The following is a 57,671-nucleotide window of genomic DNA, read 5'->3' as shown; positions in this document are numbered from 1 at the left end:
TTCCCAGCCCATGTATTCGTAGGCTTCGGAGATGACCTTCTTTTCGCTGCCTTCGAATTCGCTAATCTTCGGCATGTTGCCGTTGAGCGGGATGGCCTGGGCCGGAGTGATACCCCAGGTGACCATCGGTTCGAGGTTGTCGCAGTTGATTTCGACTTCGTCGTCAAACTGGGCGTCGGCGTCGGTAGCCACAGACTTCCAGTAAGCAACGGCTTCGTCCCACTTGTCAGCCTTCGGGGCGTACGGACGGCCCTTGAGGTATTCGAAAGTCTTTTCGTCGGGGTTGCAGTAACCGACGCGGGCGCCGCCTTCGATAGCCATGTTGCAGACCGTCATACGGCCTTCCATGCCCATTTCTTCGATGACCGGACCGGCAAATTCGTAAGCGTAGCCAACGCCACCGTTCACGCCGAGCTTTGCGATGTAGGCAAGTGCTACGTCCTTGGCGGTCACACCCGGCTTCAGCTTGCCGGTGAACTTGATGCGGCGAGTCTTGAGCGGGCTCATGGCGAGCGTCTGAGTAGCGAGAACGTCTGCCACCTGGCTGGTGCCGATGCCGAATGCGATAGCACCGAAGGCACCGTGCGTTGCCGTGTGAGAGTCACCGCAAGCGACGGTCATGCCCGGCTGGGTCACGCCTTCTTCCGGGCCCACGATGTGGATAACGCCCTGTTCGGCGGTAGCGGGGCCAAAGAACTTGATGCCGTTGTTCTTGGTGTTGTTTTCGATATGGGAGAACATCTCTTCGGAAATGCCGTCCTTGAGCGGGCGGTTGCGTTCCGGGAACGTGGTCGGAATGATGTGGTCCACCGTGGCGAAAGTGCGTTCCGGGAACAGCACCTTCTGGCCTTCTTCGCGGAGCTGCGCAAAAGCCTGCGGGCTCGTGACTTCGTGGCAGAGGTGGAGCCCGATAAAGAGCTGGCACTGGCCGCTCGGGAGCTTTGCTACCGTGTGGCTTTCAAAAATCTTCTGATAGAGTGATTTTCCCATGATTTTGTCTCTTTTTTATGCCTTTTCGATTTGTTCTCCAAGGCTGATTAATTGCGGCGTAAATATAGTAAAATCGGCAAGGAAAGGGGATACTGCTGTAAACACTTATTGCTCTCTAGGGGGTACCTGGAGAGGATCTTGCAATCTATTTTTCAAAATAGGGAAGTGTGTCGATTATATGAGGTTGGATATGAATAGGAAATTATTAGGATTTCGCCTTCTGGCGTCTGCAACGGCTTTAATCATGCTGGCATCGTGTTCCGATGACGGCTCTTCCGGCTCTAATAATGCGGAAGAAGCAATCCCGGTTTTGCCTGATGACGGCTTGTCTAATCCGGGCGTTTCCGGCGGTATTGCCGACCAGCCGATTACCGAAGAAGATTTGAAGGACGATGGTACCGCTTCTGTGACGACCCTCACAGTCAATGTTTCTGGTGTTGCTGAACTCGGCCTTTTTGCTGAAGGGGCTACGGTTTCCTTGAGCGCCGTTGATGTCAAGACGATGACCTTGTCGGGCTCTCCCTTGAGTGCGACGGTCTCTTCCAATTTGGGCGCCTACAAGGTGTCCGGCGATATCGGCTCTGCCGTGGCAAGTGTCGAAGTCAAGGGCAAATACCTGAATTACACTCAGGACGAATCCGTTACAACTTCTGGTATCAAGGCCCTGTCGGACCTTCGCGAACGTACCAAGCTCAATGTGAACATTTTGACGCGTCTGGAATATGACCGCGTGCAGTACTTGGTCTCAGAAATGGGGCTCAGCTTTACGGCGGCCAAGACCCGCGCCGAAAAAGAAGTGCTTGCGGCCCTTGGCTTAAAGCAAGATTCGACCTTGTTCGAAGACATCTCGCTTTATGACCACACTCAAGCTGCTGCCAACCTGCTGGCTACCTCGACCATTTTCCTGATGGATCGCACCGCAGACGAAATTGACGCCTCTTTGGCTGCCGTTGCCGCAGACATTGCTACGGATGGTACCTGGGACGATCCTTCGTTGAAGGCGACTTTGGGCGATATTGCCTATTCCATTAATGTGTCGTATGCGAACTCGGTCCTTTCTGAAAAGAATGGCGATGTCGATATTGAATATTACAATGTCTGGGTAGACCGTTTTTGGGCTGCTCAATATGGTCTTGGCTCTTGCGGAAAGAGTAACCAGAACCAGGTTAAGCCCAATGCAAATGCGGCAAGTGCAAATGCCTCGTTCCAGTTTATTTGCCAAGATACCATGTGGTCTGTCGCGACAGAAGCGGCGATTGCAAACTTGACTGCGACGGCTCTTTTTGGAGAATGCACTAGCGCTGGCGAAGGTTCAATGAAAGCCAATTCCGAAGGACAGTATTTCGTGTGCAGAAAATCGGCTTGGAGGGCCGCATCCGATGATGATCTTCTCAATTTGAAGGTTGCCGAAGCGAAGGGTGCATGCGATGCTTCCAAGCAGGGAAACATTGCGCAGTTGGAATCGGATTATTTCATCTGCACCTCGAATTTCTGGCAAAAGACCAAGAATAAGCCTGTGGATTACTCGAAGGGCCGTGCCATGAACAAGCGCCTTGGTCGCGGTATCAATTTTGGTAATTCTTGGGATTCCCAGGGAACAGACGACTGTGGCTGGGGCAACTGTATTCAAGACGGTTGGTTCAAGATTGCAAAAGACGCTGGCTTCAATTCGATTCGTCTCCCGGTTCGCTGGGATAATGACGCCTCCGGCAGCAACGTGAGCAGCAGCAGGCTTGCAGGCGTGAAGGCCGACATTGAACTCGCTCTGGCTCAGGGAATGGTCGTGATTGTGGACTTCCATCACCATGGAATCTCTTCGAAGTATAGCACCAGCGAAAAGGAAAGATTCGTGGGCATGTGGGCTCAGGTCGCTAAGGAATTGGATAAATACGGAGACGATGAAGTTGTCCTTGAAATTTTGAATGAACCTCACGAAATTACAGTGGACCAGATAAATGATTTGATGACTTCTGCCTACGAAGTAATCCGTAAGAATGCTCCGGGTAAAACCATTATGTTCGAGGCCGGTGGGTACGCCAAGTTTGCTCAGATTCCGAGACTGAAACTCCCTGAAGACGGAAATATCATTGTGTCGGGACATTATTACGAGCCTTATACCTTTACCCACCAGGGCCATGGTTACGATGCCAATGACAAGGCTTCGTTCTCGGCTGCGACGATTGACAATGACTTCAAGAGCTATGCCGAAGACATTGCGCAGACATTCCCCGATATCAATGGTGGTAGCGTTCCGATGAACATGGGTGAATTCGGCGTCTCTTCGACCAACGGCGGAAGCAGCGTGTCTGAAGAAAACCGTGCCAAGTGGACAGACGAAGTCATTGGTGCTGCCGAAAAGTACGGTATGTCTTGGCAGTACTGGGGATTTGCTGGTGTAGGCGGCTTTGAAGCCTACGACAAGGGCGCTGGCCAGTGGTATCCGGAACTCCTAAAGGTGTTCAACAAGTACCTTTCCAAATAGATTCTCGTTCAACAAACCATGCAAAAGTCCTGCGGAGAATTCCGCAGGACTTTTTTCACGTTATCGAAAAAAAAATGAAAATCTATTTCAAAATTAGTACTGTTCGACCTGAGTGTCAAACTGATACTTTTCGTGGTAGTAGCTGAGCATTTCGCTTGTGCTGGTGAATGCTCCGGCGCGAATGGCGTTGCGAACTTCAGGATCGTTGCGGGACATTTCGATGATCTTGGCGTCTATGTCCTTGAACAGCAACTTGTTAGAGGCCATTGCAACGTGGTTCTGGTTGTAGTCCAGGTGGTAGCTGCGTTCCAGCATCTGGAAGAGTTCGGACTGGCACTGGTTTTCAGGAGGGTCCTTCTTGGCGACCGGAAGGTAGCACTTGTTGATGTAGTCTGTCTTGTAAGCGACGATCATTTCATCAATGGCGGGGATGTTGTGGTCGGAATCGTGATTGGCGACTTCTACAGTGGGTTTAACGACACCGGAGCATCCGGTAAGGAGGGCGGCGGTCATGGTTGCAAGAGCCAACACACGTAATTTCATTTTTTATTCCTTTTTTCTTTGTTTGAACCTTATCCCTAATTCCAGAATAAAAGTTATTTAAAACGGGGTGTTTTGGCGACCCCCAATATGTAACAATTCGCTTACATCGGGGCTAAAAAAACGCTTAGAGAACACTTTTTAGATCGCGTTGTGACCGCGGTCACTTTTGTGACAATGTTGTCTGTTTTACAACGCGAGTTTATTGCCTGCTTCTTACTGCATCGGCTGTCGGCTTGAACATGTAGAACCACTTAATCGGATCGATTACTTTGTATCTAACGTTGCCGATTCGCTTGTCACCGTTTCTGTCGATGAGCCCAGTAACGATGTGGGCGTGCGGGCCGGTGGTGTGTCCCGTGAGACCGACTGTTGCAATGGGGTCTCCTGCCATAACTTCTTGTCCATCAAGGTATAGCAACTGATCGCAATGCATAAAGATAACGACATCTTTTTTGCGAACAAGTCCAATCACGATACCGCCGCGTTCGTCGCGTGCTGTCCATGCTTTTGCTGCGAACGGGGCGAGTATGCGGGCGCCCTGTCGGCTGGCCACGTCGATGCCGTTATGTTGCCTAAATGATGAGGAGCCTTGGGCGTGGTAAAATTCTGTCAGGTAGGCGACGCTATCCGATACAATCGATGTCCAGTATTTCCAGGCGGCGCCAATAGAATCCGATGCGGATTTTTCGAAGAAATCTGGACGCGAGAACTTGATGACGGTTCCTGCAGGCGGAATATTCTTGCTGTTGTTTTCCCAGGAATTTTTGGGGTAGCCGTTTTCTTCAAGTGTAACCTTGACATACTGCTGCACCATCTTGTCATTTGTAATCAAGGCGTTGAATCGACCGATAGCGTAGCGCGAAATGCGCTGCATGTTTTCTTTGCCGTCAAAGGTGTATTCAAACGACGGCGCAATCGAAAGCTTGTCGCGTTCGTGAATGCGGTCGCGAGTGTTCGAAATGCCTGGTTCTGTTTTAGTCACAAAGAAGAACGGGAGCGCAATCGCGAACAGAAGCAGCAGCGGGAACATTGTCCTGAATACTTTCGAAGAACCGTCCAGAGGGTTCTTTTCCAGAATCGAGAACTTGTGCAAGTACTCGATAATTTTTGCGAATTTTTCAGAATCTTTTTTCCAGTCGCATTGGCGGATTTCTTTGTAGAAAGAATGGCTCCTGCGCACGGCCCTGTAGGCATGGTAGAATTTCTTCTTGTCGGGCTTTTGCGGGAACAGCCAAAGCAGATTCGACTTGTTGAAGTGGGGAAGGTCTTCCAAGTAGGCAGACGCTTCGTGTGCGCTTTCGCCGCCAATAACGATGAGCCTTGAAACGAGCTTTGCGTAATACGCTTCCTGGTCGCTAATTTCTAACGGCAGAATGGCTACGATTTGCGCAATCGACTTCTTGATTTGTTGCAGGTTGTGGTACAGGCACCTGAATTGGTCATCGTCTTGCGGAAAGCACCTGGTTCCGGTAATCGTCCAGCTGTTTGTATCGGAGCTGAGTTCGTTGAGAGATTCTTGCGGAAGTCTCTTTTCGATCAAGTCGCTTGCCGAAATAGGCGCATTACCTTTCAGGCTATTTTTTCCTGAAAAGTCAATAACCAAAAAACGAGCGCCGGCGTTTAGCGCCAGCGCAAGGTTCTGCAAGGGTTCAAGCGGAATCTCGTTTTCGCCCGGAAAAGCAAAAAAGGTGATTCCGCCCTGCCTGTACAGGTCATTTAAGACCTTGTGCTGCATTGTCCCCTAATTAGGCCTTCTGAGTGCCACGCGGGTAGGTGAAACCTGCAGGCGGAGCCGCCACGAACTTGTCGACCTGAAGATAGAGTTCTTCGGCAGAGGCGCTCGGGTTGAAGTAGATTTCCTGATTGCGGTTCTGGGTGCGGCCCTTCAGCGGTTCGCTACGGCGAGAACGGCTCACGATGCCCAGCGGGAGCACTTCCAAAAGCGGAAGCAGGCCAAAGTAGCGGAACAGGCTGAAGTTCTTCTGCCAAGTGGTGCGTTCGGCGAGCACGGCAAACGTGCCTTCGAAAATGGACTTGGTCTGGAGCAGTTCGTCGCTAGTCATGGTCACCAGTTCGTGGTTGGTGGGGAAGTTGTTCACGAAGTTGACCATGTCACCCTTGAGGTAATTGGCGTCGCAAAGGAATACGAATTTCATTGTTTTACCTGTTTTTGTTTGTTGTTTGTGCAAAAATACTTTTTTAGTAATACACTGTCAGCCGACAAAGGGGTGAAAATGAACGCTTTCGGAACTTTTTGTTCCGTTTGAATGTAAATTCTTTGTAAAATCGTGAAAATTCGTATAAACTGCGAAAAAAAGTTTTTTCGGCCCGTTCGATGTTTTTTTCGAGGGGGCTTTTCGTAAGTCGTTGAGTATCAATGAGTTACGAAGCATAAACCCTTAAATTTGCTCAAAAAAAGGCAATTTAATGGTTATTCAAAATTTACTTTTTAGCGTTTTTTTTTGAAAATGTGCGTTTTATCACGTATAAAAACGTTATATTTGACCTCGTAAAATCGCGCTCGGACTAGCGGGGGCGGTACGTTTTTTGTGAAAGCAAAAGGTGTAATTGGAAGAAGAAATTTATGGGAGATCATAAATGAAACGAAAAAATTGGTCTGTAGCAGCCCTATTGGCGTCAGTCAGTATTTTGGCTTCTATAGGTATTGCACAGGAAGAAAATAGTGCTCCTTCTGTTATGGGGATTCCGGGGGAATCGATTAACGAAGGTGGTAAATTTGCCCCGATTAAGTTGGACAAGTATGTCTCTGACGATCATGACAAAGCCGATAAGTTGAAATGGTCTGTCTCTGGCAACAAGCAACTCAAGGTTTCCATTTCTCCCGAACGTGTTGCGACGATTGAAATTCCGAGCAAGTATTGGAACGGTTCCGAAGACATTACCTTCATGGCCACGGACTCCAAGGGTGCCGTCGGTTCTGAAACGGTGAACTTCAACGTTGAATCCGTGAACAATCCGCCCGAAGTCAAGCAGATTGCGGACCAGACCATCGACGAAGGTAAGACCTTCACCAAGATCAAGCTCGATGATTTCGTAAGTGACCCGGACCACCCGAAGAACCAGATTTTGTGGGAATTCGACATCCAACCGGTGGGCAAGGATCAAGCTGACGGCGACCTGAATGTGGAAATCGATCCGAACCGCGTCGCCTCCGTGATTATCCCGGACCAGAACTGGTACGGCTCCGCAAAGATCAAGTTTACGGCTACTGACGGCGAATACGCTAGCGCTTCTACGACCGCAAACTTCGTGGTCAAGCCGATTAACGACGCTCCGGTTATCAAGAAGATTCCTGACCAGACCATCGAAGAAAAGAACGAATTCGAATCCATTAGCCTCTCTGACTACGTGACCGACGTCGATGACGATGTCATGAAGCTCAAGTGGACTATTTCGGGCAACAAGGACCTCAAGTTCGATATCGACAAGTACGGTTCTGCCAATATCAAGATCCCGAATGAATTCTGGAACGGCACTGAAACCGTGACCTTTACGGCAACTGACCCTGCCGGTGCATCTGCCAAGGCTACTGCCAAGTTCACGGTCAAGTCCGTAAACGACGCTCCTGAATTCATTAAGGAAATCCAGGACCAGACCATCGAAGAAAAGCAGGAATTCAAGCCGATTGAACTGGACAAGCTGGTCAAGGATCCCGACCATCCTTTCGAACAACTTAAGTGGACAGTTTCTGGCAACAAGGATCTCGCCGTCAATATCGCCGGCAAGACTGCCACCATCAAGATTCCGTCCAAGATGTGGAACGGCTCTGAATCTATCAAGTTCAAGGTCTGCGACCCGGCCGGCGCTTGCGCTGAATCCGAAAACAGCTTCACGGTGAACTCCGTGAACGATGTGCCGCAGCTCGTGAAGCAGATCCCGAACCAGACCATCGACGAAAAGAAGACCTTTGCTAAGATCAAGCTCGATGAATACGTGAAGGATGCTGACCACAAGAATTCCGAACTTTCTTGGGAAGCTGACGTGAAGCACCAGGGCAAGGAACCGCAGTCCGGTACTTTGTCTGTAAACATCGGTGACGACCATGTTGCTTCTATCGAAATTCCGGACCCGAGCTGGAACGGTACCGCTGTGGCAACCTTCACCGTGACTGACCCGGAAGGTGCTTCTGCCAAGCAGCAGGTGACATTTACTGTCAAGTCCATTAACGATATTCCTGTGTTCAAGAAGATTCCGGACCAGACTATCGAAGAAAAGAATGAATTCTCTTCTGTCATGCTTGATGACTATCTCTCCGATGCCGACCACGATCTCTCCCAGTTGAAGATCGACATCGCAGGTAACAAGGACATCAAGGTTAACCTGAATAATAAGACTCGCGAAATTTCTTTCAAGACTCCGTCCGAACTCTGGAACGGTTCCGAAACCATTACCCTGACTGCTACCGACCCCGAAGGCGGCAAGGCTTCTACTTCGTTCAAGCTCGCTATCAAGTCTATCAACGACCCGCCGGCCATGAAGGATATTGCTGAACAGACCATCAAGGAAAAGGGGTCCTTCAAGCCGGTCGAACTCGACAAGTATGTCGACGACCTTGACCACTCTAAGGACAAACTCAAGTGGACTGTTACGGGCAATCGCGAACTCAAGGTGTCCCTCGAAGGCCGCGTGCTGAAGGTGACTCCGCCTAGCCCGCAGTGGAACGGTTCTGAAACTCTCACCATCAAGGTAACTGACCCTGAAGGTGCTACTGACGAACGCTCTGTTGCTTACACTGTTGAATCCGTGAACGACGTTCCGGAATTCACGAAGCAGGTTGCTCCGCAGACCATCAAGGAAAAGGAACAGTTCAAGCCGGTCAAGCTTAGCGAAATGGTTCGCGACCTCGATAACAAGCTTTCTGACCTTCAGTTCACAGTTGACGTGAAGTCTGCCAACGGCAAGAACGCTGGCCTCACGGTTGAAATCGATGCCCAGCATGTGGCCAACATCAAGATTCCGAACAAGTACTGGAACGGTGCTGACGAAATCACCTTCACGGTCACTGACCCTGAAGGCGCCAAGGCTACCTCTAAGGCTCTCTTCACGGTGCAGTCTGTAAACGACGTGCCGACCCTGAAGAAGATTCCTGACCAGATGATTGAAGAAAAGCACGAATTTGCTTCTATCAAGCTCACGGACTACGCTTCTGATCCGGACCACAAGTTCGAACAGCTCAAGTGGACCGTCTCTGGCAACAAGCAGCTCAAGATTGATATTGCCGGCGGCGTTGCTACCATCAAGATGCCTGCCAAGAACTGGAACGGTTCTGAAAAGGTGACCTTCACAGTAACCGACCCGGAAGGCGCTTCCGCCAAGTCTGACGCCGTGTTCACGGTGAAGTCCATCAACGACGCTCCGGTCATGAAGGATATTGCAAACCAGACCATCAAGGAAAAGGGCGAATTCAAGCCTATCGAACTTGACAAGTTTGTGAGCGACGAAGACCACGACAACTCCAAGCTCAAGTGGACTGTTTCTGGTAACAAGGACCTGAAGGTCGTGATCGACCCGAAGCATGTTGCAACCATTACGACTCCGAACAAGTACTGGAACGGTACTGAAAAGATTACCTTCACGGTCACTGACCCGGAAGGCGCCTCTGACAAGCGTACGGTGACCTTCAATGTTGAATCCGTCAACGATATTCCTGAATTCGTGAAGCCGATCAAGGATCAGAGCATTCCTGAAAAGCGTGAATTCGCTATCATCAACCTGAACGACATCGTTAAGGATGCTGACCACAAGCAGGATCAGCTCACTTGGAACTTTGACGTGAAGCCGGCCAAGGGTGCTCCGAAGGGCTACACTCCGAAGCTGAAGGTGACGGTCGATGGCTCTCGCATGGCTAAGATCGCTATTCCGGACAAGTACTGGAATGGTTCTGAAGAAATTACCTTCCGCGTGGAAGACCCGGATGGCGGCAAGGCTCATTGCACTGCAACCTTTACCGTGCAGTCCGTGAACGACGCTCCGACCATCGGCAAGATTGATGACCAGAATGTCAAGGAAAAGGAAACCTTCAAGTCCTTCAACCTGAAGCAGCTCATCAAGGATCCTGATCATCCGTATGGCCGTCTCAAGATCGACGTCTCTGGTAACAAGGACCTCAAGGTCAATATCGACAATGACGGCAACGTGTCTGTCAAGGCTCCGAACCCGATGTGGAACGGTAAGGAAACTCTGACCTTCACGGTGACTGACCCGGAAGGCGCTTCTGCCAAGGCTACGGCTTCTTACTCCGTGACCTCTATTAACGACCCGCCGGTCATGAAGGACATTGCTAACCAGACCATCAAGGAAAAGGGTAGCTTCAAGTCTATCGCTCTCGACAACTATGTCGAAGACCTTGATCACCCGAAGGCCAAGCTCAAGTGGAAGATTGAAGGCGCCAAGGAACTCAAGGTTGCCATGGATGCCAGCCACAATGTGTCTGTAACTCCGCCGAACCCGCACTGGCATGGTTCTGAAACGGTGAAGTTCTCTGTTTCTGACCCGGAAGGCGCAACGGATAGCCGTTCCGTGACCTTCACGGTGGAATCGGTGAACGATGCTCCGCAGTTCGTTCGCGAACTCAAGGACCAGTCCATCGACGAAAAGAGACAGTTCCAGCAGATCAAGCTTGACGATCTCGTCAAGGATCCAGACCACAAGAACAGCGAACTCAAGTGGACCTTCGATGTGAAGGCCAAGTCTGCTGCCGCTCCGGCTGCCAAGGGCAAGAAGGGCGCTGCCGCAGCTGAACCTGCTAGCAACAAGCCTGGTCTGACTGTAAAGGTTGACAACAACCATGTTGCAACGATTGCTATTCCGGACAAGTACTGGAACGGTGCTGCCGACATTACCTTCACGGTCACTGACCCGGAAGGTGCAAAGGCATCCAAGACCGCTCATTATGAAGTCCGTTCTATCAACGACCCGCCGGTTATTTCTTCTAGCGCTCCGCGTGGTGAATCCATCCGCGAAAATGGCGTGTTCAGAACAATCGACCTCACGAATCTTGCTTCTGATCCGGATCACAAGGCTTCGCAGCTCAAGTGGTCTGTCTCTGGCAACAAGTTCCTCAAGTTGAACATGCTCAAAGACAACACAGTGAAGGTGACTGTGCCTGATCCGCAGTGGAACGGTAAGGAAACGGTGACCTTCACCGTGACTGACCCGGAAGGCGCTTCTGCCAACCACAAGATGCTCTTCGAAGTGTCTCGCGTGAACGATCCTCCTGTCATCTCCAAGAAGATTCCTGACCAGAAGATCAAGGAAAAGGAACTCTTCAAGCAGATCAAGCTTGACGAATACGTGAAGGACCCGGATAACAAGCCGAGCGAACTGAAGTGGACCGTTTCCGGCAACCGTCAGCTCAAGGCTGAAATTTCTCCGAGCCGCGTGCTTACCGTTTCTGCTCCGGATAAGAACTTCTGGTGCGCTCCGGAAACCATGGTCCTCATCGTGAAGGACCCGGATGGTGCAGAATCTTCTCAGACGATTACCTACGAAATTACCTCTGTGAATGACGCTCCGGTACTCAAGCAGATTCCGGACCAGAGAATCAAGGAAAAGGGTACGTTCAAGGAAATTGACCTGAACAAGTTCGTGCACGATCCTGACCACAAGCTTTCTGAACTCACTTGGTCCGTCAAGGTCGCCAAGGTGGGTGCCGCTCCTGCTCCGAAGCCGGCTAAGAAGCCTGCCAAGAAGGGTAAGAAGGGCAAGGATGAAAAGGCTGAAGAACCGGCACCTGTTCCGGTTGACGAATTCCAGATTGAAATCGATAGCCGTAACATTGCTCGCGTCAAGATTGACAACAAGTACTGGAATGGTGAACGCAACGTGACCTTCACTGTGAAGGATCCGGAAGGCGCTTCTGATTCCAAGACCGTGAACTTCAAGGTTGAATCCGTGAACGACGCTCCGGAAATCAAGCCGATCGCTATCCAGAGCATTCAGGAAAAGGAACACTTCAAGCCGCTCGATCTGTCTCAGTTCATTTCTGATCCGGATCATCCGCTCTCCGCTTTGAAGATTGAAGTTGCTCCGGCCCGTTCTCTCAAGGCCTTCGTGAATGCCAAGAAGGAACTCGTCGTTACGACTCCGGACAAGTTCTGGAGTGGTACTGAAAAGGTCAAGATTGACGTGTATGACCCGGAAGGCGCTCGTGCATCTCAGCAGATTACATACGAAGTGACTCCGGTGAACGACCCGCCGGTCGTGAAGCACATCGCTGGCCAGAGAGTCAAGGAAAAGGAACGCTTCGAAATTGTGGACCTCTCCAAGGTTGCTGAAGACCCGGATAACAAGCCGAACGAACTTCGCTGGACTGTTACTGGCAATAAGGACCTTAAGGTTGATATCAAGGGCAGCCGCGCCCAGATCCTGACTCCGAACCCGAACTGGTTCGGTAAGGAAACCCTCACCTTCACGGTGAAGGATATCGCCGGTGCCTCTGCTTCTACGCAGGCTACCTTCGAAGTGGTAGCTGTGAACGACCCGCCGACTCTCAAGCCGGTTCAGCCGTTCGTAATCGAAGAAAAGAAGACTTTTGCTCCGTTCGACTTCAGCAAGGTCGTAAGCGATCCGGATAACAAGCTCGAAGAACTTGTTTGGACGCTTGATAACGAAGTCCCGGCTATTAAGGGTAAGAAGGCTGGCAAGAACGGCCCGGCTGTGAAGCATGAAATGAACTTCTCTATCGACGAAAAGGGTGTTCTCCATGCCGAAACTCCGAACCCGTACTGGAACGGTATGGAAGTCGTGACTGTGAACGTGTTTGACCCGGCTGGCGAAAGCGCCTCTATTCAGGTGAAGTACACGGTGAAGCCCGTGAACGACCCGCCGATCGTGAAGGAAATTCCTGGCCAGGAAACCCTGCAGGGCACTACCTTCAAGCCGATCAAGCTTGACAACTATGTGTCTGACCCTGACCATAAGGTTAGCGAAATCCGTTGGGGTGTCACTGGCGCCAAGAACCTCGCCGTGCAGATCAATAGCAACCGTGAAGCTATCGTGAAGCCGAAGAAGGCTGACTGGTTCGGTGACGAAACGCTCATCTTCACTGCTAAGGACCCGGCTGGTGGTTCCGATAAGGCCATGGTCAAGTTCGTGGTGAAGCATGTGAATGCCGCCCCGATCATGCGCGATATTCCTGACCACACGATCAAGGAAGACGACAACAATGGTGTTGTGGCTGTGATCAAGCTCGACCAGTTTGCCCGCGATAAGGACAACCGCTTCGACGAACTCAAGTGGACCTTCACTGGCAACAAGTTCTTGACCGTGAAGTATGACAAGTTCAAGAAGACCGCTACGGTTGCTCAGCCGCACCCGAACTGGAACGGCAAGCCGGAAAAGATTACCTTCACGGTGACTGACCCGGATGGCGCTAAGGCTTCCAAGTCTGCTCTCTTCACTGTGATTGCCGTGAACGATGCTCCGGAAGCTAACCCGCAGACTTACATGACTCAGGAAGGCGAAGAACTCAAGGTGAGCGCCTCCGAAGGTCTGATGTCTGGCGTGACGGACGCCGATGGCGAAAAGCCGGTGTCTGTGCAGCTCGTCCAGAAGCCGCGTAACGGTAAGATCAACCTGAACGAACGTGACGGTTCCTTCACCTACATGCCGAACAAGGGCTTCTCCGGCCTCGACGAATTCAGCTTCAAGGTACGTGACCCGGCCGGTCTCGCCTCCAAGGTGACGACTGCTGAAGTGAACGTTTCCTTCAAGATGAAGGACCTCCGCGGTGGCGACACCAAGAAGGCCGAAAAGAAGGAAGAACCTAAGGCTGAAGAACCGAAGGAAGATTCCCCGGCTAAGGGTAAGGCCAAGAAGCGCCGCAAGAGAAAGTAAGATTTTGAATTAAGCAGCGCAAAGCGTCGGTCCTGCGGCCTTGCTCTGCTTGCTTCCTTCAAAATTTGAAAATCTGAATTTCAAGAATCCCGCTCGTTGAGCGGGATTTTTTGTTTCGAAAAAGCGGGGTGTTGAAAGGCTCAAAACGGATATTGGGGCGAATGCCTGAAATTTGGATTTTTCATGATTCCGGAAAGTATTTTATAGTTTGAAAATTGGGCGTGGTGCCCATGTGTTTTGGGATGATTATGAAAAAATTTGGCGCAAAACAAACTGTTTTGACAATAATGGCGGCTGCCGCACTTTCGCAGGCAGCTACGGCGGAATTCAATTGGAGTAACGTGAGCATGGGCGGGGGTGGATTCGTCTCCGCCGTGATAGCTTCTCCGGTCGACAAGGGACTTTTCTATGCCCGCACGGACGTGGGCGGCGCGTACCGCTGGAACGAATCGACTGCCCGCTGGGAATCGATGATGGACTGGGTCGATGTTTCCGAGCGCGGCCTTTTGGGAATCGAGGCCATTGCCGTTGACCCGCAGGAATCGGGCGTCGTTTATATGGTGGCGGGAACCAGTTACTGGAATAGCGGCCGCACCGCATTCTTGCGTAGTAAGGACAAGGGCGAATCTTGGGAAGTGATTTACACTTGGGACGAAGACGGGACCAAGGGCACCAAGGTGGCGCGCTTTGGTGCACACGGCAACGGCATGGGCCGCGGAAACGGCGAGGCCTTGGCGGTCGACCCGAACGATTCCAAAATTATGTTCTACGGTTCCAAGAACAAGGGCCTTTGGAAATCGACGGACAACGGTTCAAGCTGGAGCCATGTGGATGCATGGAAAACAGCGGCCGGTAGCGATACGACTTGGAATGGCTCGGGATTCAGCTTTGTGCAGTATGCTCCAGGCAGCTCGAAGGTGATGTATGCCGGATTCTTGCGTGAGGGGACGACGGCCAAGGGCACGTTTGAAAACGTCTTCACCTCGACCGACGGCGGTGCAAGCTGGACGGCCTTGCCGATTCCCGATTCGCTGCGCCGCACGGCCGGCGGGAGCATGGTGCGCCTGATGCCGCAGCGTGCGGTGGTTTCGGGCGATGGCTCGAAGATGACGGTGACTTTTGCCGATGGCGCAGGCCCGCATTCCATGATGTGGGACGAAGGCTGGGGCATGATTTACGATGGTTTTGGTCGCGGTGCGGTGCTGCAGCTTGATGTGGCGTCGGCGACTTGGTCCGACGTTTCTCCGGAAAACTTCCTGGACGAAGGCGGCGATGCCAAGTACGACAAAGTGGACGTGAAAGGCATGGTCGACTGCGAAGCCGCAGGCGGCACCGGCAAGACTTGCGAAGAATATTACCCCTACATTGCCCCTTATGGCGGTATTGCAATCAATCCGAAAAATGCAAATGAAATGGTGGTGACGACCGAAGGTTACCGCGGTCCGCAGTTCTGGTACACGGCCACGAGCGATACCAGCGGCAAGTGGAGCGACCAGTGGGGTACTAACATTTACCACACGACCGATGGCGGCAAAACCTGGATTGCAAGCTTCAAGTATTACTGGATGGAAGGCGGTGTGTATCCGACGACCAAGCAGATGGATGCCAATGGAATTGGCTGGATGCATAACGGTTCTATTCACTGGTCCGGTAGCGTTGCCATGGATCCGTTCGACAACAACCGCGTCTTTGTGACTTCGGGTAACGGTATTTTCCGCTGCGACAACCTGAGCGATTATGTGTACAAGGAAGCGGAGAATTCTTGGGAAGAACCGCAACTCACCATGAACCAGGTGTGGCATTTCTCGGCGCATGGCGTCGAAGAAACGGTGCCTTTCGAAGTAGTGAGTATTCCGGGCGGCCCGATGGTTTCGATCATCGGTGACTACGACGGATTCCGTCACGATGACATCGCAAAATATCCGGCATTCAGGCACAAGACGAATGTTGGCGGCGATTATGTGTCGTTGGGTACGACGCAGGGCCTTGCTTATGCTCCCAAGAGTGGCAAATTGGCCAAGGTGGCAGACAAGCGCGCCTACGAAGGCCTGTACAATGACATACCCATTGCTCCGGTGCAGTATTCCCTTGACTCGGGTAAGACTTGGACGGTGGAAACTTATACAGGACCTGACAAGAACGCAGCCAAGGGTACTGTGGCTCTTTCGGCAAAAGGTACTTACACTATCTGGGTTCCGATGGAAGGAACGACCGATGTCTATCGCAATTACAACGGCACGACCTGGGAAAAGGTGTCGGGTATCGACAACACCGCCTACGTGGTGGGCGATCCTGAAAACGACGAAGTATTCTATGCCTACACCAAGGCGGACGGCAAGTTCTACAAGAGTACCGATGCGGGCGCAAGCTTCAAGGCTGTGAGTACGCCTGGTGAAAGCGCATTCAAAAAGTTCCGTGCCATTCCGGGCTACGAGGGCGACTTGTGGCTGCCTGTCGCTATTCAGGATCCGTCGAATGGTACGCCCGCTAGTGGAAAGCTGTTGCATTCAACCGATGGCGGTGCCACTTGGGCTGCGGTTGAAGGTGTCGGTTACTGCGAAGCGGTGGGCTTTGGCGCTCCCAAGGAAAAGGGCGGCTATCCGGCGATTTATGTGTTTGCAACTGTCGGTAAAGTGACGGGTGTGTTCGGCTCTGACGATAAGGGTAAAACCTGGACTCGCGTGAATGACGACGGCCATGAATATGGCGGCCTTGCAAATGGCGAGTTCGTGATGGGTGACATGAACACCTACGGCGTGGTTTACATGAGTACGGCGGGTCGCGGCATCGCAGCCCGCGTCCCCAGCAATTGGGAAATGGGTACGTCCAATTCCGACGGTACAACAAAGGTTGCTCCGGCTGCAAAAACGGTGGCAGATGCTTCTGTCGGCTACAGCCACGGGAATCTGGAACTCCGCCTGAATGCAAGTGCTGCCCGCGTGAGCGTTTTCGACATGCGCGGCAAGAAACTTTATAGCCGCTATTACAGCAGTTCTACGACGATTCCGGTCAAGGATCTGGTGAAGGCGAAGGGTAGCTACTTCGTGCGCGTTGATAACGGCAAAAAGGTCCTGTTTGCAAACCGTGTCATCGTGACGCGATAAACTTTCCCGCTGAGAGACAAAAAAGGGAATCACATTTGTGATTCCCTTTTCTAATTCTTGTTTGAACTTTACTTCTTCTTTTTCTTGGTTTCGAGCCATTCGTCGAAGGTGATGCTGCGGTCGATGACGCCGTTCGGAGTCAGTTCGAGTACGCGGTTTGCAATCGTCTGCACGAATTCGTGGTCCTGAGAGCAGAAGATAATCGGGCCCTGGAAAGCGGTAAGGCCGTTGTTGAGGGCCGTGATGGCTTCCAAGTCGAGGTGAGCGGTCGGTTCGTCGAGGAGCAGACAGTTGGCGTTTGCAAGCATCATCTTACTGAGCATGCAGCGCACCTTTTCGCCACCGCTAAGCACGTTTGCGCTCTTGAGGGCTTCTTCGCCGGTAAAGAGCATACGGCCGAGGAATCCGCGGATGAAGGTTTCATCCTGTTCCTTGCTGTACTGGCGTAGCCAATCCACGAGGGAGAGGTCCGTGCCGAAGTAGGCGTCGTTGTTCTTCGGGAAGTAGCTGTAGCTAATGGTGTTGCCCCACTTGAGTACGCCTTCGTCGGCCTTGGTTTCTTCGGCGATGAGCTGGAAGAATGCTGTCTTGAGCGTGTCGTATTCGCCAACGAGAGCGACCTTGTCGCCGCTATTGAGGCTGAAGTTCAGGTTCTTGCAGATAATGCCGTCGCCGCCATCGATGGTGGCGTTCTTGACTTCGAGCACGATTTTGCCCGGTTCGCGGTCCATCTTGAAGTTGACCCACGGGAATTTACGGCTGGAAGCCGGCATTTCTTCGACGGTCATCTTGTCGAGGAGCTTCTTACGGCTGGTGGCCTGCTTGGCCTTGGCTGCGTTAGAGGCGAAACGGCGGATGAACGCCTTGAGTTCTTCGATCTTTTCTTCGGCGCGGCGGTTCTGGTCCTTGCGCTGCTTCTGGGCGAGCTGGCTTGCTGCATACCAGAATTCGTAGTTACCGCCGTAAATGTTGATTTTGCCGTAGTCGATATCGCAAGTGTGGGTGCAGACCGCATTGAGGAAGTGACGGTCATGGCTCACCACGATCACGATGTTTTCGAAACGTTCGAGGTAGTCTTCAAGCCAACCGACGGTTTCCAAATCCAGGTGGTTCGTCGGTTCGTCAAGCAGAAGAATGTCCGGGTTGCCGAACAGAGCCTGGGCTAGGAGCACGCGGATTTTCTGGCCGCCGTCCAAGTCTGCCATGAGGCTGTAGTGGAATTCTTCGGGAATGCCGAGACCCTTCAAAAGCACAGCTGCGTTAGAGTCAGCTTCGTAACCGCCGATTTCACCGAAACGGGTTTCGATTTCCATGGCCTGCATGCCCTGTTCTTCGGTCATTTCGGGGAGCGCGTAGAGTTCGTCGCGCTTCTTGCCGAGCTCATAGAGTTCGGGGTAGCCCATCATCACCGTTTCGAGAACAGTGTTCTGTTCGTAGGCGAAGTGGTCCTGCTTCAGGACGGCGATACGTTCGCCCGGGTCCTTGCTGACTTCACCGGTGTTGGGTTCGAGTTCGCCCGAAAGGATTTTCAGGAACGTAGATTTTCCGGCGCCGTTGGCACCGATGACTCCGTAGCAGTTGCCGCGCTTGAAGGAAAGGTTCACTTCCTTGAAGAGAACGCGGCTACCGTATTGAAGACTGACATTAGAGACGTTGAGCATGTATTACTTAATTGGGGTTAGGCTTGATTTGCTTTTTCTAGTTCACGTGCGTTGATAATCAGCATCTGCAGGCGGTTTTCGATGTTTGCGAAGCTCGTATCCGGGTCGTAGTCGAGGCTGAGAACCTGGATATGCGGGCAACGTTCCTTCACGGCCTTGGTGAGGCCGCGGCCAGAGATGTGGTTGGCAAGGCATGCGAACGGCTGCAGAATGATGTAGCTGTTGATTCCGTGCTTCGAGTTGTACAGGATTTCGCCCGGAATCATCCAACCTTCACCCGTGTTGTAGGTGGGGTCGATGATGTCGGAGACGTAGTCCTTGAGTTCCACGCAGTCGGCGTGGTGTTCGTACAGCTTGAACTTGTGCATGGACTTGCGGGCAGTTTCAACAGCGTGCGTGTAGACCTTGGAGGTCACGCCGCCTTCGAGTCGGTCCATCACCGGGTTTGCCGAGAATCCGCGCTTGATCTTTTCTTCGCGTACCACTTCGTCCACACGGAAGAAGTCAGTCATACCCGGCAGGTAGACTTCCATGCCGTTGTTCATCAGGTAGTTTTCAACAAATCCGTTTGCACTCGGGTGGTAGTTCATCAAGATTTCGCCAAGCACGGCAACGCGCGGTTTGCGGATGCCTCTCTTGCGTTCTTCGGTGATTTCGATACCGTTGAATGCTTCGATGCACTGTTCAAAGACTTCGATAAGCTTGGAGGGTCGCACCAGCTGAACGGTGGAGAGGTGGCCGGCAACGCCAATCACCTTCGGCATCCATTCGTCGTAAACCTTCTGGGTGTCGCCGGCGTTCACTTCGTACGGGCGAACGGCGCGGTACATGGTTTCGATGGCGTCCATGGTGACAAGGCCCCACAGCATGTGGAGACGGAAGTCGAGACCCAGCTGGAAGCCTGGGTGCATGCCCTTGTAGTCGACACCGGTCGTAATGATGGTGACGTCCTTGAAGCCCGCTTCGTCCAAAGCCTTACGGGCAAGCACGGCGTACTGCACGGCGCGGCAGTTTTCGCAGTTCTTGGCAAGGCACATGGAAACTTGGTTCTGCGGAACTTCGGGGTGATCGACGAGCCAGTGGAGCGCTTCGCCGATGTTCACCTGGCAGGGGAAGCAAATGTCGTTGTGCACGTACTTCTTGCCCAGTTCGATAGCCTTCTTATCGGCGACCGGCAGGTATTCGGCGATGAATCCTTCGCGCTTCATGTATTCGCTGGCGAGCACAGAGAAGGCGGGGGAGAGGTTCGGCGTCAGAATGCGACGGCGCTTCTTGTCTTCGGCCACAAACGGCGTGTGGAACAGCGGTTCGTGGCTTTCGGGCTTGTCGGGCAGGTTTGCTGCGCGACGTGCTTTCACCGTTTCGATAAAGCTCTTGATGCGGATGCCAACCGGGCCGCGGGCGTCACCTTCGTCGAGCTTGAGCATGAGCATTTCCTTGTTGGAATCAAGGTGCAGCATGCGCATCATTTCGTCGGTCAAAATTGAGTCGTGTCCGCAACCGAAGCTTACGATCTGGGCAAGTTCGATGTTGGGGTCCTTCGCGGCAATCATGGTAGCGCCAATCATGCGCAAGTGGAAGGTGTTCTTGATTTCGATACGGGTGTGGCTCGGCACATCCTGGTCGTAGACGCCCGGGAGCGATTCGGTGGTAAGCACCGGAATGCCCATGGCGGTAAAGTGGCTTGCGATGTTGTGGTTGATGAGCGTGTCCGCATGGTAGGGGCGGCCTGCAATCACCACGGCAAAGGAGTTCTTTGCACGTACATCGTCGAGGATTTTCTGGCCTTCTTCCAAAAGCGTGGTGCGGTAGCTGTTGAGCGCCTTTTCGCCTTCGGTAACGGCCTTGTCCAAAAGCTTCTTGTCGAGTTTCCAGTGTTCGTGGAACCAATCAATGGTCTGGCTACGACGGAGCTTGGCGTTGAACCAGTGGAAAATTGGCTGGTCCATCGGGACGTTGTAATTCTTTTCGGGCTCGTCGGTGTTCTTACAAACGTTGGGGTAAGCCTGCACCACCGGGCAAACAGAAGTTGCGGTGAACTTGGTGTGGTCACTCGGGACTGCAACCATCATCGGGAAGAAGATGCGGTCGACCTTCTTTTCAATGAGGCTGAGCACGTGGCCGTGCACAAGCTTTGCCGGGAAGCAAACCGTGTCGGACGGCACACTGTGAAGGCCTGCTTCGAACATCTTGTAGTCGCTCTGGCGGCTAATCACGACGGTGTAGCCGAGGCTTGTGAAGAATGCCTTCCAGAACGGGAGCGATGCCCAGAATTCGAGCACGCGCGGAATACCGATGGTCTTGCCGTTGTTTTCAACGAGCTTGGCCGGAGCGTAGTCCTTTACCAAGAGCTGGTTCGTGCGCTTGATCATGTCGGGCACGGACTGCATCTTCTTGTTGATTTCGGCGATGAGTGCCTTGGTCTTCGGATCGTTCGGATCGGCGGTAACTTCGCCGCGTTCGCAACGGTTGCCGGTCACGAAGCTCTGGCCATCGCTAAAGGTCACGATGGTACGGGAGCAATGGTTGGTGCAGTACTGGCAGAGCTGACCCGGCTGGTTGTGCCAACTGAAGGTTTTCATGGCGTCAAGGCCGATGAACTTGGTCTTGAGTTCCGGTTCGGTCTTGCGCTTTTCTTCCATGAACTTCTTGGTAAGGAGGGCAATACCGATAGCGCCCATTTCTCCCGGACGTTCCGGACGGATAGGCTTGAGGCCAGTGTACTGTTCGAAGGCGCGGAGAACGGCGTTGTTCTTGAACGTACCGCCCTGTACCACGACCTTCTTGCCGAGGGTGTTGAGGTTGCGGATACGAATCACCTTCGTAAACACGTTGTTGATAATGGAGCGGCAGATACCCGCGATAATGTCTTCGGGCTGCTTGCCGTCGCGCTGTTCCGTAATGATGGAGCTGTTCATGAACACCGTGCAACGGGAACCCAGCTGAGAGGGGCTCTTTGCGTTGAACGCGAGTTCTGCAATCTTTTCCATCGGGATGCCGAGGCTGCGGGCATAGGTTTCGATAAAGGATCCGCAACCCGAGGAGCAGGCTTCGTTCAGAATGATACCCGTAACCACGCCGTCCTGCACGGAGATGGCCTTCATGTCCTGACCACCGATGTCGAGGATGAAGCTTACGTCGGGGCAAATCTTCTGGGCGGCGTTGGCGTGAGCGACCGTTTCCACCGTGTGGAAGTCGGCATGCACGGCCTTAGCAAACAGCTGTTCGCCGTAGCCGGTTGTACCTACGCCCAAGATGTTGAGCTTGCAGCCGTATTCTTCGTAACGGTCCGAAAGTTCGTTGAGGGCGTTCTTGAGCACGGCGAGCGGTTCGCCGTTGTTGCTCGCGTAGAATCCGTCCACCACGGTTTCGTTTTCGTCCATGAGCACGAACTTGGTGGTAGTAGAGCCCGCGTCGATACCCAGATACACGTTGAGCGTGGAGCCCGAAACAGGCTGCGGGTAGTGGTTTCCGGCCATTTTGTGTTCTTCGAGGAACATCTGGTATTCAGCGTCGTTCTTGAAGAACAAGTCGGCAGCGGCCTTGGCCTTGTTTTCGGCCTGGCGGGTTTCGTTAAAGTGGATGAGCGCGTCCAGCGAGCCGTCCTTGCGGTAGAAGCATTCCTGGTCGGCAAACATAGAGCCCAGAGAGAGGGCGGCACCCATGGCCACGAGCACTTCGGAGTGTTCCGGCACAATGGCCTGTTCGTCAGAAATTCCAAGGCGTTCCTTGAAGGCGCGAACAAGCGTCGGGTTAAAGGTCAGCGGGCCACCTTCGAAAATCACGGGCGGCTTGATTTCCATACCCTGGGCAAGACCACCGATGGTCTGCTTGGCAATGGCATGGAAACTGGAAAGGGCGATGTCTTCCTTGGCGATACCGTTGTTCAGCATCGGCTGGATGTCGGTCTTGGCGAACACGCCGCAACGGCCCGAAATTTCGTAGACCTTCTGGCCACGCTTGGCAAAGCCTTCGAAGGCTTCGGTCTTGATGCGCAGAAGTTCGGCCACCTGGTCAATGAATGCACCGGTACCGCCGGCGCACACGCCGTTCATACGCATGTCAGAGGCAATGAGTTTGCCGGTGGTCTTGTCTTTTTCGAAGAAGACGACCTTGGCATCCTGGCCACCGAGTTCAATGGCGACTCGGGATTCGGGGTAGGTTGCACGTACAGCAAGAGCGTTCGCTACGACTTCTTGCACAAAGAAGGCGTGGGTTGCTTCGGCGAAGGGCTGACCGCCACTGCCGCAGAAGGCGACCCTGAAATTCTTATCGGGGAAAAGTCCGTGCGCCTCGCGCAGCACTTCGAAAACCTTCTGTGCCTGCATGGCGTTGTGGCGCTGGTAAGTGTAGTGCAAAAGCTTGTTGGTCTCTGGATCGACAACCGCAATCTTTACGGTGGTGGAACCAACGTCCACGCCGACCCATAAATCGTTCTTCATATTGCTCATAGTGGCGGTAAAGATAGAAAAATGTAAACTTTTTCCACTCCCTTTTATCGGCTAAAAATGCAGAAAAATCAAAAAAATGTAAAATGAGAACCTAAAGTGTGACGGGCAACATTTTTTCTCCCATTTGCTATATTGCGCTCTATGAACTACCTTGCTTTAGACTATGGTGAACACCGCGTCGGGGTCGCATTTGCCGATTCCGAATTCCGGATGGCTTTTTCGCGAGAAACGATTGACCAGAAGACTACAAACCTGTTCGTGCGACTGGATGAACTGGTGAAAATCAACAAGGTAGATGCCTTTGTAGTGGGAATGCCGTATCACCCCGATGGCCGCAAGGACGGCAAGAACGTGGTGGTGGAAAAGTTCATCGATGACTTGAAAACGCGTTTCCCGGGCATGCCCGTGTACACGCAGGATGAATCGTATTCCAGCGTGCAGGCGCAAGAAAAGACCTCTTACTTTAGCAAGAAGAAAAAGCAAAAGAATAAGGCGGTCATCGATCAACTCGCTGCCGCCATCATTCTTCAGCGCTGGCTAGATGAGCAGGCTTAGCAAAGCTAAGCGTCGATAAAAATGCCAGCTGCTGGCTTGATGAACAAGCTTAGCCGTTATATTTCTTGATAATCACGACACCATTGTGACCGCCGAAGCCGAGAGAGGCGGAGGCGGCGACGTCGATATTCCCTTCGACACCCTTGTTCGGGACGTAATCCAGGTCGCATTCCGGATCCGGAGTCTCGTAGTTGATGGTGGCGGGGTAGAACGAGTCGCGAATCGCAAGAGTCGAGACAATGGCTTCGCACACGCCGGCGGCACCCACGCAGTGGCCCGTCATGCTCTTGGTGCTAGACACCTTGATCTTGTAGGCGTGTTCGCCGAGGGCGACCTTGAGCATTGCGGTTTCGGTGGCATCGTTCAAGTGCGTCGAGGTACCGTGAGCGTTGTAGTAGTCGATGTCCGTCGGGGCAATGCCTGCGTCCTTGATGGCGCGGGTAAGTGCCTTCGCGCAGGTTTCTCCACCCGGGCGCGGGCTGGTGATATGGTATGCGTCGGCAGAAGCGCCGTAGCCGGCGAGTTCGGCGTAAATCTTGGCGCCGCGGGCCTTGGCGTGTTCCAGTTCTTCGAGAATCATCACGGCACCGCCTTCACCCATCACGAATCCGGAGCGGTTCAAGTCAAACGGGCGAGACGCCTTTTCCGGACAGTCGTTGAATTTGTCTGTAAGGGCGTGCATGCCGGCGAAGCTCTTGATGCTGTAATCGGTAATGCCGCTTTCGGAACCGCCGGCAAGGCAGATATCCAAGCGACCCGAGCGAATAGCGTCGAGGGCGACACCGATAGCGTCGGTGCCCGAAGCGCAGGCGGTGCAGACCGTGTGGGCCTGGCCCGTGATGCCCAGCGCGATAGAAACGTTTGCGCCCGCTTCGTTCGGGATCAGCTGCGGCATGGCGAGGGGCGAAACCTTGCGCTTGCCACCGTTCATGTACTGCGTGTAGGTAGAATCGACGATGTCGAGGCCACCGAGGCCGGTACCTGCGACAATGCCGGTTGTGTCGGCAGCGAGGTCTTCGGGCGTAAGGCTTGCGTCTGCGACCGCTTCCTTGGAGGCGGCGAGCAGGAACTGCGTGAAGCGGGCCATGCGGCGGGCTTCCTTGGGGTCAATGTCGTGTTCTTCGGGCTTGAAATCCTTGACTTCGGCCGCAATCTTTACCGGACAGCTGCTTGCGTCAAAAAGGGTGATGGGGCCGACACCGCACTTGCCTGCGCGAATAGCTGCCCAAAAATCGTTAATGTTCTTGCCAACGGGAGTCACCGCTCCCATACCTGTGATTACTACGCGTCTTTTAGTCATGGCGGGGAATATAGAAAATATTCTTGGTCGCTCCAAAGATGATTTCTCATTTTTTATCTATACTTATCGACAAGATTTACTTGAGGTTAAGAGAGATGTCTAGAATAAAGACGTTTTGGGGGATTGTGGCATTGCTTGCCGTACTTGCGGAAGCCGCAGGAACGATTACCCCCAAAACTCCGGTTACGTTGGAAGGGTGCTACTTTATTACGAGCAAGGAAGAACTTTACGGCTTTGCGGCTATCGTAAATGGATCTGAAAATGTCGCCCCGAAGCAGACGGCGTGCGCAAGAATCGGAAAATCCATTTTTGTGAATGAAGGTGTCTTGAACTCCGACGGAGAACTTAATGTAGCGGATACTGCAGAATTTATCCCGTGGACGCCCATCAAGAATTATCGAGGATCCTTTGATGGTCAGGGATATAGGATAATGGGGCTTTATTTCAATGACACCTCTAGTGTTAATGTCGGCTTGTTCAGCAACATTGTTGCGGAGGAAAATGACTCCGACGTTTCTGTCAAGAATGTGCGCATAATGAATTCTTATTTAAGGGGAAAATCTTCTGTTGGACTCATTGCCGGTAATGTATATGCCACTGGAGAAGCCCCGGTAATAATCTACAATGTTCGCAATGATTCTCGAATTGAGGCGAAAGGGAATACAGCGGGAGGAATTGTCGCTCTTGCTGTTGGGAATGTCCAAATTGGAAATAGCGTCAATACGGGATATGTCGCAGCAAAGCATGTTGTGGGTGGAATTGTGGGGCTCTTGTCTGGAATTTCGGCAACGATTACCAATGCCTTTAGTGTGGGTGTGGTGGAAGCCTTCAATGAACTTGAAGACAAGTCAATTGCAGGGGGGATCGTTGGCCAGGCAAGTGGCAATGTGGAACTGAAAAATCTCTATAATCAGGGGTATGTCGTTGGTCATAATGTTATGGGCGGAATTGTGGGATCCTTGAGCGGAAGTTCCGTGTTGCTGGTGAACGCTTATAATGTGGGAATCATTTCGCCGTTAATAGAAGAATACGAAAATGTCGGCTCGATTTTAGGACTTTATGCGGGCAAGGACAAGGCTGAAAATTTCACCTATGCCAACGTCTATTATCAGAAAGATGGAATTAGTGACATTCACGGAATCGAAGTTCCTGAAAAAATGATGACCGATGGAACGGTTGCCTACCTGTTGCACAATTACTATTACGAAGGGCTGGATGCCTCCATTTGGGGACAGGTTGTTGGAGAAAATCCTGCGCCTGATTTTTCTGGAAGCATAACGGGGGATTTACCCCAAGTTTTTGAAAAAATGAGTTTGCACACCTATGAGGGGGATGTCACGGTTCTGCCGGAAGATTATGTGCCCGGTTACAGATATGACCTTCCTTTGGTTTTCCGTGAAGACTATGTGTTTTCTGGTTGGTATGACAATGCCGAATTCAAGGGAAATTCGGTGAAATTTATTCCGGCGACGGCTAGCGGTGAACAGGAATTCTGGGCGAGGTACACTCCGGTCTATAAAATTTCTTACCAGACCGGTAGCGGAGATGTCAGTATTGACGATGAAGTTTTGTCTTATGTGGAGGGGAAAAGTGTCGTGTTGCCTAAAAATGTGACGCGTAGCGGGGCCATTTTTAGAGGGTGGTACAAAGACAAGGACTTTAAAGGGGATCGCCTGTATGAAATTGATTCTGGAGAATCTGGGGATGTCGTTCTTTATGCAAAATGGTTTGAGAAAAAGGAACCGTCAAAAGATGAAGATGGTTGCTATGTCATCAAGGATGAATCCGACCTGTATGGTTTTGCTGCGATTGTGAACGGTACAGACGGCTTTTCGAAGAATACTTCTCCCTGTGCATACTTGGACGATGACATCGTGGTGAATCAGAATGTACTGAAGTTGGATGGTTCTCTCAATGTCGCCGATTCTGCGGAATTTATCCATTGGATTCCCATCAATGGGTTCACTGGCGTGTTTGACGGAAGAGGCCATTCGGTATCGGGGCTTTATGTAAAGTGCGATTCGGTACGGGACGCCTATGATGGGTATCGTGGTTATGGCTTTTTCGGGTCACTCGGTATTGTTGGTTCGTACAAAAAACCTATTGTTGTCAAAAATATCGGTATCGAAGCTTCGTACTTTGAGGTCAAGGGTGACTTTGATCAGGTGGGGGCCTTGGTCGGTATAGCCAATGGAAATGCTCGGACGGCGTATTCGTATATTGAAATCTCGAATTGTTATAATAGATCTACTGTCAAGGCAGTTCGCTATCTGGGTGGAATCGTGGGAGTCATTGGTCAATACAGCAATACGTATATTGAAAATTGTTATAACACCGGTTTAATTGATGGCGAACATGACGAAACTGGCGGCTTGGTCGGTTTTATCAAGTATGACGCTAGAGTGAGTATTGTGAATTGTTACAATGTGGGGTGTGTCATGTCTGACAGCTTGCAATTAGACGATGATGCCTTGGTGGGAGTGGTAAGATCGGATATTGATGTGACGAATTGCTATTACTTGAAGGTTTCCGGTGATAAGACTGTTTATGGAATGGCGGCTAAATGGGAACAGTTTGCAAATGGGGATGTGGCATACGCCTTGCATGATGGGAAAAACGGTTCTATATGGGGGCAAAATGTGGGCTTGGAGCCGTTGCCGAATTTCTGCGGAGAAATCAAGAATTATACCCTTGATGAATCGTCTTCGAGTGTGGCGTCGTCAAGTTCGAGCAGTGCTGTAAAGTCTTCTTCAAGCGAGGCTAAGTCTAGTTCGAGCTCCAAGGCGAAATCGTCTTCGAGTGTTAAGGCGAAGTCTAGCTCAAGTAGGTCTGCAAAATCCTCTTCTAGCCGCAAAAAATTAGTGCTCTATTGCGATGGCAAGGAATGCAGTGATGCTTTGCTGGAAACGTGGGAGGCTCCGCGCTTCCAGGTGATCGTTGCCGGTAGAAATGTGCTGGTGTCAGGGGCACGGAATGGAAGCTCGTATGCAGTGTTGGATATACAGGGACAGGTGCTAGCCACGGGTCGTGTAGGCGGGAGTGGTTTTTCTGTAGTTTTGCCGCATTCAGGAAATTTCCTGATTCGTATCGATAGGCAAATCCAACGAATTGCGGTTAAGTAAATGTACTGTTAAATAGCAAAAGCCCGCCTTGGAGGCGGGCTTTTTAGATTCTTTGCTGTTCCGCAACTATTCTTTATTTTCCGGGGCGCTTTCGGCTTCCTTCGCTGCGGTTTCTGCTGCGGCGTTGGCTGCGCTAGCAGCGGAAGCGTCTTCCTTGTCCTTGTCGCGGATAGAGGCGCGACGGATTTTTCCGCTGATGGTCTTCGGCAGTTCCGACACGAAGTCAATTATGCGCGGGCTCTTGTAAGAGGCGGCCACGTTCTTTGCGAACAGCTGGATTTCTTTTGCGAGTTCCTTAGAGGCTTCGTAACCCTTCTGGAGCACGACGGTTGCCTTCACGGCCTGTCCGCGAGACTGGTCTTCGACGCCTGTGACGGCCACTTCCAAGACGGCCGGGTGCTTGTGGAGCACTTCTTCGACTTCGAAGGGGCTGATGCGGTAGCCGGAGCTCTTGATCAGGTCGTCGGTACGGCCCACGAACCAGAAGAAACCGTCCTTGTCGCGGGTAGCGGTGTCGCCGGTGTGGTAGACTCCGCCCTCGAATACTTTCTGGGTGCGTTCTTCGTCGCGGTAGTAGCCGCCGAACATGCCGAAGGGCTTGCCTTCGTCAATCTTGATGATGATTTCGCCGACTTCATCGGGGCCGCAGCTGTTGCCGTCGGCATCCACGATGTCCATGCGGTAGCCCGGAGAGGGCTTGCCCATAGAACCGGGGCGTGCTTCCATCCATTCGAAGTTGCCCGTGGTGAGCGTAAGTTCGGTCTGGCCGTAGCCTTCGTGCAGGCGGAGTCCCGTCTTTTCGAAGAACTTCTTGTAAATGTCGAGGTTCAAAGCCTCGCCTGCGGTGGTGCAGTACTTGAGGCTGGAAAGGTTGTACTTTTCGACGCCATGCTGCAGAATGTAGCGGTAAACGGTCGGCGGCGCACAGAAGGTGGTCACCTTGTATTCCTGCATCTTTTCGAGCAACTTGCCCGGAATGAACACGTTCATGTCGTAGGTGAATACGGCAGAACCTGCAATCCACTGGCCATAAATTTTCCCCCAGAGCGCCTTGGCCCAGCCGGTTTCGGCAACGGTCAGGTGGCGGCCGCCGTCAATCACATTCTGCCAGTACTTGGCAGTCACAATGTGGCCGAGCGGGTAACTGAAGGTGTGGGCGACCATTTTCGGGTTGCTGCTTGTGCCACTGGTAAAGTAGACGATCATGATGTCGTCATTGTGCGTGGCGGCATCTCCTGTGGGGCGCGGGAAACTCGGCGGGCAGATTTCGTAGTCGTCGTAGAAGTTGATCCAGTTCTGACGGGACTGCCCGATGGTCACGAGCGTTTCGACAATGCGTGTGTGTTCGCAGGCGGTGTCGATTTCCTTTTGGAGTGCCGGATCGTCGTAAGAGACGACCATCTTGATGTCGGCTGCCTTAAAGCGGTATTCCAGGTCTTCGGCGGCGAGCATGTTGGTTGCCGGAATGGCTATTGCACCAATGCGGTGGAGCGCCAAGAGGAAAAACCAGAATTCGTAGCGGCGGCGCAAAATCAGCATCACGCGGTCGCCCTTCTTGATACCCTTTTCTACCAAAAAGTTCGCGGTGCGCTGCGAGGCAATCGAAAGGTCCTTGAAGGTAAAGATATGGCTTTCGTCGTTGTCGTCGCACCAGACTAATGCTTCGCGCTTGGGTTCGGTCTTCGCGTATTCGTCGACCACGTCGTAGGCGAAGTTAAAGTCTTCGGGAATGTTGAGCTTAAAGTTTTCGTAGAGGTCCTCGTAAGAGGAATACTCGGTTCGTGCTAGGAATCTATTGAGTATCATTTGTGTCTCTCCGGTCTCTTATAGATCCTGGTACATGATCTTTTCGCGGTGGTTCGAGGCGAATTTTACGAGCGAGAGAAGATTTTGTTCGCCCATGGCCTTCATGTCACCGGCGTGAATCACCAGGCGGGGGGTTCCGCGGTAGAGGAGTAGTGCAATGCGTGAGAATACCTGCATGGCACCGAGGAGTGCCTGCGGGAAAATCGAGAAGGTCAAAATCTGCGAGAATGACGGCTTGACGCGCTTACCGACCTTGCGGTAAATGTAGAGCATGTCTTCGTAGAAGTTGAATTCTTCGAGCACCTGCTTTTTGAGGTGCTTGTTGTCGAGCCAAACCGGCGCGATAAATCCGGAGGGGCGGCCAAAGCCGTGTGCCTTCCAGAGGGCGATGCTACGGTTTAAAAGCATCTGCGAAACTTTCTTGTTCAGGCCTGCAAATTCGGCCCCGTTGTGCGAAATGGCGAGGGCGAGCTTGCCGATGGGGTTACGCTTGATGAACAGGTCGGCGTTATGACGCACGCCGTGGAGCAAGATTTCGTAGCCTTCTTGCACGAATTTTCCGATTTCTTCACGGAAGGCGTCGGCTTCGGATTCAGGGACGCCCCCGATAGAGGGTACGACGGCAATCGAGATGGGCGAACCTGCGGCTGCGGCAATCTTTCGGATTTCTTCGGCAGATTTCTTGCAGTTCTTCACGTTAAAATTATGATAGCACAGCAGGTACTTCTTCTTCTTATGCAGAATAGCTTCGGCGGCGCGGATGTCGGCAATGTCCTTGTTGATTTCCATAAGGGTAACCTGTTTTGTTTTTTACGCCATATATATAGAAAATGTGGCTAGAATAGACTTGTCTGGACCGCTTCACTTGCGTTTTGAACGTCATTGCGTGCGGAGCGAAGCAATCCGTTTTCCGCATTATTTGCGGATTCTGTAAGCGTTTCGTCAGCACTGGCGGCGATTTGGGCTAGAAGCCAGGCTTCATCGTGTACGGGAATGCCGAGTTCATTTGCCTTCGTGAGCTTGCTTCCGGCTGCTTCACCGGCCAAAACCCAGCTGGTTTTCTTGCTGACGGAGCCTGATACCTTACCGCCGTTTTCTTCGATGAGCTTGCGGGCTTCATCACGGTCCATGGTTGGGAGCGTGCCGGTAATGACGGCGGTCTGCCCCTGGAAAAGCGTCTTGACGACGCCCTTGAATTCGGTGGGGCAGCCGAGGGCTACCAGTTCATCGATTTCTTGCGTGTAGCGCTCGGTGTGGAAAAAGTCGTAGACGGATTTTCCGATGCGTTCGCCGACGTCGTTTACGTTTTGCAAGTCCTCGACGGTGGCGGTACGGATCGCTTCGAGCGTGCGGAAGTGCTTGGCGAGGTTTCGGGCACTGGTGCGGCCCACGAACCTAATGCCGAGACCGTGCAGCAGATTTTCGAGGCTGCGCTCCTTAGAGGCGGCAATAGCGTCGAAGACGTTTTTGGCGCTCTTCTTGGCCATGCGTTCCTGCGATTCGAGGTCTTCGAGTGTAAGGCGGTACAGGTCCGGAATGCGTTTGATTTTGCCCGAGGCAATCAGGCTTGCGATAAGGGCGGGGCCGAGGTTTTCGATGTTCATGGCCTCGCGGCTCACGAAATGTTCGAACAGGCATTGCACCTGCGCTGCACAGTGCATGTTTTCGCAGCGGAGAATGACTTCGTTATCGATGTGGGTGAGCGGCTCGCCGCAAACCGGGCATTTGTCGGGGGCGGTCACAGGGACGGCCCCCGCCGGGCGGAGTTCCTTTTTGACATCGGTGATTTTCGGAATGATTTCGCCGCCCTTCTCGACGCCGACGGTGTCGCCGAAGTGGAGGTCCAGTCGGGCGACTTCGTCAAAGTTGTGGAGGGTGGCACGCTTGACGGTGGTTCCGGCGAGGCGCACGGGGGCAAGGTTCGCGACCGGCGTTACGGCCCCGGTGCGCCCCACCTGAAATTCTACGGAAAGGAGCGGCGTGTAAGCGCGCTCGGCCTTAAACTTATAGGCGATGGCCCAGCGCGGGCTCTTGCTCGTGGTGCCGAGGGCGCGCTGCATGGCAAGGTCGTTCAACTTCACGACCATGCCGTCGATTTCGAAGGGGAGGCTGTCGCGGCTCGCGCCGATGTCTTCCGAAATCTTCATGATTTCGTCGGTAGTGTCGGCAGTCCAGTAGTCGTTCGTGTGGAACCCGAGGCGCTTTAGCTGCAGAAGGTTTTCTTCGTGCGTCTTGTTGTCGCTCTGCGGAATGTGGTAGGCAAAGAAACGCATCGGACGCGTCTTGCATTCGGCCACGCTCTTGAGCTTGAGCGAACCCGAAACCGTATTGCGCGGGTTCTGGAAAATCTTCTTGCCTTCCAAGATGAACTGCTCGTTCAAGCGTTCGAAGGCCTCGCGTTCCATGTAGACTTCGCCGCGGACTTCGAATGTGCCCTGCGGAATTTCGCTGGGGTCAATTTTCAACTTCTTTGCGTCCAAGGTTTCGGGAATGTCTGCAATCGTGAGTGCGTTCAATGTCACGTCGTCGCCCTGAGCGCCGTCGCCGCGGGTAGCCGCCTGTTTTAGGCGCCCGTTCTCGTAGACAATCGAAAGACTCACGCCGTCGATTTTCCGCTCGCAGATCCATTTTGCCTTCTTGTCATCCCCGACTTGGTCGGGAATCTCCCTTATCCCTTCTTCCGCGGCCTTCACGAACTCCGCCATTTCTTCGGCGCTGTACACGTTCGCGATACTGAGCATGGGCACAGCGTGCGCGACCTTTGCAAAGTCGTTGGTCAAGTCGCTGCCGACCCGCTGTGTGAGCGATGCATTGCCGCGAAGTTCCGGATACTTCGCTTCGAGCGCTTCCATCTCCTTGAGGCCAAAGTCAAAATCTTGGTCACTCATGGGGGAGACGCCTTCCTTGTAGTAAAGGCGGCTCGCTTCTTCTAGCTGTTTCTTGAGCTCAAAATACCGGGTGCGGTCAATATCTTTTTGGTCCATCTTTTCTATCTACTAGACAAAAAATTCATTTTTAATTGTGATAAAAATTACAAAAAATAGCCAATCTAGGTTGGCCCTACACCCCTCCCTAGGCTTTTATTATTATATTTTGAACAAATTATGCGTCTGTGGACCCGCTTTTTGTTGCTTTTCTTGATGGCGTATGCCTTTGCCGACGATTACGTGGTAATGGCTCCCAATTTTGTTCCCCATGCAGTTGTGGCAAAGCAAATTGCTCCAGGAACATCGCGCATTATTTCTTTGGCAACGACGTTTGCTTTTTGCGATTCCTGCGAAATTAGGCGTGACGTCACAGTTGAAGAAAGTGGGCCTGAAAGAAAAGATGTAGAAGCCTCCGTTTTTCGTGCAGAAGTGAGCCTTTTTGATTTGACATGGCCCAAAACGAAAAATATTGACGGAGCCTATGATTGGAATGGTCACGATTTTGGTGGCGGAATATTCTTGAATTTGCATTATGGAATGTGGCTTGAGGGTGGCCTTTCGCCTATGATCGTGCAGTGGTTTGGGCCAATCTATTTGGCGGCTGCTTATCAATTCAGTTTCGGACGTTACTATGGTCACGATGCAGATGACGAGGTGGATTCCGATATTACAGAGAACAAGTTCTTTGGTTCTGCAAATTTGGGCGGCGGTGCGATGGCTTTCATGAACAATCATGGCCTGGCTTTTGGGGCACATGGTGGAATTCGCGATTGCCATATCCTTAATCCTGGCAAAGACTATTACACTTCTTATGACTATTCTGCTGGTCGCCCATCTTCGCCTGAATTCCGAAATGGATACCAACTTGATAAGTGGGTGCTTTACTACGGTGTAGACTTTGTAAGCTATACGAATTTGCCTCTGTTAGCGGAGGCCGATTTCAAGTCGCATACGGCTGTTTTGATGTCTTTTGAAGTCGGCATTAAAACCGGTGATAATCCGGCAACGTTTTGGTCCTTTGTGATGAGCTTTATGATATGATGAATACTATGAAACATAGGGTGATTCTTGTCTTGCTCGTGACAATGGCCGCGATTCTTGGGGGTTGCAGTTCCATTATGCGCCCGCCTCCGGCTGCCGCCTATATGGCAAGCTATAAGCAAGACAAGGCTGTTCGAAATATTTCTTATTCGCAGTATTTCGGTAACCTGGATAATGGCTACCACGAAAGTACGGAACTCGGCCACTGGAGCCATGCAGAATGGTGGGGTGATTTGACCTTGTTGAGCTATATCAATGGGGGGTACTTTACCTTTGGTTGGGGCGTTCAGTCCTTGACTCCTTTTTTGCAGGGCGGCATTGTCTCTCCGTATTTTGGCCTGACGGGCTGGAGCAATATTTTTGGCTTGGCGGTAGTTTCTACCGATGAACCCGAAGACGATAAATCGTCTTTTGCTTCTTATTCCGGCGGCGGAATGCTGATAGAACAAATTCCTTTAAATGACCGTTGGAAAATCGGCTTTACGGAACACTTGTCCAGAAACGGACGTGAATATTTTTATGTAGATGAAGAACCTTGTGAAGGCGTTTGTTTTGGGAAGGGGCTGCCTTCGCCCCGCTCCAAGTTCTATACTGAAGTCGGTGGCGGATTTTATGTTTCGCATAGTTTTAAACGTATGGGCAATTTGGCTCTAGAATTTCGCTATGGCCGCGATTGGACTGAAAACCGGAACCGTTTTGCGGTCACCTTGGATTTCTGGGGATTGTCTTCGGTCATGAGTATCGGCGGAAACGATATAATGAGAGGGGCTGCCGATAACAATATCGAAAAGATGAAAAAAGTGAAGACCGTCTCTGTCGATAGCATGAAAACGAAGTCTGCCGATAGTTTGGAAACGAAAAAAGAAAACATCGATTCGCTTCATACAATCAAACGTAACTGGTTCCGCCTTGCCGACAGCTCTCAGACGATGTCCATTATTTACCATCCGACCGAATCGGTTGTCGCCGTCACTAGCAAGGGAATTTGCTACGACGAAAGCGCAAATGCGGTCTGGCTGCGGCAGGATTATGGAAAATTGATTTACCAGGTGCCCGTGGATTCCTTGGATTATTGCCAGCAAATGGAACCCAAAAGCATTTTCTGGACCTCTGTCCTTGAAGGTTCCCTTGGATTCCTGGGCGGTATGCTTACCACGGGTAGCGTGCCTGTAAGCCTTGCCATTGGCGCGGGCTTTGGAACCACGGTGTGGGTCGTGTTCAAATACGGATTCGATCCCGAAGAACTCGCCCCGAAAGTTTACCCTGAAATCTGTTCAGAGCAACATTCCAGGGAAGATATTATCAAGTGGCTTAAGCAGTATCCTTGCGGACTAGAATAGCATTTTCACGCCGATGCCGATAAGGATAATGCCTGCGACGATTTCAGGAATCTTTGTTTTGAAGCGTTTGGCGGCGTGACGGCCGATTTCATACCCGAGAACGCCCATGATAAAGCTTGCAAGTGCAATGGCGCTGGTGGCAAGAATCATGTTCGCGTTCAAGAATGCAAACGAAATCCCTACGGCAAAGGCGTCAATACTTGTCGCGACCGAAAGCAGCAAGATGTTTGCAATCGTCAGGTTCTTTGCGGCAATCTGTTCGCCTTCTTCTTCGCCTGCGTCACCACGAACGGCGCCCCAGATCATGCGTCCGCCCAGAATGCAAAGGATGGTGCAGGCGATAGGCGTGCCGACGGTGTTGAACCATCGCTCGGCAAAACTCCCGAGAAAGTACCCGAGCAGCGTCATGCCGCCCTGGAAAACTCCGAAGCTCACCGCTTGGAGCATGGCGCGGCTGTACTTGATTCCTTTTTTAGAAAGCCCCGTGGCAATTGCGACGGCGAAGCAGTCCATTGCCTCTACAACCGCGATAATGATAATTTCAATAATGCCCATTCTATAATCTGTCATGCCCGCGCAAGCGGGCATCTCCTTTATCGAGTATACTTATACCTACCAAGCAAATCGAAGTACCTAGCTTTCGGCGAAATCTTTACCGCCGGACGTTGCTTGCGGATGGCAGTAGTGGCGTTGGAATTTACAAAGAAGAATTCTCTCAAATAGTATCCGGCAGAAGATTCTTCTAGATATTTAAGCTCATATCCGTTATCTGTTTTGATGTATTCTATCGTTTCGCGAAGATTAGTTTTTCCATCACGCGTTTCGTATTCATAGCACTTAAAGTCGTTTGACGAATCCCCAACGGTGAATGTGATTTCGTGTCTAGGAGCAGTTGTGTTATAATCAAAAATTCGTTTGTCGTATAAAGTGTCGTTAGAAAAAAATATTTCTTCAAAAGAGTCGTATTCATAAGTGTAAGAAGATATGTATGAATGAATCTTCTTCGTTATACAGGTGCCTTCTAAAGAACCTTTGGAATACTGTTTTTCAGTAAATATAATGGTATCCCCTGATGATTCTTGAGTTATGATGGTTTCGGATGTATTTCCTTTGAGTGCACGTTCGTCTAAATTCCAGTAGTAATACGAAGTATGAATTGATGCACTATCTTTCATCGGGTCCATAACTAAACTGTCAATTTTCCCGTTAGTGTAATATATTTTGTGAGACCATTCGTTTTTATGGGTGTAGTTCTCTACAAAATACGAGGAGTCGTGATATGCTTTGTCTTGGGTAATGTCCAAGCTTCCTTTGCTGAGTATAAAAATTGCTTCGGTGCACGTATTCGCTGCGGCAAAACCCGCCAAAAGCATTAGGCAGAATAAGAAATTTTTCATTTGTGTCTCCTGAACCTAAAAATAGGAATATATTTGAAAAAAAATGTTTATATTTAAGACGAATCTTGTATTCAAAAGGATGGTGTTTTGAAACTCCGGGTGGTAGTCTTCGTTTTTGTGGCGGTATGTGCTTTATTTGCGGTGGAGGCTTTTGTGCTTCCGCCGGTTACGCCTGAACTCAAAACACAAGCTCACGAATATTTTGAAAACGAATGCCGCGGTTGCCACCGTTGGGCACGCAAGTTTGCAGCACCCCCGATGCGCGACAATGTGGCAAATTATGCTGAAAATCCGGAAGGCATGGTGCGTTACCTGATGCATCCGACTCCGCAGCATCCCGAAGAATGGCCCGCCATGGAAATCACTCCGCTTACCGAAGAGCAGGCGAAAATGATGACGGCGTGGCTCTTGTACATTCTCAAGAATCCCGATGACCCAGGAAGGCCAAAATGAAGTGGGTTGCACTTTGTTTTGTTGTCGTATTCTCTTTTTTCTTGGCGGATTTCTTGATGGGGGAGTCGCGCGTTCCTGAACGTGCCGTGGGTGCGATTCCTTTTGACCATGCGTTGCACGGCGATTCAATCGGTTTGGACTGTGCCGCCTGCCATACGGGCTCGCGCGCCTCGGCGAATGCCTTTATGCCCGCGAAAGCTGACTGCATGGACTGCCACAGGCTCCCGCTGACCGAAAATCCGGGAATCGAGACGCTGGATTCTATGCTTGCAAAAGCTGATGACCGCCCGTGGTCCCACAAGCGCCATTTGCCGGATCATGTGGTGTTTCACCATGGCGTGCATGCCGCCGCAGGCGTCGCTTGCGCCGATTGTCATGGTAGGGGCTACATGCAGAACCGCTACGGCGCAGAATTGTTCAATATGCAAAGTTGCCTCAAGTGCCACAGGGGCGAAACTTTCAAAGAAAAAGGCTTTAAGCCGGCGGCCACGTACTGCGCCGCTTGCCACCGCTGATTCGTGAAGGTATCTTATGGGTATGGATCGTCGCGAATTCATCAAGAGTTGTTCTCTGGTAGCGGTAATGGGGCTGCTGTTTGGCTGCCGCAAGATTCCGCTCGAAGAACTCGCCGGCGATTTGCCAAGCCTCAAACGTTTTGAAGACGAAGTCAAGCTTGCCCTGTCGCAGGCGAAAAAATCCCTCGACCTCGTGAAAATCCCGACTCCGGGTGCACTCAAGATTCCGGGAGCCTCGACCCTCAACCGTTTCGGCATGGCGATAGATCTGGATGCCTGCGACGGTTGCGGCAAGTGCATTCTGGCCTGCAACCTCGAAAACAACGTGCCGCTGGTTCCCGATGAAGATGCTGCCCGCGGGCGTTTTATGCACTGGGTCGACATGCGCGGCAGCGCCCCCTTCATGTGTGCGCACTGCGGGAATGCCCCGTGCGAACGAGTATGCCCGACGGGGGCCGCAAACCACACGCCCGATGGCTTGAGCGCCATGATGTACAAGCGTTGTACGGGTAGCCGTTTCTGTGGCGCAAATTGCCCCGTTCAGGCTAGAAAGTTCAATTTTAACGACGCCCAAAAGCTAGGGCTTGCCCGACAGTTCAATCACGAAGTCCCGCTTCGCGACAAGGGCGTCATGGAAAAATGCAGCCTTTGCCTGCACCGCCTGCAGAACGATCGCCTTAAATTCAAGACGTCGCTTACCGTTGGCGTAACCGCCGAAGAATGGCGCGGTCGCGGCGTCAAAACTGCTTGCGCCGAAGCCTGCCCCAAGAATGCAATCATCTTTGGCAACTGGCTCGATGAAAAGTCGCCGCTGGTAAAGCAGACCAAGAACCGTGTTCTTTACGCGCCCCGCGAACTGGCGAACCTTGACCCATCTGTGGTATTTATGCGGGGGATGCGCTAATGTTTCGCTACCTGATGATTTTGGGGCTAACGCTGTTTTTGCCGGGGCTTTATGCTCTGGGGTACTCGATTTATCAGGGACCTTCGGCTTGGATGGTGGATTCCCATACCTTCTGGGGAACGCCCATTAGCCTGTTTGTGTTCTGGATTGGCCTTGCCCATGCCGGCACGCTCCTGTCGGCGATTTTCCTCGCGCTCGATATCAAGCTTGACCGCCGCACGGCTTTAATTGCAGAGCTTTCGACGCTCGTGAGTCTCGTGTTTGCGGCAATTTTTCCGCTTATGCATTTGGGCGTCATCGATAACTTTTACATGGTGGCCCCCTTCCTCGATGCCCGCGGCAATTTTGCCAATGTGCGCTCGCCCTTGGTTTGGGACTTCTGCTGCATTGCTGTATATGCGCTTCTGTCGCTCTTGTTCTTTGGCGTACATTTAAAATCCCGCGAGAACCCGCTGCTGGAACGTTACCGCAAGCCGATGGCGTGGCTCTTGTTCCCGCTGGTGCTCTGGGTGCATACGGTGGTGAGCCTTGATTTTGCAACCACGTTCGTGCCGGAGTGGCGCGGCGCGTTCTTCCCGGTTTACTTTATCGCGGGAGCGATTCTTTCGGGCCTTGCGCTTGTGAACCTCTTGATTTGCGCCGAAGGCTACCGCGTGCGTCTCTTGGAACGCCTGCAGCTTATATGCACCTGGATCCTTTGCGCTATCTGGATTTGGGACCTCATCATTAAAGGCTATTTCTGTACATCGGCATTTATCTTTGCCGGAGTCCTTCCGCAACTTCGAATGGTGGCGATTATTCGCGAACATCGCGTCGGCCGAATATTCTTCTCGGTCTCGATTCTTATTGGCTTATTCCTGGAACGCTATTATCTTGTTTCGCCCTCGGCAGGGCAGGCCGCGGCAACCTTTGGCCGGATTGACTTGGGCCTTGTTACCTTCTCGGTAGGCGGTTTCATGCTGCTGTTCTTCGGCTTTCGCCGTTACCTAAACCGCAACATGGAGGGGGCGGGCTCCTATTTTGGCGAAGTCGATGGCACCGATTTGGCCGAAGCCGAACAAGAGGAATTTGAAAAAGAAAACTTCACGGGCGTGCGCGGTATCGAAAAACTCAAAAAAGGCTTTTACATGCAGCCTTGGTCTTCTGAAGAATACCACATTCTGCGTTTCCCCTTGCTGGTGGGCTTTGCTGCGGCCATTCTCTTCTCTGTGTGGGTGTGGGGCCAAAGCGTGTTTGCAAATGTTGACCTTTCAATTGCCAACGTGATTCCGCTCTTGTACCCGATTATAGCCGTCGTGACGGCGGTTACCCTGTGCGTTCGTGCTTATCTCGTTGAACAGACTTTCGTTTTGACTCGCCGCGAAAAAACGCTGTGCGTGATTTTGTTCGTTCTGGCGGCAGCCTGCCTTGGAACATTCTTTGCCGGCGGCGCTTCTCAAAAGTCGAATGTTTCGCTTACCTCTTTGACGGTGGCCTCCCTGAATCATAGCCAAGATTCCAGGTTCATTTGGAATGCCCGTTGTGCCACATGCCACGGGACCGATGGTCGCTTCAATGAAAAATTCGTCCGCGAATTCTACCCGGTGCCGCAAAAGCTGGATATCCTGCGTCTCGATAGCCTTGGCGCAGATTCCTTGGTCAAGGTGATTTTGAACGGCCGCGGCAACATGAACCCCTACGTGGGTCGCTTGACTCCGAGTGAAGCTTTGGGCCTCGTGAATTACATGCGGACGCTAGCCGAAAAATCCGCTCCCGAATCGGCAAAGGAGGGTGAATAATGACACCTCTTGCCAATTCGCTTTCTTGCCTGATTGCCCTCGGCTGTGCCTCGTTCTTGTGGCGTAAGGGATCGTCTCCATATCGCAATGGTGGCTTGCTAGCAGGCTTCTTGGTTCTGTTCGGCGTGTTCACTTGTTTTGCCGGCGAAACCATAGACCCGACTTTGGAACATTATCCGTTCCGTATGCTCGCCCTGTGCCTCTGTCTTTCGACCACCTCGCTTCCGCTTTATCGTAGGCGTTACTTGGTGCTTGCGCAATCGCTTTGGTGCTGGATTGAACTCTTTGGCGGCATTGCCCTTTATTACCGTGGCATCGACATCGCCTGGACCAGAATCCTCGCGCTTTTGAGCATGACGCTTTGCAGCACGTTCCTTTCTAAAATTTCCAAGGAAATGGAATTTTGCCTGATGGTCTTCTGGCTCGCTGTCTGGGTGTTCTTCTAAACCGAAATTTCTTTGAGATAATCCGCGGTTAGTTTTGAGAGCGATGTTGCTTTGTCGCGCTTGAATTGACGGCGTTTCTTGCCTTTATCGAATCCCAAGAATTTTGGAGCCATGGTCAGATGGCGGAACGTGAAGGCGGATAGCAGACCAACGGGGAGGCTCTTGTAATAGATTTCCCACAGCGGAGCGACCGCTTGATTTTCGTGCAAGAATCGCCCTGTTAAAAGTCTGGCGTAGTCGCCTTCGTTCAATGAGGCTACCAGGTACGGAACGTTGAACATCTTCCCGCCGGCGTGTGCCATACGGAGAGCGTAATCCAGCAACCTGTATTCGGGCGGCAGGTCCAAATCGAATAACCCGGTGCGCTGGATAATGCGGCTCGAAAACACCGCAATCATCGGATTTGGGGCCGCAACAAATCGCATCTTCTCGTTTTCAGAAATGGGGGAGAATCCCTTGCTTCCGGCAAGCAACAGCCCGCCATGGAATTTTCCGTCACACTTCAGGCGCGGCGCAAAAGCGTCCACCATCGGGAAACCTTCGGTGACTTCGGCCAGGTTGTTCAGAAAGTCTCGGTCAATTTTAACTGCGGGCTGCGTAATGACGACCCATTCCGCATCGATGCTTTGCAACGGGCGGTTCCAGTCACAGTCGTGTAACCAGCCGAGGGCCGGATCTTCAAAAGGGGGAATCCATTTGTCGAATTGCGGGGAGTTTTCTTCGAGAACAATAACGTCAAACTGCCGCATTGCAAGCCTGAATTAGAAATTCACTCGCACGCCAAGCCTGTGTTCATGACCCATGCCTTGGGCAAGGTACGAGAAACTGTAATCGAGGGCGAGCAAGTCCATCGCATAGCCCAGGCCCGCGCTCAACATGTGGGCGTTGTTCGTTTCGTCGGGGCGGTCTTCTGACGCCATGAGTTCCTTGGCGTCGCGGATCAAGTCAAGCCAAGTGCGCTGAAAACCGGCGCGAACAAAAAGATGCTGGCCGAGTGCGTATTCGCCACCCAAGCTTAAGAAGGCTTCTTGATAACGCGGAAAATCATTGTCAACAAAAACCGTGAGGCGGGGGAGAACCTTGGGCCTAAAGTAGCCGGCAATGGCAAACGTCTGCGACATCGGGTAGAAATCATCTTCGCCGTCGTCTACATAGTCGCGCAACAGGCAACCGAAGTCACGTGCCATAATGGCTAAACCGTAGCGCTTGCTTTCGGACTGCCAGGTGAGACCCCAGTCAAAAGCGGCACCCAAGGCCGTGCGGTCTCCGGCGTCGTCCGTGAGCTTGTCTGCAGCGAATTTAATCGTTGCACCGAAGCGGATATGCTTCATGGGGAAGGCGACCGATGCCGTAGCCAGCTGGCTGAACGGTTCGTAGTCGTTACCCGTGGCATCACCATATTCGTTGTAGCCTTCGATTGTGCCGTAAGAAAGCCAGTTGTACGAGACCTGGAAAATGTACTTGTTGTAATGCCCGGTATAGCTGATGCTACCCTGGTTGTCGGCCATGTCGCCAGTTTGCCAGTGAACCGATGCAATGTGGTTCTTGCCTTCGGGCAAAATGACTGCTGCCGGGTTAAGTTGTACAATCGTCGGGTCGGTCGAATTGCTTGCACCTGCCGACTTTTCGAGAGCTGCGTTACGCGGGCTATCAAAGGTATTGATAAACGAAAACACTTCTTGTCCGGCATCGCCTTGAGTAAAGTAGGCATGGCTTGCTACGGGGATTGCTAGTAGTGCCGAGACCGTTGTCAAAAAGTGCTTCAAATTCATGATTGAAATTTACAAATATTGTTGCCGTGAGAGCGGAAAAATCCGCAAAAAAGCGTGAAATTTTACGATTAAATAGGGATTCCGCCTTTACAAAAGGCGAAACGTTTAATATATTTGGGTGCGTTCGGGCTACTAGCTCAGTTGGTAGAGCAACGCCCTTTTAAGGCGTGGGTCGAAGGTTCGAGCCCTTCGTAGCTCAGGAAACCGGTTCTAGATTTTCTAGAATCGGTTTTTCTTTTAAAAAGGCCCCTCAAGTGAGCGTTATTTTATTATATTTGTCGCACTCGGGGTGTAGCTCAGCCTGGTAGAGCGTCTGCTTTGGGAGCAGAATGTCGTCAGTTCGACTAGAATCGTCGAGAGCGAAGCGAACATGACGATTCTAGGCCTTATCTTGAACGAAGTTCAAGTAAGCCCGAAGGGCAAAATGTGAAACGAAGTGAACATTTTGGCAATCTGGTTACCCCGGTCCGTAAGGACCATGTTTTTCATTAAATTTATTTCCAAAAGGCAGAATATTTTATTATATTTGTCGCACTCGGGGTGTAGCTCAGCCTGGTAGAGCGTCTGCTTTGGGAGCAGAATGTCATCAGTTCGAATCTGGTTACCCCGATATAACAAAGGCACCCTTACAAAGGGTGCCTTTGTTATTTTCGCTATATTAGACTACTTACAGCCATCACATGAGGTAATTACATTTCTTCTTTTCCATGACGTATAATCTTCTTTTGTAATAGTTTCTCCTGAATTAGGAAGATCTTTGTCGAAAAAAACAACTACGTATGCAGATGTATTAGATGAAACGTAATATCCGGATGAAGTTTGTGATGTAAATTGGTTCGTGTAGGGATTGTAATTGGTTGTTGTTGAACCGGGAACATAGGTTGTACTTGAGGAGACGACTCCACGATCTAAAATAAGAACACTTTTAGCTCCGATAGTCATACAGTCGTAAGCAGCTTCTTCATTTTCGTAGTTGCCTTTAGTTTCAACATGACTGTCTCCTAGAATAAATTCGTTGAATTCATCAATTGTGGAGTTGAATTTTGTCGGAAGAGCTGTTCTTGATACTGTGCATTTATTGGATTCTTGTTTCCGAGGCCCATTATAAGCGTGAAGTGCAGATACCTGATAAGCACAACTGGAAAGGTATACTGTAAATGAAAAAAACAGAGCTATTTTAGCGAGATGGCTTTTACGGTGAATTTTTTTCATTTTAAACGTATTTTTGTTTTGTTGGATTTGTTTGATTTCTTTTAATATACCTTTTTTCAGAGAAAAAGAGGGCAAAATACGAAACGAAGTGAGCTTTGCGGCACAAAATTAGCCTATGCACGAACAGCGAGAGTGCGTAAGGCGAATTTTGCGCTACGCCTATAGGCGTAGCCCGTAGGGTTCGCGCCGCTCGGCAAAGCCGAGTAGCGGTGAGAACGAATCTGGCTACCCTGATACACAAAAGGCCTCCCTTCTGGGGGGCCCTTTGTGTATCTAAGGTAGCCAGATTAGCTTCACCGAAGGTGAAGCCCTTCTACACCATCTTCCTATCGGCAATCCACTTTCGAACAGATTCTTCGGCGCGAGCCGCAAGAATCTCTTTTTTATTCTTTTTCTTGAGGCCTTCGTGGTGGGGGAGCAGCCCGAAGTTGAAATTCATGGGCTGGAAGTCTTCGTTTTCTTCCACCAGGCGGTTCATGAGCGAACCGATGCAGCTTTCGTCCGGTAGCGGGTCGGCATGTCCGTGTAGAATCGTCTGTGCCATGTTCCAGGCGGCGTACCAGCCGGTAGCGACCGCTTCAGTGTAGCCTTCGGAACCCGTAATCTGGCCCGCAAACCATGTAGGCGGAATGTTCTTGGCGCATTCAAGGTCCGGACGCAGGCGGAGCGTCTTGTCCAGGAATTTGGGCGATTCAATGAAGGTGTTGCGGTGCATGCAGCCGAGGCGTGCAAATTTCGCATTGCGGAGTGCCGGCACCATGGTGAAGATTTCCTTTTGCGTGCCCCACTTGAGGCGCGTCTGGAAACCCACCATATTGAACAAGGTCTTTTGCTTGTTTTCGGCGCGGAGCTGGATGACCGCGTACCACAATTTTCCGTTGTTGCCGAGACCCAGGCCAATCGGGCGCATGGGGCCGTGACGGAGCGTTTCAAAACCGCGGCGGGCCATTTCTTCCACCGGCAAGCAACCTTCGAACAGTTCGTTCTTTTCGAACGGACGTGGCTCGGTGCTTTCGGCTTCGCAGAGCTTGCGCACAAATTCGGTGTAGGTTTCCTTGTCCAGCGGGCAGTTGATAAAGTCTGCTGTTTCGCCCTTTTCCCAACGGTTGCGGTAAAAGGCGTGGTCAAAGTCGATACTGTCGGTTTCGACGACCGGAGCGATGGCGTCAAAGAAGTGCAGGCGGTTGCTACCCAGGCGCTTGAAAATGTCATCGGCGAGCGCATCGCTTGCCAAAGGTCCTGCGGCCACCAAAGTAGGGCAGTCGCCTTCGAGGCTTGTGACTTCTTCGCGGTGTAACGTGATGTTGGGCGACTCAGCAATCTTCTTTTCGACCGATTCGCTGAAAATATCGCGGTTTACGGTGAGCGAGTCGCCTGCGGGCACGGCCGCTTCGCGGGCCGAATCCAGCAAAAAGCTCCCGAGCATCGTGAGTTCCTGCTTCAAGAGACCATGAGCAGATGTAATGCCCAACGCCTTGAAGCTGTTGGAACAAACTAATTGTGCCAAATGACCGTCCTTGTGGGCAGGGGTCTGCCGCACCGGGCGCATTTCGTACAAGTCCACCTTAAAACCGCGACTAGCCAGTTGCAAAGCCGCTTCGCAGCCAGCGAGGCCGCCACCAATTACACGTACGCGTTCATTCATTAGTTCGCTATCATCTTGCGGTAGCTTTTGGCATTCCCGATCCAGAGCTTTACGAGCAGTTCCTCGAGCGAGGCCGAAGTCACGTACTCGGGGTCTGCGTCCTGGATCTCGTCGGAAATCATGTTCGCCTGGGTCGGATTTAGCATGCCGTAATACAGGGCTTCCATGAGCTGCGACAAGAATTCCGGTGACACGCGTGCCACGTATTCCATGTCGTTGAGCGGCGGGAGCTGGCTTTTGTCGGGACTGAACTGGTCCAAGTTGTCCATGGTCCACAGGTCAGCGGCCTTCCCCATATCGGCGGTCATGGCAACACTCTTGATAGCGGAACGGTATTCGTCCCACTCTTTCGCGGTAGTCTTGCCGGCCTTGCGAATCTTTTTCAGGAAGGAAAGGACCGTGTAATACAGGTCCTTTTCCCGCTGATTGATTTCCTTCTGAGAAGTCGGAACCATAGGCGACCCTTAGTGGCGGAAGTGCCTCATGCCGGTGAACACCATGGCAATGCCGAATTCGTCGCACTTCTCGATAGAGAGGTCGTCCTTCTTGGAACCACCCGGCTGCACAATGTAGCGCACGCCAGCATCGTGGGCGGCTTCGACGTTGTCCGGGAACGGGAAGAATGCGTCGGAACCCATCACGACTTCGCCGAAGACCTTCTTTTCCAAAGCCTTGAGGCCGGCTTCATTAATGCACTTGCCGTTTTCATCAAAGAAGGGCTTGGCCTCTTCCATGCGGGCGACGTTGTCGCGCACGCGCGGCTGGCATAGACGGAGGTTAGAGTCAATGCGGTTCGGCTGGCCGGGGCCAAGACCCATCACCTGGAAGTAGCCGGGCTTGTATTCGTAGCCCATCACGATGGCGTTACTCTTGGTGTGCTTGGTCACGAGCCAAGTAAAGCGGGCGAGGTCTTCCTTGTTCTTCGGGAACTGGGCCTTCGTCACGCATTCAAACTTTTCGTAGGTGTCCACGTCGCGGTCCTGAACGAGCATGCCGCCAATCACGTGCTTGTACACCTTGCAGTGGGTAGCCTTCTTGATTTCGCCGACTTCCAACAGGCGAATGTCCTTGGACTTGTTCTTCAGGAATTCGAGAGCGTCGTCGTCGAATGCCGGAGCGAGCAAGATTTCTACAAAGCGGCCCTTCAAGAATTCAGCAGTCTTGAGGTCTACCTTGCGGGTCACGGCAATCACGGAACCGAACGCCGACACCGGGTCACCTGCCCAAGCGGCTTCCATGGCTTCACGGAGGCTTTCACCGGTAGCAAGTCCGCACGGGTTCATGTGCTTCACGATCACGACGGCGTTGGTTTCGCTAAATTCGCGGGCCATTTCGAGGGCGGCGTCTGCGTCTACGATGTTGTTGTAAGAAAGTTCCTTACCCCAGAGCTGCTTTGCGGTAGCGAGGCTTGCTTCGGTGCAAGTCGGGTCGCGGTAGAATACAGCGGACTGGTGGGAATTTTCACCGTAGCGCATCGGCTTCGGGTCTACGAATTTCAAAACGAGTTCTTCGGACATAAGGTTTCCTTTGTTGTTTTCAAACTTTAATATAAAATTTAGAAAAGGCTGGGGGGCGGATTGTTATCGTCTAAACCGGCCAAATTTCGGTCCGCATCGGACATTTCGTTCTGCTGGATGTTGTCGAGCGGGTCCTCGGGTTCCACAATCAGGTTGTAATAAACATTGTTCTTCAGTTCGTCTTCAATGTAGAAGAGCGTTCCGCCCATGGCAGAACCGCAACCGGCACATGCGCCCTGGTAGCGGATTTTCAGGCGGTTATCTTCGGTCAAGTCGAGAATTTCAACGTCGCCGCCGTCGCCCTGGAGCATGCCGCGTACGGACTGGTGCAGCCAGGCTTCGATTTTTTCAATCTTCTGAACCTTGGTGAGGGCATTCCATTCGGCGTCCGCTTCGGCGCGGCCTTCGGCGGTTTGCGTGCGGTACTTGATGCGTTCCATCTTTTCACGCACCAGAATGGCGGTGGCTTTCTTTTCGGGATACACGTCGTAAACGCGCTTGATCAGCGTGTTCATCTGCTTGATTTCAGGAGCGGTACCTGCAATAGCGGGCACGTCCGGAGTGTCGCGGAGCTCGAGTTCCAGACTTTCGGCGGTAATTGCGCAGGCTTCGTCGATGGTTGCCATCTGGATCTTTTTGCAGAAGGTGTCTGCAAGGGCGGTGAAAATCGGGCCGCCATAAGTAAAGAATCTCGTTTCCAGAATCTTGTCACATTCCGGGTCAATCATCAAATAAACTTTAAGGCTAGCCTCTTTGACATCGACCAGGGCGAGGCCTTTTTCGTCGGCTTCAATCTGGAAAATGGCGCCACGGTATTTGGGGGCCTTGGCAATTTCTTGCAATTTTTGGGACATTTCGTTACACGGCGCTTGGCTCAGGTTTTCTTCACTCATGGGCACAAATTTAGAAATTTTGGGCTGTTTTGTGCGAAAAAGCGAAGAATGCAATGTTTTTATAAGTGTGTAAAAATTATTTCAAGACTGTTCGAAATATTGTTTAAAATTGTTTAAACAGCGTATTTCTGAGTAAGAAATGCTTATATTGAAGATATCTTTTTCAAGGAGTGACAATATGAATCTAAAAAAGTTGGGCTTTGCAGTAGTTGCTGCATCCATGTTCACTTTCATGGCTTGCGACGATTCCTCATCGGCTAGTTCCGAAACACCTGCAGGCGGTGAAGATCAGCCGTCTCTTTCGAGTGAATCTAATGCCGGTGGAGATGAAGCCCCTGCAAGTTCTTCAAGTGTAGAGAGTTCTACAAAAGAATCGACAGACCCTGCAAAAGAAGGCTCTGAAGGCAAGACAGATGAACCTCCGGCAGCAAGTTCTGCAAGCGAGGAACCCGCAAACGAAGAACCCAATACGGATGCCCCGGTAGATACATCTGCCAATGTTGGCCCAGGTTCGTTCGATTTCGATACTACGGGCTTTACTTTTGATTCCACGGCTTTCGCCGACATGATGAAGTGTGACGAAGAAGGCGCTACCCAGAATATGATGGGTGCTGCCGTGTTAGTTTGCACGGACGGTCAGTGGGTATATGATTCCACAGCGACTGCTGCAGCCAACAAGTGCGACGAAGAAGGTGCCACGAAGACTGAATCCATGGGAATGGGTGACGCCTTTAGCATGGACATGACCTATATCTGCAAGGATGGTCAGTGGGAAATGCAGATGCCCGACTTCGGTGGAATGTTCGGTGGCGACAGCACCGGTGGATTCCCGGGCGGCATGAACTTTGGTGATTCCAGCTTTACGATGCCCGGCGGTGGCATGGGCGACTTCGGCGGCGGAAACTTCGGAGATTTCGGTGGCGGCAACTTTGGTGGTGCAGGCCAAATTCCTGAAGAAACTCCTGGCTTAAAGTAGTTTTCTCTCCCAAAATACCTAAAAAGCCTCGACTATGTCGGGGCTTTTTTTTGTGAATAAACACATATTTTATGCTTGGGTAAATTTTTTTTTGAAAAACTGTTGTTTTTTTATAATAAAAAGATATCTTTCTCGTGAAACATACAAGGAGACAATGATGAATATGAAAAAAATGGGCTTAGCCCTTTCCCTGACTGCTGCATTTGGACTTATGGCTTGCGGCGACTCTTCGAGCAATGCTAATGGCGGTATGCCAACTTGTAACGTGACTTCCGATGCGAATTCTGTAACGATGACTTCTAGCTTTCAAGGTGAATCCTATATCCAGAAGGTCGTGATTGATGGCGATTTCACGATTAAGACTACGACCATGAAGGGAATGCCTCAAGAAGATGTCGATGAAGAATGTTATATTACAAAGATGGACAATCGGGGCGCAGAAGTGACGTGTAGTGGAAACACCATTACCGTCAAGGACGATGCCGATGGTGTTACGATTGAATATCTCAAAAAGAATGCCGAGTCCATGTGTAAGGATATAACCAGTGGCGGCTTCGATGATGCTGACGAAGAAGTTGAATATCCGAGCAAGTACGATGGCCAGAATAAGGAAGAAGATGTTCCGGGTGTCATATACAGCAATGATCCTAAGTCTGTCGATGAAGACCCTGAAGGCGGCGACAGTGATTCTGTAACACCTTCTGAGACGAATCCTAATCCGAATACGACTGTAGATGTCATGGGTAGTTATGGTCAGTCCTGTTCTATTGAGGGCGAAAAAAAGAATGACGTTATTTTTGGCATGGATGTTCCCATGATTTGCAAAAATGGCATGTGGGATGCCGATGAAGACGCCATGGAACAAGCCCTGTTGTGCAGTGTGGAAGGCTCTACGAAGGACACTGTCATTGCCGGCATTGCCATGACATTGACTTGCGACGAAGGTGAATGGACCATGGACGAGTCGTCTTCCGAAGAGATGCTGAAGTGCAGCCAGGAAGGTGCAACGAGTATTGTAATGGGCCTTCCCGTGGTTTGCAAGGATGGCTCCTGGGAACTTGACGAAGATTCTGTGGATTGGGGCGAATATGGCGATTGGGATGAATCTAGCGTCATCGTTGATTAACTGAATCGCCTGATTGGATATGGAAAAGCCCCGACTTCTGTCGGGGCTTTTTTAATAGGTTGGAAAGGCTTTATGCCTTGATGATGGTATCCTTCGCAAGAACCACGATTCCGGATTCGGTCACGTGGAAGAGCTTCTTGTCGCGTTCAAGGTCGTAACCAATCTGGAAGCCGGCCGGAATATGCAGGCCTTTCTCGATGATGGCACGGCGCACCTTGGCGCCAGGGCCAATCGTCACGTTCGGGAAGAGGATCGATTCTTCGACAAGGGCGTCTTTCTGGATAGAAACGCCGGGGGAGAGAATGCTCTTGACCACCGTACCGCCGCCAATGATACAGCCCGAAGACACGATGGAGTCGATAGCTGCACCCTGGTGGGCGTTGCCGTCGCCAGCGAAGAATCTTGCAGGAGGCTGGTTCCAATTGAAAGTACGGATCGGCCAGTAGTTGTTGTAAAGGTCAAACGGCGGGTTTTCGGAGCAGAGATCCATGTTCGCTTCAAAGAAGGCGTCGAGCGTTCCCACGTCGCGCCAGTAACCCTTGGTAGAAGCTTGTTCGCCGCGCACGATATTGGTGTTGAAGTCGTACACGTAAACGGGGTAGTCCTTGTACAGGCTCGGAATGATGTGCTTGCCGAAGTCGGTAGCGCCGTTTTCGGCACCCTTCAAAAGTTCACGCACCAGGAACTTGCTCGTAAAGATGTAGTTGCCCATGCTCGCAAGGCAGTAGCCGGGGTTGCCGGGCATTTCTTTGGGGTTCTTGGGCTTTTCTTCAAAACCGATCATGCGGTTGTCGGCGTCCACTTCGATAATACCGAATTCAGATGCTTCGGAAACCGGCACCGGAATGGCCGCAATGGTCAAAAGGGCGGCGCGGCTCAGGTGGAAATCAATCATCTGGTTGATGTCCATCTTGTAAATATGGTCGCCACCGAAAATGGCCACGAGGTCCGGGCGTTCGTCGGTAATCAGGTTGATATTCTGGAAAATGGCGTCGGCAGTACCCTTGTACCAGTCATCACCGGTGCGCATCTGCGCAGGCACCAAGTCCACATATTGGTCCAAACTGGCGTTCAAATTCCAGGCGGCAGAAATGTGCTTGTTCAAGGAATCGCTCTTGAACTGGGTCAAGACCTTGATTTTAAAGATGCCGGAGTTGATAAAGTTGTTCAGCACAAAGTCGATAATGCGGTAGGTTCCGCCAAAATGGACGGCAGGCTTCGCGCGGTCGCGGGTGAGGGGCTGTAAACGGCTGCCTTGACCGCCGGCCATGATCATGCAAAGGATGTTTTTCTGGTGTTCTCTAGAATAAGACCAACTCATATAGCAATAACCTTATAATGAGGGCTATAACGCCCTTTTCGTGTATACAAGCCTAATTTATGTAATTTTAGGCTAAATGAAAAGATTTTTACAAAAAAAATCGAAATTTTTTTGCACTTGTCTGTATAGGGCGGACTGCGTGTGGCGGATGGATGGGGTGATTTAGTTCAAAAAATTGCCAATGCCCCTGCAATTTGGGCATTGTTTTTTGTAAATTTTACCGCGTTCGAAATTATCGAAACTTAACGTTAAACCAAACAGGAGCTCATAATGAGTCTTACCCTTAACGATATCAAGCACCCGAAGATCAGTACTTGGGTGAATGAAATGATTGCCATGTGCGAACCGGACAACGTCGTTGTCGTTGACGGCTCCAAGGAAGAATACGATGCCCTTATGCAGAAGTGCGTCAAGGCCGGCCTCGCCACGAAGCTCGCCAAGAAGGAAAACTGCTACCTGTTCCGTTCTCTCCCGTCTGACGTGGCCCGCGTCGAATCCCGTACCTTCATTTCCTCTGTGAAGGAAGAAGATGCAGGTCCGACCAACCACTGGATCGACCCGTCTGAACTCAAGCAGACGATGCGTAAGCTCTATAAGGGTTGTATGCACGGCCGTACCATGTACGTGATTCCGTTCTGCATGGGCCCGCTCGGCTCCCCGATTTCCAAGAACGGTATCGAAGTCACGGACTCCGAATACGTTGTTCTCAACATGGACATCATGACTCGCGCCGGTAAGAAGGTTCTCGACATCTTCAATGCAGACGTGAACGCTGAATTCGTTCCGTGCCTCCACTCCGTTGGTAAGCCGCTCCGCGAATGCGAAAGCGACAACGGCATCTGGCCCTGCGCTGACGTTGAATACAAGTACATCACTCAGTTCCCCGAAGAACGCCTCATTTGGTCCTACGGTTCGGGCTACGGTGGAAACGCTCTTCTCGGTAAGAAGTGCTTCGCTCTCCGTATCGCTACCGTTCTCGCTCGCGACGAAGGCTGGCTCGCTGAACACATGCTCATCCTCAAGCTCACCAACCCGAAGGGCGAAGTCAAGTACGTGACTGGCGCATTCCCGTCTGCTTGCGGTAAGACGAACCTCGCCATGCTCATCCCGACTATCCCGGGCTGGAAGGTCGAAACCATCGGTGACGACATTGCATGGATGAAGTTTGGCAAGGATGGCCGTCTCTATGCTATCAACCCGGAAGCTGGCTTCTTCGGCGTTGCCCCGGGTACTTCTGCAGAATCCAACAAGAACGCTCTTATCTCTGCAGAAAAGAACACCATTTACACCAACTGCGCCCTCACTGAAGACGGCGACATCTGGTGGGAAGGCATCGGCTACCCGGCCAAGGGCAAGCTCGTTGACTGGAAGGGCAAGACCCGTGACGCTCTCCCGAAGGACAAGGCTCCTAAGGGCGAAGAAATGGCTCACCCGAACGCTCGCTTCACCGCTCCGGCCAAGCAGTGCCCCTGCATCGCCAAGGAATGGGAAGATCCTGCTGGCGTGCCTATCGACGCTATCCTCTTCGGTGGCCGTCGTCCGTCCACCATTCCTCTGGTTCACCAGTCCCTCAGCTGGAACCACGGCGTGTTCCTCGGCTCCATCGTGGGTTCCGAAATCACGGCCGCCTCTACGATTGACGCCTCTCAGGTCGGTAAGATCCGTCGCGACCCGTTCGCAATCCTCCCGTTCTGCGGCTACAACATGGGTGACTACTTCAAGCACTGGATCGAAATCGGTAAGAAGTCTACCGAAGACAAGCTCCCGAAGATCTTCTACGTTAACTGGTTCCGTAAGGATGCCAACAACGAAAAGCTTCCGGGTGGCTTCATGTGGCCGGGTTACGGCGACAACAGCCGCGTGCTCGCTTGGATCTTCGACCGTTGCAACGGCGATAACTCCAACGTTGTTGAAACCGCTATCGGTTACATGCCGAAGACCCTCAACACCGACGGTCTCGCTGACTACTACAAGGAAACCCTCCCGGAAATCCTCAAGGTTGATGTGGAAGGCTGGAAGAAGGAACTCGCCGACGTTAAGGAAAATCACTATCCGAAGTTCGGCAAGCACCTCCCGAAGGAACTCTCCGACATCATCGACATGATCCAGGATCGCCTCAACAAGGCATAATAAGGCGAGTGAAGCGGGAACAAACTCGTTTGTTCCCATTTCCGAGCCGATATGCCTGCGCTCGAAGAGCGCAACGCATAATAAGTTTCTTTAAGGAACTTTAAAATCCCTGCTACCATTCGTGGTGGCGGGGATTTTTTTCGTTATTTGAAAAATTATTGCCCCAAGCTTTCAATTTTTAGTTATATTCCAAGTTGGAATAGTCCAATAAGTGAACCTTAATGGATTTTTCTGAAATTAGAAGAAGGGTATATATGAATCGTTATGACTTGGTACTTCTGGGGCTTATCCTGGAAAGGGAACGCAGTGGTTACGACATCATTACCGAAGTTCGTAATCGCGAACTGGACCGCTGGGCAAACCTCAGCACGTCGACCGTTTACAACAGGCTTGCGACACTCGAAAAGCATGGTGATATCGCTGGCCGTAGCGAACGCGATGGTAACCGCCCTGAACGTGTGGTTTTCTCGATTACCGAAAAAGGTCGAGAAACTTTGCGCAAGGAAGTGCTAAAGCATTTGACCGGCTTTAACGATGACCCGAGAACGCTCGGTTTTGCCTTCCTTTTCGGTGCAGAACAGAAGGAACTCATTCGTACTCTCGAAGTGCATGAACGTCGATTGGTTAAAGAAGTGGAACGCTTGGAACAGATGATTGCCGAAGAACCGCGCCCAACCCTTTTTGCCGAAGGTCCGTTCCTCAACTGCATGAGCCGCGACCATATTTTGGTGGAACTCAAGTACGTGCGTGCCGCAATCGGTATTCTGCGTGATCCCGTACGCAACAAGAAACTGGATGGATATTTCTACATCAACTTTGGAAATCGCGATTTTGTGAATAAGAAAGACTAGTTTTTTCTATATTTACGCTCGTTAAATTTTAACAACCCCTCTTACGGAGAAACAATGGCTACAAAACAGACCAAGAAGAGCGCCCCGAAGGCCAAGAAGGTTGCAGCTAAGACTGCTGCAAAGTACGGCTACTTTGACGACGCCAAGAAAGAATACGTGCTTACCACGCCGGCAACCCCGATCAAGTGGTGCAACTACGTTGGTACTTTGAACTTTGGTGGTATCGTCGATACTACTGGCGGTACCCTCGTTTGCAAGGGCGACCCGGCCCTGAACCGTATCACCAAGTACATCGCCCAGATGCCTTGCTCTGACTTTAAGGCCAGCACCATCTATATCCGCGTGAAGAACGCCAAGGGTTACACCGTGTTCTCTCCGTTCGTGGTTCCGACTCTTACCAAGATGAAGAAGTGGGAATGCCACGTGGGTCTTTCTTACATGCGCTGGATCGCCGAATGCGAAGGCCTCCGTACGCAGGTGACGATTTTCGTTCCGACCGGCTCCAACACTCTCCTTCAGGACATCCAGGTCACGAACCTCGACAAGGCTTCCAAGGAAGTGGACATTATCCCGGTTTATGAATTCAGCCACTTCGAAGCTGAAAAGCAGCTCACCAACGCCGACTGGGTTCCGCAGACCATGACCCTCAAGGGCCACTGGGAAAAGGACGGCCACGTGGTGCTCGAACAGTACGCTTACATGAAGCGTGACTTCGCCGTGAACTATGTGACTGCAAACTGCAAGGTCGGTAGCTTCGATGGTGACCGCCGCGTGTTCCTCGGTGCAAACGAAATGGGTTCCTGGGCCGCTCCGCTCAGCCTCGCCAACAAAGAACTTTCCAACAGCGAATGCGATCGTGGCGACAACATTGCCGCTCTCATGATCCACGCTGGCAAGATTGCCGCCGGCAAGACCTTCCGCACCTGCACCCAGCTCGGTCAGGAACAGAGCCTGAAGGTTGCCTCCAAGGCTATCGCCAAGTACCGCGACTTGAAGAACGTTGACAAGGCTTTCGACGAACTCGCCAAGTTCTGGGAAAAGTACCTCTCTACGATCCAGGTGCAGACTCCGGATGCAGCGTTCAACTCCATGGTGAACGTGCACAACCCGCGTCAGTGCCACACCACCAAGAACTGGAGCCGCTACCTGTCCCTGTATCAGCTGGGCTACGGCACCAGCCGCGGTATCGGTTACCGTGACTCCAGCCAGGACCTTATGGGCGTGATGAGCCACATGCCGGAAGAAGCATTGGAACTCGCCTTGAACCTGCTCTCTGTGCAGCGTCCGGAAGGTAACGCCATGCACCAGTACGCTCCGCTCGCCCTTGCTGAAGACAACGGCAACGAAGCTAACGCCGGTGACTCCCGCGAAAAGAAGGGTGTGCTCGACGAAAACGGCAACCCGGCTTACGCTGACTGGTATGGTGACGACCACCTGTGGATCGTTCTCACTATTGCCAACTACCTCAAGGAAACCGGCAAGATGGACCTCCTCAAGAAGGAAGTTCCGTTCTACGAAGCCGGCAAGAAGCGCGCTCAGCGTGAAAAGGGCACCGTGCTCGAACACCTCAAGCGTTCTCTCAACTTTACCCGTACTCACCTCGGTAAGCACGGCCTTCCGCTCCTCGGCTTTGCCGACTGGAACGACTGCATGAACCTCCCGCTTGGTGCAGAATCCTCCTTCAACACGGGCCTGTATGCTAAGGCTCTCCTTGAAATGATGGACATCTGCGAAGCTCTCGGCGACACCAAGTCTGTCGAAATGTACAAGGGCTGGTACGAAGACGTGAAGAAGGCCTTCAATGACAGCGCTTGGGACGGCAAGTGGTGGGTCCGCTGGTTCGACAAGCAGGGCAACGCCTACGGCACCAACAAGGCCAAGTACGGCAAGATTTACTGCAATAGCCAGTCCTGGTCTGTGATTTCTGGCATTGCTACTGGCGACCGTGCCGTGATGGGCATGGATAGCCTGAACAAGCTCCTCAACACCGCCAACGGCGTGAAGAGCTCTACTCCGGGCTACCGCGGCTTCGACCCGAACGTGGGTGGCATTTCTACCTATCCTCCTGGAGCCAAGGAAAACGGCGGTATCTTCCTCCACACCAACCCGTGGGTGATGATTGCCGAAACGATTCTCGGCCGTGGCGACAAGGCCTTCCAGTATTACAGCCAAATTAACCCGGCTGCCAAGAACACCAAGCTCGACGAGTTCGAATCTGAACCGTATTGCTATCCGCAGAACATCCTCGGTGACGAACACAAGCAGTTCGGTATGGGCCGTAACGCATGGCTCTCCGGTACTAGCTCCTGGACCTACCAGGCTGCAACGCAGTTCATCATCGGTGTCCGCGCAAGCTTCAAGGGCCTCATCGTGAATCCCTGCATCCCGAGCTCTTGGGATGGCTTCAAGGTGACTCGTAAGTTCCGCGGCGCTACCTACGAAATCGAAGTGAAGAACCCGAAGCACGTGTGCAAGGGTGTCGCCGAGATGATCGTGGACGGCAAGAAGATTGACGCCGATGTGGCCCCGATCTTTACGAAGGGTGTGCACAAGGTCGTCGTGACGCTTGGTTAATTTGAATTAGAATTTAAGTTCTAATTCAAATTGAGAAATTGAGTCTGCTTCTCACGAAGCAGACTTTTTCTTTTGTTTGTATTTATATTTAGGGTGTGAAGTTTAATCGATTGATAATTTTGTTGTTGGGCGTCTCTCTCGCTTTGTTGGCGGGGTGCTCGATGCGGCCGCCATCGGCGGGGGCCTTTATGTCGGCCTACCAGAACCGCGACAGTATGGGCGGCTTTATCTTCGATGTTTCGTTTACGAAATATACGGCATCCACGTCTGATTCAGCGTTACAGGCTACGGAAAACGAACACAGCACTAGTGTTTGGGAAGATGTCGTTGAACAGGAATCGCCGTTCGATTTTGGCTTATCGATCCTTCACTTCAAGAATCATCTAGGCCTTGGTTTTGGATTTCAGTTCCTTAATCCCTACATCTCTTTAGGGGCTGCCTTTGACCATTTCGGTATCATGGGGTGGACAGACTGGAGGCTTATTGCTGTTTGTGATGGTAAACCAGAAGCGTTTCGGGGCGGCATAAGCGTAATGGAACAGATTTCGCCGACTCCCAATCTGTCTGTGGGATTGTTCCAGTTTGCCTCCCGGAGCGAGGCTCTCTACATGGCGGGGGGTGGCGATGTCTGGGTGCCCTATAAGAATGACGATTCGGAACCGTATAGTTGCTGGGACGATGATACGGATTGCTTCTGGAAAAAAGAGAAGTCGGACTTTGCCGAGCCCTATTACTACGGCTTTATCGAGTTTGGTGGAGGTACCTATGTGAGGTACAAGATGAACTCGGTGTTTGGCTTGGGGCTTGAGTTCAGGTACAGCTACGATGTGACCTACAAGGCGAACCGACTTGCTTTTACCATGAATCTCTTTTTGGGATAATTCTAGAAGAGCTCTTATCGTTTAAAAAGTCCGCTTCGAACGAAACGGATTTTTTATTTTTGTGCGCATGAAGAATCTCGATACGACGCTTTATTTTATT

38 protein-coding genes and 2 tRNA genes (1 of these 40 running past the window's edge) are annotated in these 57,671 nt (G+C 51.7%); 20 read left to right on the top strand and 20 right to left on the bottom strand.

Annotated features, from left to right (window positions below; translation table 11 throughout):
* Positions 1-990, bottom strand: partial view of a 3-isopropylmalate dehydratase large subunit gene (gene leuC, locus QZN53_RS04620; RefSeq protein ID WP_088638134.1) — the 5' portion only. The gene continues 420 nt to the left of window position 1, outside the view; only the first 990 of its 1,410 coding nucleotides appear in the window; the start codon lies at positions 988-990; its stop codon lies beyond the left edge, outside the window.
* A 190-nt stretch (positions 991-1,180) separates the two neighbouring features.
* Here leuC and QZN53_RS04615 point away from each other — a divergent pair, with 190 nt between their 5' ends.
* Positions 1,181-3,472 carry a glycoside hydrolase family 5 protein gene (locus QZN53_RS04615; RefSeq protein WP_163437729.1) on the top strand — a complete coding sequence of 764 codons (2,292 nt, stop codon included), beginning with the start codon at positions 1,181-1,183 and terminating at the stop codon, positions 3,470-3,472.
* Between the two features lie 93 nt (positions 3,473-3,565).
* Here QZN53_RS04615 and QZN53_RS04610 read toward each other — a convergent pair whose 3' ends face one another.
* From QZN53_RS04610 to QZN53_RS04600, 3 genes are all read right to left on the bottom strand, one after another.
* Positions 3,566-4,015 (bottom strand): hypothetical protein, encoded by a 450-nt coding sequence (locus tag QZN53_RS04610; RefSeq protein ID WP_163437728.1) that lies wholly within the window; start codon positions 4,013-4,015, stop codon positions 3,566-3,568.
* Positions 4,016-4,214: 199 nt separating this feature from the next.
* Positions 4,215-5,750 (bottom strand): M23 family metallopeptidase, encoded by a 1,536-nt coding sequence (locus tag QZN53_RS04605; protein ID WP_163437727.1) that lies wholly within the window; start codon positions 5,748-5,750, stop codon positions 4,215-4,217.
* A gap of 10 nt (positions 5,751-5,760) precedes the next feature.
* Positions 5,761-6,171: a hypothetical protein gene (locus QZN53_RS04600; protein WP_073322692.1), complete on the bottom strand. Its 411-nt coding sequence runs from the start codon at positions 6,169-6,171 to the stop codon at positions 5,761-5,763.
* A gap of 442 nt (positions 6,172-6,613) precedes the next feature.
* Here QZN53_RS04600 and QZN53_RS04595 point away from each other — a divergent pair, with 442 nt between their 5' ends.
* The gene (locus QZN53_RS04595) at positions 6,614-13,873 is read left to right on the top strand and encodes a tandem-95 repeat protein (protein ID WP_163437726.1); all 7,260 of its coding nucleotides are present in this window, start codon (positions 6,614-6,616) and stop codon (positions 13,871-13,873) included.
* A 287-nt stretch (positions 13,874-14,160) separates the two neighbouring features.
* Positions 14,161-16,977 carry a T9SS type A sorting domain-containing protein gene (locus QZN53_RS04590; protein WP_163437725.1) on the top strand — a complete coding sequence of 939 codons (2,817 nt, stop codon included), beginning with the start codon at positions 14,161-14,163 and terminating at the stop codon, positions 16,975-16,977.
* Positions 16,978-17,045: 68 nt separating this feature from the next.
* On the opposite strand, the gene QZN53_RS04585 is transcribed toward QZN53_RS04590, so the two are convergent.
* On the bottom strand, positions 17,046-18,638 hold the full coding sequence (locus QZN53_RS04585) for an ABC-F family ATP-binding cassette domain-containing protein (RefSeq protein ID WP_163437724.1): 1,593 nt from the start codon (positions 18,636-18,638) through the stop codon (positions 17,046-17,048).
* Positions 18,639-18,655: 17 nt separating this feature from the next.
* On the bottom strand, positions 18,656-23,089 hold the full coding sequence (locus QZN53_RS04580) for an acyl-CoA dehydratase activase (RefSeq protein WP_163437723.1): 4,434 nt from the start codon (positions 23,087-23,089) through the stop codon (positions 18,656-18,658).
* Between the two features lie 141 nt (positions 23,090-23,230).
* On the opposite strand from QZN53_RS04580, the gene ruvX reads away from it, so the two are divergent.
* Entirely contained in the window at positions 23,231-23,644 is a 414-nt protein-coding gene (ruvX, locus tag QZN53_RS04575) for a Holliday junction resolvase RuvX (protein WP_163437722.1), read from the top strand.
* 49 nt (positions 23,645-23,693) lie between these two features.
* On the opposite strand, the gene fabF is transcribed toward ruvX, so the two are convergent.
* Positions 23,694-24,944: a beta-ketoacyl-ACP synthase II gene (fabF, locus tag QZN53_RS04570; protein ID WP_163437721.1), complete on the bottom strand. Its 1,251-nt coding sequence runs from the start codon at positions 24,942-24,944 to the stop codon at positions 23,694-23,696.
* A gap of 95 nt (positions 24,945-25,039) precedes the next feature.
* On the opposite strand from fabF, the gene QZN53_RS04565 reads away from it, so the two are divergent.
* A complete protein-coding gene (locus QZN53_RS04565) occupies positions 25,040-28,066 on the top strand; it encodes an InlB B-repeat-containing protein (protein WP_163437720.1) in 3,027 nt (1,008 codons plus the stop codon).
* Positions 28,067-28,132: 66 nt separating this feature from the next.
* Here QZN53_RS04565 and QZN53_RS04560 read toward each other — a convergent pair whose 3' ends face one another.
* The 3 genes from QZN53_RS04560 to ligA are packed head-to-tail and all read right to left on the bottom strand — an operon-like array spanning position 28,133 to position 32,856.
* Positions 28,133-29,872 (bottom strand): AMP-binding protein, encoded by a 1,740-nt coding sequence (locus QZN53_RS04560; RefSeq protein WP_163437719.1) that lies wholly within the window; start codon positions 29,870-29,872, stop codon positions 28,133-28,135.
* Between the two features lie 18 nt (positions 29,873-29,890).
* Positions 29,891-30,661, bottom strand: coding sequence for a DUF2334 domain-containing protein (locus QZN53_RS04555; protein WP_163437718.1), 771 nt, complete (start codon positions 30,659-30,661; stop codon positions 29,891-29,893).
* A 47-nt stretch (positions 30,662-30,708) separates the two neighbouring features.
* The gene (ligA, locus tag QZN53_RS04550) at positions 30,709-32,856 is read right to left on the bottom strand and encodes an NAD-dependent DNA ligase LigA (protein WP_294651881.1); all 2,148 of its coding nucleotides are present in this window, start codon (positions 32,854-32,856) and stop codon (positions 30,709-30,711) included.
* Positions 32,857-32,976: 120 nt separating this feature from the next.
* Here ligA and QZN53_RS04545 point away from each other — a divergent pair, with 120 nt between their 5' ends.
* Positions 32,977-33,840, top strand: a complete 864-nt coding sequence (locus QZN53_RS04545; RefSeq protein WP_163437717.1) for a hypothetical protein — start codon at positions 32,977-32,979, stop codon at positions 33,838-33,840.
* Positions 33,837-35,180, top strand: a complete 1,344-nt coding sequence (locus QZN53_RS04540) for a hypothetical protein (protein WP_163437716.1) — start codon at positions 33,837-33,839, stop codon at positions 35,178-35,180. The genes QZN53_RS04545 and QZN53_RS04540 overlap by 4 nt, the downstream gene beginning before the upstream one ends.
* Here the strand turns inward: QZN53_RS04540 and QZN53_RS04535 are convergent.
* Positions 35,172-35,750: a manganese efflux pump MntP family protein gene (locus tag QZN53_RS04535; protein WP_294651878.1), complete on the bottom strand. Its 579-nt coding sequence runs from the start codon at positions 35,748-35,750 to the stop codon at positions 35,172-35,174. The genes QZN53_RS04540 and QZN53_RS04535 overlap by 9 nt on opposite strands.
* 23 nt (positions 35,751-35,773) lie before the next feature.
* Entirely contained in the window at positions 35,774-36,577 is an 804-nt protein-coding gene (locus QZN53_RS04530; RefSeq protein WP_163437715.1) for a hypothetical protein, read from the bottom strand.
* Between the two features lie 153 nt (positions 36,578-36,730).
* Between QZN53_RS04530 and QZN53_RS04525 the strand changes: the two genes are divergently transcribed.
* Genes QZN53_RS04525 through QZN53_RS04505 form a run of 5 tightly spaced genes read left to right on the top strand, consistent with a single transcriptional unit; the run spans position 36,731 to position 40,673 of the window.
* Positions 36,731-37,030 carry a c-type cytochrome gene (locus QZN53_RS04525; RefSeq protein WP_143149656.1) on the top strand — a complete coding sequence of 100 codons (300 nt, stop codon included), beginning with the start codon at positions 36,731-36,733 and terminating at the stop codon, positions 37,028-37,030.
* Entirely contained in the window at positions 37,027-37,545 is a 519-nt protein-coding gene (locus QZN53_RS04520; protein ID WP_163437714.1) for a cytochrome c3 family protein, read from the top strand. The genes QZN53_RS04525 and QZN53_RS04520 overlap by 4 nt, the downstream gene beginning before the upstream one ends.
* Before the next feature lie 22 nt (positions 37,546-37,567).
* On the top strand, positions 37,568-38,449 hold the full coding sequence (locus QZN53_RS04515) for a 4Fe-4S dicluster domain-containing protein (protein ID WP_163437713.1): 882 nt from the start codon (positions 37,568-37,570) through the stop codon (positions 38,447-38,449).
* Positions 38,449-40,227: an NrfD/PsrC family molybdoenzyme membrane anchor subunit gene (nrfD, locus tag QZN53_RS04510; RefSeq protein WP_163437712.1), complete on the top strand. Its 1,779-nt coding sequence runs from the start codon at positions 38,449-38,451 to the stop codon at positions 40,225-40,227. Before QZN53_RS04515 ends, nrfD begins: the two co-directional genes overlap by 1 nt.
* Positions 40,227-40,673 (top strand): hypothetical protein, encoded by a 447-nt coding sequence (locus QZN53_RS04505; protein WP_163437711.1) that lies wholly within the window; start codon positions 40,227-40,229, stop codon positions 40,671-40,673. The genes nrfD and QZN53_RS04505 overlap by 1 nt, the downstream gene beginning before the upstream one ends.
* On the opposite strand, the gene QZN53_RS04500 is transcribed toward QZN53_RS04505, so the two are convergent.
* Both QZN53_RS04500 and QZN53_RS04495 read right to left on the bottom strand, forming a co-directional pair.
* Positions 40,670-41,422, bottom strand: coding sequence for a hypothetical protein (locus tag QZN53_RS04500; protein WP_163437710.1), 753 nt, complete (start codon positions 41,420-41,422; stop codon positions 40,670-40,672). The genes QZN53_RS04505 and QZN53_RS04500 overlap by 4 nt on opposite strands.
* 12 nt (positions 41,423-41,434) lie before the next feature.
* Positions 41,435-42,445 (bottom strand): hypothetical protein, encoded by a 1,011-nt coding sequence (locus tag QZN53_RS04495; protein WP_163437709.1) that lies wholly within the window; start codon positions 42,443-42,445, stop codon positions 41,435-41,437.
* A gap of 126 nt (positions 42,446-42,571) precedes the next feature.
* Between QZN53_RS04495 and QZN53_RS04490 the strand changes: the two genes are divergently transcribed.
* Positions 42,572-42,644: transfer RNA gene (locus tag QZN53_RS04490), tRNA-Lys, on the top strand.
* Positions 42,645-42,981: 337 nt separating this feature from the next.
* Positions 42,982-43,055 (top strand) — tRNA-Pro (locus QZN53_RS04485).
* A gap of 53 nt (positions 43,056-43,108) precedes the next feature.
* Here QZN53_RS04485 and QZN53_RS04480 read toward each other — a convergent pair.
* From QZN53_RS04480 to QZN53_RS04460, 5 genes are all read right to left on the bottom strand, one after another.
* Positions 43,109-43,657 (bottom strand): hypothetical protein, encoded by a 549-nt coding sequence (locus QZN53_RS04480; RefSeq protein WP_163437708.1) that lies wholly within the window; start codon positions 43,655-43,657, stop codon positions 43,109-43,111.
* 313 nt (positions 43,658-43,970) lie between these two features.
* The gene (gene trmFO / locus QZN53_RS04475; RefSeq protein WP_163437707.1) at positions 43,971-45,302 is read right to left on the bottom strand and encodes a methylenetetrahydrofolate--tRNA-(uracil(54)-C(5))-methyltransferase (FADH(2)-oxidizing) TrmFO; all 1,332 of its coding nucleotides are present in this window, start codon (positions 45,300-45,302) and stop codon (positions 43,971-43,973) included.
* On the bottom strand, positions 45,302-45,757 hold the full coding sequence (locus tag QZN53_RS04470; protein ID WP_073322735.1) for a hypothetical protein: 456 nt from the start codon (positions 45,755-45,757) through the stop codon (positions 45,302-45,304). Before QZN53_RS04470 ends, trmFO begins: the two co-directional genes overlap by 1 nt.
* Before the next feature lie 9 nt (positions 45,758-45,766).
* Positions 45,767-46,852 carry an IMP cyclohydrolase gene (locus QZN53_RS04465; protein ID WP_367269175.1) on the bottom strand — a complete coding sequence of 362 codons (1,086 nt, stop codon included), beginning with the start codon at positions 46,850-46,852 and terminating at the stop codon, positions 45,767-45,769.
* Positions 46,853-46,857: 5 nt separating this feature from the next.
* Positions 46,858-47,712: a NifU family protein gene (locus tag QZN53_RS04460; RefSeq protein ID WP_294651871.1), complete on the bottom strand. Its 855-nt coding sequence runs from the start codon at positions 47,710-47,712 to the stop codon at positions 46,858-46,860.
* Between the two features lie 178 nt (positions 47,713-47,890).
* Here QZN53_RS04460 and QZN53_RS04455 point away from each other — a divergent pair, with 178 nt between their 5' ends.
* Together QZN53_RS04455 and QZN53_RS04450 are read left to right on the top strand one after the other, a co-directional pair.
* Positions 47,891-48,688: a hypothetical protein gene (locus tag QZN53_RS04455; protein ID WP_163437705.1), complete on the top strand. Its 798-nt coding sequence runs from the start codon at positions 47,891-47,893 to the stop codon at positions 48,686-48,688.
* A gap of 157 nt (positions 48,689-48,845) precedes the next feature.
* Positions 48,846-49,814: a hypothetical protein gene (locus QZN53_RS04450; protein ID WP_163437704.1), complete on the top strand. Its 969-nt coding sequence runs from the start codon at positions 48,846-48,848 to the stop codon at positions 49,812-49,814.
* Between the two features lie 70 nt (positions 49,815-49,884).
* Here QZN53_RS04450 and glgC read toward each other — a convergent pair whose 3' ends face one another.
* Positions 49,885-51,135, bottom strand: coding sequence for a glucose-1-phosphate adenylyltransferase (glgC, locus tag QZN53_RS04445; protein ID WP_072797738.1), 1,251 nt, complete (start codon positions 51,133-51,135; stop codon positions 49,885-49,887).
* A 270-nt stretch (positions 51,136-51,405) separates the two neighbouring features.
* Between glgC and QZN53_RS04440 the strand changes: the two genes are divergently transcribed.
* The 4 genes from QZN53_RS04440 (at position 51,406) to QZN53_RS04425 (ending at position 57,571) form a co-directional block, all read left to right on the top strand.
* On the top strand, positions 51,406-53,265 hold the full coding sequence (locus tag QZN53_RS04440; RefSeq protein ID WP_072797739.1) for a phosphoenolpyruvate carboxykinase (GTP): 1,860 nt from the start codon (positions 51,406-51,408) through the stop codon (positions 53,263-53,265).
* Between the two features lie 254 nt (positions 53,266-53,519).
* Positions 53,520-54,116, top strand: a complete 597-nt coding sequence (locus QZN53_RS04435) for a PadR family transcriptional regulator (RefSeq protein WP_163437703.1) — start codon at positions 53,520-53,522, stop codon at positions 54,114-54,116.
* A 54-nt stretch (positions 54,117-54,170) separates the two neighbouring features.
* Positions 54,171-56,690, top strand: a complete 2,520-nt coding sequence (locus QZN53_RS04430) for a glycosyl transferase (protein WP_163437702.1) — start codon at positions 54,171-54,173, stop codon at positions 56,688-56,690.
* A 161-nt stretch (positions 56,691-56,851) separates the two neighbouring features.
* A complete protein-coding gene (locus QZN53_RS04425; protein ID WP_294651867.1) occupies positions 56,852-57,571 on the top strand; it encodes a hypothetical protein in 720 nt (239 codons plus the stop codon).
* Positions 57,572-57,671: the final 100 nt, after the last annotated feature.

Source organism: uncultured Fibrobacter sp. (genome assembly GCF_900316465.1).
Lineage (GTDB): Bacteria > Fibrobacterota > Fibrobacteria > Fibrobacterales > Fibrobacteraceae > Fibrobacter.
Note: the sequence above shows the minus strand (reverse complement) of the source record. Positions and strands in the feature narration are given on the sequence as shown.

What these genes read in the sequence shown, in the direction of transcription:
- QZN53_RS04615 (WP_163437729.1), top strand. Translation starts at nt 1,181, where the DNA reads ATGAATAGGAAATTATTAGGATTTCGCCTTCTGGCGTCTGCAACGGCT.
- QZN53_RS04610 (WP_163437728.1), bottom strand. Translation starts at nt 4,015, where the DNA reads ATGAAATTACGTGTGTTGGCTCTTGCAACCATGACCGCCGCCCTCCTT.
- QZN53_RS04605 (WP_163437727.1), bottom strand. Translation starts at nt 5,750, where the DNA reads ATGCAGCACAAGGTCTTAAATGACCTGTACAGGCAGGGCGGAATCACC.
- QZN53_RS04600 (WP_073322692.1), bottom strand. Translation starts at nt 6,171, where the DNA reads ATGAAATTCGTATTCCTTTGCGACGCCAATTACCTCAAGGGTGACATG.
- QZN53_RS04595 (WP_163437726.1), top strand. Translation starts at nt 6,614, where the DNA reads ATGAAACGAAAAAATTGGTCTGTAGCAGCCCTATTGGCGTCAGTCAGT.
- QZN53_RS04590 (WP_163437725.1), top strand. Translation starts at nt 14,161, where the DNA reads ATGGCGGCTGCCGCACTTTCGCAGGCAGCTACGGCGGAATTCAATTGG.
- QZN53_RS04585 (WP_163437724.1), bottom strand. Translation starts at nt 18,638, where the DNA reads ATGCTCAACGTCTCTAATGTCAGTCTTCAATACGGTAGCCGCGTTCTC.
- QZN53_RS04580 (WP_163437723.1), bottom strand. Translation starts at nt 23,089, where the DNA reads ATGAGCAATATGAAGAACGATTTATGGGTCGGCGTGGACGTTGGTTCC.
- ruvX (WP_163437722.1), top strand. Translation starts at nt 23,231, where the DNA reads ATGAACTACCTTGCTTTAGACTATGGTGAACACCGCGTCGGGGTCGCA.
- fabF (WP_163437721.1), bottom strand. Translation starts at nt 24,944, where the DNA reads ATGACTAAAAGACGCGTAGTAATCACAGGTATGGGAGCGGTGACTCCC.
- QZN53_RS04565 (WP_163437720.1), top strand. Translation starts at nt 25,040, where the DNA reads ATGTCTAGAATAAAGACGTTTTGGGGGATTGTGGCATTGCTTGCCGTA.
- QZN53_RS04560 (WP_163437719.1), bottom strand. Translation starts at nt 29,872, where the DNA reads ATGATACTCAATAGATTCCTAGCACGAACCGAGTATTCCTCTTACGAG.
- QZN53_RS04555 (WP_163437718.1), bottom strand. Translation starts at nt 30,661, where the DNA reads ATGGAAATCAACAAGGACATTGCCGACATCCGCGCCGCCGAAGCTATT.
- ligA (WP_294651881.1), bottom strand. Translation starts at nt 32,856, where the DNA reads ATGGACCAAAAAGATATTGACCGCACCCGGTATTTTGAGCTCAAGAAA.
- QZN53_RS04545 (WP_163437717.1), top strand. Translation starts at nt 32,977, where the DNA reads ATGCGTCTGTGGACCCGCTTTTTGTTGCTTTTCTTGATGGCGTATGCC.
- QZN53_RS04540 (WP_163437716.1), top strand. Translation starts at nt 33,837, where the DNA reads ATGATGAATACTATGAAACATAGGGTGATTCTTGTCTTGCTCGTGACA.
- QZN53_RS04535 (WP_294651878.1), bottom strand. Translation starts at nt 35,750, where the DNA reads ATGACAGATTATAGAATGGGCATTATTGAAATTATCATTATCGCGGTT.
- QZN53_RS04530 (WP_163437715.1), bottom strand. Translation starts at nt 36,577, where the DNA reads ATGAAAAATTTCTTATTCTGCCTAATGCTTTTGGCGGGTTTTGCCGCA.
- QZN53_RS04520 (WP_163437714.1), top strand. Translation starts at nt 37,027, where the DNA reads ATGAAGTGGGTTGCACTTTGTTTTGTTGTCGTATTCTCTTTTTTCTTG.
- QZN53_RS04515 (WP_163437713.1), top strand. Translation starts at nt 37,568, where the DNA reads ATGGATCGTCGCGAATTCATCAAGAGTTGTTCTCTGGTAGCGGTAATG.
- nrfD (WP_163437712.1), top strand. Translation starts at nt 38,449, where the DNA reads ATGTTTCGCTACCTGATGATTTTGGGGCTAACGCTGTTTTTGCCGGGG.
- QZN53_RS04505 (WP_163437711.1), top strand. Translation starts at nt 40,227, where the DNA reads ATGACACCTCTTGCCAATTCGCTTTCTTGCCTGATTGCCCTCGGCTGT.
- QZN53_RS04500 (WP_163437710.1), bottom strand. Translation starts at nt 41,422, where the DNA reads ATGCGGCAGTTTGACGTTATTGTTCTCGAAGAAAACTCCCCGCAATTC.
- QZN53_RS04495 (WP_163437709.1), bottom strand. Translation starts at nt 42,445, where the DNA reads ATGAATTTGAAGCACTTTTTGACAACGGTCTCGGCACTACTAGCAATC.
- QZN53_RS04480 (WP_163437708.1), bottom strand. Translation starts at nt 43,657, where the DNA reads ATGAAAAAAATTCACCGTAAAAGCCATCTCGCTAAAATAGCTCTGTTT.
- trmFO (WP_163437707.1), bottom strand. Translation starts at nt 45,302, where the DNA reads ATGAATGAACGCGTACGTGTAATTGGTGGCGGCCTCGCTGGCTGCGAA.
- QZN53_RS04470 (WP_073322735.1), bottom strand. Translation starts at nt 45,757, where the DNA reads ATGGTTCCGACTTCTCAGAAGGAAATCAATCAGCGGGAAAAGGACCTG.
- QZN53_RS04460 (WP_294651871.1), bottom strand. Translation starts at nt 47,712, where the DNA reads ATGAGTGAAGAAAACCTGAGCCAAGCGCCGTGTAACGAAATGTCCCAA.
- QZN53_RS04455 (WP_163437705.1), top strand. Translation starts at nt 47,891, where the DNA reads ATGAATCTAAAAAAGTTGGGCTTTGCAGTAGTTGCTGCATCCATGTTC.
- QZN53_RS04450 (WP_163437704.1), top strand. Translation starts at nt 48,846, where the DNA reads ATGAATATGAAAAAAATGGGCTTAGCCCTTTCCCTGACTGCTGCATTT.
- glgC (WP_072797738.1), bottom strand. Translation starts at nt 51,135, where the DNA reads ATGAGTTGGTCTTATTCTAGAGAACACCAGAAAAACATCCTTTGCATG.
- QZN53_RS04440 (WP_072797739.1), top strand. Translation starts at nt 51,406, where the DNA reads ATGAGTCTTACCCTTAACGATATCAAGCACCCGAAGATCAGTACTTGG.
- QZN53_RS04435 (WP_163437703.1), top strand. Translation starts at nt 53,520, where the DNA reads ATGAATCGTTATGACTTGGTACTTCTGGGGCTTATCCTGGAAAGGGAA.
- QZN53_RS04430 (WP_163437702.1), top strand. Translation starts at nt 54,171, where the DNA reads ATGGCTACAAAACAGACCAAGAAGAGCGCCCCGAAGGCCAAGAAGGTT.
- QZN53_RS04425 (WP_294651867.1), top strand. Translation starts at nt 56,852, where the DNA reads ATGCGGCCGCCATCGGCGGGGGCCTTTATGTCGGCCTACCAGAACCGC.